Genomic DNA, 48636 nt, shown 5'->3' on the forward strand with positions numbered 1-48636 from the left:
CTGTTTTTCTGTTACATCGGTTCGCTGATGAATCCCGTGGAATCAGAGGGCACTCGCAGGCATACCTTGAAACCGCCCTCACCTATCTCAAAAAAAATAACTATAACGTGGTGTCTGTACGCCAAGTTGTAGAGGCACTTATCAGCGGTGAATCTCTGCCGCCGAAAGCCGTAGCCTTTACTTTAGATGATGGTTTTTATGATCAGGCTAACCTGGCACTGCCTGTATTCGAAAGTTATCAGGCACCGGTTACGGTGTTTCTGGCCACAGATATGCAGGACCAGCACTATTGGTCTTGGGACTACAAACTCGAATATGTGTTCAACCACACATCCCACCAAAGCCTTGAACTCAATTTAGGCGAAGGCGTCACACAAGTGGCGTTCGTAAACTCTGAGGATAAACGGTATCTGATAAGAACCCTGCGGAAATTAAACAAGCGCCTGCCGAACCAAGACGCTGAGTTAGCGGTCAAAACATACGCTGAGCGCCTTGAAGTGAGTCTTCCTGCCGAAGCTCCTGACGAATATCAGCCGATTAGCTGGCAACGAGCCCGTAGTCTTGAATCTCGCTATATCGAATTTGGGCCACACACCCAGCGCCATCCGATTCTGGCCCAGGTCAGCCATGAACAAGCAAAGCAGGAAATCGTCGGTAGTTGGCGGGCACTTCAAGCAAACGTGGCAAATCCTGTCCCGGTATTTTGTTACCCGAGCGGCCGGAAGGGTGTTGATTTTGGCGCCAGAGAACAAGAGCTTGTGAAACAGGCTGGGTTAATCGGTGCGCTGTCGGCAGACCCTGGCTACGTTCATCTTAGAAAAAACAATAACAACCTTTATGCGCTAAAGCGTTTCAGCTTTCCTGATGATCTTGCTCACTTCAAACAGTATTGTAGCTGGCTGGAGTACGCTAAAGAAATAGCATACGTTAGATGATTTTATTACAGTTTTAAAAATTAACTTTTTTGTCCGCTAAACGGTAAGAGATTTTCGAGCATGAGAAAGCTAACTATAACAGCATCTGTTTTTATTATTTTTTCATTCGGATTAGGTTTTGGCTATCTCATTAGTAAAAAACAAATCTTCCCGTATCACTTACTAGAATATACTTATAACTTTATAAAACATCAAAAAAATAAAAATGTCGTGGAGTCTGGCCCCTGGTCAATAGGTGTTTATGAAGGAGACTCTCCTTTTAATCTACATTCATCTGGTAAAACAAATAACCCCGTGCTTACCGCATCAGACGTTACAGATGTAGACGCCACTTTTGTCGCTGATCCGTTCTTTATTCGAGAAAATGATAGTTTTTCCATGTTTTTTGAAGTATTTAATAGAAAAACAGGTCATGGTGATCTTGCATATGCCGAAAGCCCTGATGGTGACAATTGGTCATATAAGAGTTTAATTATCGATGAACCTTTTCACCTCTCCTACCCTCACGTCTTTGAATGGGATGGTGAATTTTATCTCATAGCAGAGAGCTACGCTGACCTGTCAGTCAGGCTTTATAAGGCCAAAAAATTTCCGTCTGATTGGGAATATGTGGGAAACCTTTTATCAGGCTACCCGTATATCGACCCGACTATTGTGAGGCATAATGACAAGTGGTGGCTTTTTGTAAGTACACCAAGCAATGAAAACTTAAATCTTTATTTTTCAGAGGAATTAGATAATAGTTGGACACCACACCCAATGAATCCTATCGTCCGGAAAAATAAAAATATCGCTCGGCCTGCCGGCAGAATTCTTCAGCATGATGACAGCCTGTTTCGTATTGCGCAGGATGACTATCCGGAATACGGTACTCAGGTCTTTGGCTTTAAAATAATTGAATTAAATGAGAAAAGTTATCGAGAAGTGCCGATTGATGGTGGTGCCATTTTGTCTGGCTCAGGAAAAGGATGGAACGGCGCGGGAATGCACCAGCTTGACGCTTTAAAAATAGGTGATAAATGGAAGGCGGTTGTAGATGGTCGTGATAGGTAATTGATTTAAAATCAATTTCATGGTGCAGCGATCAGCTTGCTGAAGCGCTCTGATTACCTCTGGAGCGCTTCGACTATCTTTTAGACGGTAAAGCATTTTCAATATCGGGTGTTTCACAAACATCATCGAAATCAGCGGCTCACTTTCGGTTGCAAGCCGCTGTTTATAGTTTTCTTTCTTCCCCGAACCGGCCAACATATCGAAGCTATGGGTGCCCTCTTCCTGAAAGGCTTTTTCGATAGCGTAACCGAGATGCAAGGTGCCGATAGCTAGCTTAGGGTGGAAGTTCTCTTCAAAGCCACTTTGAAGGTTATAGACACACCCCTGGTATTGCACGTTATACAGCACAGATATCAGCTTCCCATTGCTTCGCAGCCCCAGCAGTTGAGGTTTGCCGCCCTCTTTTATAACCCTGTTTAGAAAAGCGGTGTTAAAAGCCAAAGCTTTGTCGTTGTAGACCGGCTTTCCCCAGCGGCTCTGGTGAAACGCGTTCAGGTGCCGAAAAAATTCACGAGGATCGCGATTTTTCTCATACATGTCCTCATGGGAGATCTCACCTAAGGACTCCAAAACCTTACGGCGATTATAGAGGCGCAGGCGGGTATTTCGGCCAAGTGCTTTCAGGTAGGCTTCAAAAGAATGTTCTGTGCGAACCAACCAGGCTGTATCCGAGGCCACTACTCTTGCCAGCCATCGTTTTTTACGCGCTAATGCGCGAAGCTCGGCCACCTCGGTCGAATCAGCAAGCAAATCACTGAAAATAGCTTCAGCCCAGGAATGCTTGTCCAATAACTGCTCAAGCTGACTAACAGCGTTTGCAGGGACATCTTTGACAGTTGCAAAGGTGTTGTATTCTGTTCTGGTGGATCGTATTTTTCTATAACTGCATCCGACAAACTCAATAGAACGCACAGGCAGCAGGTTTTTTAGTCGGTAGGTTGAGGTGTAAATGCCTGACCCTCCGCCCTCCCAACCTTTTACCAGCTTAAGCCCATTCTCCAGCCCCCATACATCCCACCAGGCACTTTGCCAGGCGTTGGTTTGAAAAAGGCTCATGTCAGGGCAAGCTCTTTACAATATGCGGCCCTATGAGTCTTGTAAGCCATACCGGCAAACGCTGCCATACGGCTATCAACAGTTTGAATTTAGGGTTATCCGGGTTCAGTTCCGGCAGGCGCTCGCGGGGAGGCAAGCAATAATCCCAGTGCATGGGAATGGGCTGGGCGCCCCACTGCTGTTTGAACTTGTAAGTACCTGCATCTGTGCTGCAACGTCCGAAATCAAATACCTTATAGCTTTGGGATATGGCAAATTCCAGCACCTTCCAATACATAAACATGTTGACGCCGGTGTTGTTGAATTCCCGCAGTGTCGATGCCCAAGGGATCTCCATTTGCTCTGCATGACCAATTAAAAATGCACAACCGGCAGGCTTTCCACCCAACTTCACAACGACCAGCCGAGTTGACTCCCCCAAATGTTGAAGCAGATTCCGGAAAAAGTCTTTGCCGTAAACGGGCGTTCCCAAGTCTCTCATGTTGCTGGCAAACACATCATAGAATGCGTCGAGCAGCTCTGCTCCGCCAATCACGAATTCCGGATTTTCCCGTTCAGGCCGGCGTATCTGGGCTCGCAGCTTTGGTCGAAAGCTCTGCCAGAGCGATTCAGATGTTGTGGGCAACGGCAAAAGGAAGGTGACTTTATCCCGCCGTTGCTGCAGTTCAAGCCCACTATCTTGAAGATGACGCAGCTCGATATGACTTGCGCCTATGTCTTGTCGCCATTCGTTCGCTGCGACAAGCAGTTTGTTGGCTGCTTCCTGATTGTTGGCCAGCAGCCCGCCGTAATTAAAATAAGGTACGGATACGACAAAATTTCCGAACAGCTTGCTGCTGAGCTGAACCAGCGGCAACACGCCCAGGATTTCCCCGTCCGAGGCTAATGCGCAGCAGTAATGGGTAGTGTGCCCGTAAGTCTGCTCAATAAATCGGCGGATACGCATAAAATGATAGGGGGACGCAGCCGGGTGACCTTTCACAAATTGATCCCAGCCTGATTCCGCTTCCATGCCGGGAGCAACGGTTACTACTTGATGGACCGGCTTGGCAGAAAGATTCTGGACAGGATTGGCAAGCTCCGGGAGCGTAAATTCTGATGACGGAGTTGTATTTTTGGCCTGATTTAGCTCTTTTTTCTGAGCTTTTTGTAAGGCTTTGACTTCGTCTGATACCGCCTTCAACTCGTGGATCAGGGCGTCTGCATCTTTACCTTCCTTCTTGGCTTCGCCAATCTGGCGGCTCAGACTGCCTTTGCGGTTTTTCAGGTCTTCCAATTGTTGTTTGCGTGAGGCAATAACCACTACTGTCTTGCCTCAACCAGAGAAAAGCCGCGACTAACCACAAACCGAAGTTCAAACTGGTCGCCATCGTTTCTGAGGGACTCTGAGCGCAGGTATGACTGGTAGAACTCAACACCAAAGGTGGTGTTTTCTGCAATCTCACGGGTCCAGCTCATATTTAAGCGGTGGACCTGGTCAACAATATTGCCGGTATTGTCATCCGCGTCACCTTCCCATCGATACCCGAAGTTCAGCCGTTGTAGTGTCGTGAGCTGAAAGCCCAGGCTTGCACCGCCACGGTATTCATAGGTTGTATCACCGGAATTTTGAGATTCGAGCTTGGCGAGTGATGCGTACACCCCAACATCACAGGCACTGCACATCTGTTGGTTGTCGTGGGTAAGCGTCAGTGAATCCTCGATTACCAGATCCCGTAATCGAACGCTGTCTGGCTCCTGGAATGAGAAGATAGGTGGCTGGTTTAAAGTAAGTTCTGTGGCGCTGTCTGACATGCTGCGATCAAATTTCACCGACGTGCGCGAATACGATGTCATCCAGGCTCGCTCTATAAAGCCGGTGAACGCTTCGTACTCGCTGGTGGCTCCGGCGCTATACTCCGTTTCTGCTCTGCTGCCACCGCCACCGACCCTGAAGGACCCGCTTTCCAGAGCCAAACTGTAAACCAGCTGCGCGGTGTCAATGGTGATTTCCAGATCATCTTCGTCTGACCAGCTTCTGCGAACATTCAGGCCACCTGTGGAACGCTCCGTCAGCCTTCGGGAAAAATCACTGGCTAACGTAATTGACCGCTCATCGTCGAGTTCATCCGAACCAAAGCTGCGACCGGCCTGCCCGGAGAAACGCCACGTTGATAAATCACCCGGGTAAAAGCTCAACCCGGCGCCCGCAGTCAGAGTATTCTGGGTATCGTAGCTGGTAGGATCCAGCTCGAAACCTGTATTGTTGCGCACGGAATTTATGGTGTGGCCCAGGTTAAAATCCAGGCGGCTGCCCGGATCAAAGTACCTGTAACGAGACGCGCCAATGATCGACGTATTGCCCGACTGCTCATCGTCAATTGTCTCATGTTTCGTTTGCAGCGTTCCGCCGTATCTCAGATCAAGCGTGTTGGCGCCGCTTTCGAGTGTGCCGCCCACACGCCCAGACAAACCAACACCCGGCTCAGTATTAGTATATTCTGAATCGCCCCGATCCGTTCGGATGTGGGTCACATTGGTAAATGCCGAAGCTGAACCGGAGATCGCACTGATGTTATCGCTAAGGCCCTGAGCCGTTGCGGTATAAGACCAGACCAGACAAAAGGTACCAACGTAAAGACCGCCGAGACTGCGCTTGCGTGCGTTCCCTGCTCTAGATTCCATGGGGCTACTCCTGAAAGACCAGGCCAGAGAATTTATCAGACCCTAGGGCGTCTACAGATTCTTCAATCTCCTCTCCGGTTACCTCTCCAAAGGGAATGCCAAAGACAACCTGGTCTGCAAAGCGCTCAATAATCCGCGCTTCTGTATTGTTCCTGAAAGGCGGTGCATTCAGAACAATACAACGATCCGGATAACGGGCCTTCAGCTCATCAACTAATTCCCGCATACGCATGGAGGAAAACAGCTCAACTGCAGAGGACGCGTTTGTACCTGCCGGTATAACAGAGAGCCGCTCAACACCACTGGGGTAAAGAATCGATTTGATATCCATGGACCGGTCACCTACAAAGTCTGTCACGCCGTCAGTCATGCGGGTGGAAACCAAACCGTCCAACTCCCGGTTGTATGGATCACAATCAACAAACAGTGCTGAGGTGTGTGAATCCAACGCAAAGGAAGCCGCCAGGTTAAACGCAGTTAATAACCCGCCGGTAGTGTTACCCAGACTACTAAACATAACCGCAAAGTTACCCTCGCCGGCACGATTACGGAGCTGAATACGAAGCTCACGGTACGCGTCCATCACCTCTTTATCCGGCATGCCGGAATAAATTATTTTCCGCTCTCGCAGTTGCTCCAGGCTCCAGGGCTTGGGGTTACCGATGAGAGACAGAGACATTGCCGAATCATAAACTGTTGGCGCGTGCTCATTGTCTTCTGGCTCGAGGTGAGTCCAGTTGGGGTTCTCGCGCTCCGAGCCAGCGTAGGGGCTCTCTTTACGAAAACCTTCTTCGGGCTTTGCTTCTCCGCGATCGTGTTCGAGTTGACGGCGCTCGTCCTGGCTTTTCAGGAGCGCATTGTAGAGTTTATTGTCTTCCATCAATTGCTCCCGCTCTCAAGCTCTGACTCAGCGCCAAATACAAACTCGCCTAACTCGCCAACTTTATCGATCAGTTGTTCAGGGGTTAGGCCCATTACGCCAAAAACCAGAACGGCGAGATAACCGACCATGAACACCGCCAGCACAACCAGTAGTGCCAATACATCCTTGCGCAGTAAGCGGTCGTGCCACGTGCTGCGGTAATGGGGGATGGTGGTTAATACCGGAATGGATTCCGGCAGGGCGAGTTGTAGCGCCCGCGGCGACCTTACTCTCTGATCAAGCATAACCAGCATAACCAGCAAACCCAGCACAGCAGCACTGCCCAGGAAAGGGCCAGCCAGGCCAACCTGAAAGAGCTGAATGCCATCCCATTGTGTGGGGTATGATGCCGGCTCCTGAATTTTGTAATTTACGCCTTCGCCTTGCACATCCAGGGTCATGGATAAACGGGCTTTTTCCCGGCTCTGGAGCATGTCTTCGTATACGCCCCGCGTAACATCGTAATCACGGGTAAGCTCTGACAGTTCTGCCTGATTTTCCGCTACTCGCTGTGAGCGCTCAAATCCGTCCTCCAGGAGTCGTTTCAGCGATTCCAGTCGATTCTTCTGGACTTCCAACTGCGTTGTGCTCTCGGAGAGCTGGATTTTGAGGTTTTCGTATACCGGGTTTTCCATCACCTCCGTAACGCCCCCGTCACGATCTGCGTCTGTTTGAGTGGAAATCTGTTTCTCAAGATCCGCTATCTGGCCCTGAACGCTTACGACATCCGGATGCTTTTCATGATACCGCAACAGCAGTGAGTCGAGTTCCGAGCGTAATGACACAAGTCGACGTTCCGCTGAGGACTTGCCCGCGTCAAGGGTTACCCGCCTTACGGGCTGCTCTTTTTCAAGTTGACTGCGAGTAAGTTTAACCTCGGATTCGGTTTGCTGGATTTCCAGCTTCAGGTTTTCAATACTGCGCCGAAGGCCTTCGGCTCTGGAAAGCGCGCTACTCTCAGTACCATCCTGATTGGCAGATTTGAACTCTTTCAACCTCTGCTCGGCCTGCTCAAGCTGGCGCTGGTAACTTTTTACCTGGGAATCAATAAACTCATAAGCGTTCTGGCTTTCAGTCCGTTTTTTATGCACAGTGCGCTCAACAAAGCGGTTCAGTACCGAGCTAAGAACCTCGAAGGCTCCATCGGGACTCCCACTAGTGTAGGAAAGCTCAATAAAGTTATTATTTGATACATTTACCCCTATCTGGTTGCGCAGACTTTTGATTTTACCGTTGCGGACAGCGTCTAGTTCGCCACCTTTCAGGATACCTGTGTCCGTTGCAACCTGCTCCAGAAAGGAGCGGCTTTGCATCATTTCCCGCGCTTCGTTAATGCGGTCTAGCTGGGTCAATTCAGCTTTGCCCTGAAGAAGTGGCTGAAGAATACTGGCCTGATCCGCATACAAAACAGCTTCAGAGGTGTAACTTTTGGGCATTAAATACGCAGCACCTAACGCCCCCACCGTCACGACCATAAAAACAATAACCGCAGCCAACCTGTGCTGGTACAGCTCAATCTTTACAGCCCGTATAATATCGAGAATGAACTGCGGCCCCATCAGAGCTCGCCTCTAAACAGTTGCTTGCGGGGAACACTGATCACATCACCTGGTTGCAGGTTGTGATTGGTGCGCATATCGCCGTCGGTAAGGATCGCGCCAAGGTCCAAGCCGAAGCTCTGGTATTCACCGTTTATTTTGCGGTGCAGAACGGCTCGACTGTCTGCGGAAAAATCGGTGACGCCACCAGCCATCAAAATAACATCTAGCACTGTCATGCCAGGCTGAAAGGCAACAGACTGAGGTGCGACCACCTGGCCAGTCACTCGTATGCGGTTGCGAAACTCTTTGCTCATGGGGTTGGTAACCATTACGGTCACCTCGGGCGTGCGGATATACTCGCCGAGTGTATCGCTGATTTCAGAGGCCAGTTGCTCCGGCTCTTTACCTTCTGCTTTTACATCGCCCATCAGCGGCATGGAAATAAACCCGTCCGGACGAACCACGATGGATTGTCCCAGTTCGGGGTTGCGCCATACATGAACCGCCACGGTGTCTCCAACCCCTATTTCGTATGCTACGGTCTCGAGCTCAGAAGCCGGAGGCATCTCGGCCGAAGGCGGCAGGCCAGAACAGGCCGACAAAACCAGCCCAAGTGTCGCTATCAGGCTTGCTCGCATTAAGGTGAAAATCGTCATAAATACTCTCCAAATACGTATTATTCTTAACCAGTTGATTTACCGAACGCCTTTGCCCAGAAGAATCACTTCCACCGTTTGAATCATGATCAGAAAATCCATTAGAAGGCTGTGATTTTTGGAATAATAAAGATCGTACTCCAGCTTACCCTTGGCGTCTTCAACCGAAGCGCCGTAGGGGTATTTAAGTTGGGCCCAGCCCATCAAGCCAGGCTTCACATAATGCCGGGTATCATAAAACGGGATTTTTTCTTTAAGCTCAGACACAAACTCGGGTCTTTCAGGGCGCGGCCCCACAATGCTCATTTCGCCTTTGATTACATTATAAATTTGTGGCAACTCATCCAGGCGGGTATTGCGTATAAAGGCGCCAACACGAGTCACACGGTTGTCATTGGTGGACGCCCACTGGGCTTTGCCATCCTTCTCTGCATCCTGCCGCATACTGCGAAACTTATAAATACGAAACTCTTTACCAAACATTCCAACGCGGGTTTGGCTATAGAGGATGGGCCGCCCGGTTTCTATAAACACGGCGCAGGCTGTAAGAATAATAAATGGCATCATGACCGCAAGAAGCGAAATGCTGATCAGCAGATCCAGAAAACGTTTGGCAAAATCCCGGGTTTTTGAGGCTTGAAACCCTTCTGAGAACACAATCCAGGAAGGGTGAACCATGTCCAGCTTGGCTTTTTTCAGTTCCCGCTCATAAAAGTCGATGCCATTGGTTACTGCTATGCCGCGAAGCTTGCACTCCATAAGGTCTGGCACTGACAGCCAGCCACCCTCGTTTCTGCGGCGCTCTTGCTGGGCGATAACAATTTCCGACACCCGGTTCTGCCGGCAAAACTTGTAAAAATCGTGAGGCTTCGGTAACAGGTTGTCGGCACCCACGGCTGCGTTGGGCTTCTCACCAATACAGCCAATAATTTGCACACCGAGCGCGCGCATGTTGTGTTTGTATTCGTCGAGCAGGTTGGCGGCAAAATCACCGGTACCGAATATGACAACTCGACGCAGGAGTTGCTCTGAATCGACAACCCGAAGAAATGCAAGGCGCAGCAAAATCACAACCATGGAGGCTAAAATAACCGCCCAGAACAGGTTAGTACTGCCCGGGTCTGCCGCTGGCAACACCAGATACAGAAACTTCAGCCCAATCCCCCCCACAAAGCAGTAGGCGACCAGGGTGCGGAAAAACAAGGCGGATAGACTCTCCTGAACCATGGCCAGGTAGCCACCCATAGCCAGTGTTCCGAAGCTGAGCACCAATGCAAACAGGCTTGCTGACAATATGTTCGTTTCTACAGAGGAGTAACCAACGCCCGCGACTGACAACAGCAACGCGAGAGAGATAAAAATTGCGTATAGCGCAAAAAATTCCAGTGCCGCGAGCACCAGATACGGGATATGGAGGTAGTGTTTTCTAAAACGTATGTATGACACACCAAACTTCCTTGTCGCCTGCACAAAAATTTGTGACAGACTAACAGCTAATTATCCGATAGCCCACACTTAATGGCTCTGAAGGAGCACATTGTAACATCGGATCCCTTTATTTTCTTGACGTCTATGTTGCTCTAAATAAGATGTAATCACAAATTACTGTATCTTTAAGTAACATAGTCTACAGTAGTTCTTCCCGTGGCGGGGATTGTTCGCCACAAAAATTGTATTTGAGCGGTTGACAGGTGAAACTCTGGCCGCCGAGTTTATTGAATCTGGTACTGCTGGATAACTGGTACTATTGGAAAGGAGCATCCATGCCGAGCCCGGACAAAACTACCCCCTTACACGCCATGAGTATCGATGTAGAGGATTACTTCCACGTTGCGGCTCTCTCGGGCGTTGTCAGCCCGGACCAGTGGGATTCGTTGCCCTCCCGTGTGGAGCAGAACACCGAGCGCCTTTTGGCGCTGTTTGAAAAGCACCAAGTGAAAGCGACGTTTTTCGTGCTTGGCTGGGTGGCTGAACGGTTTCCAGGCGTTATTCGCAAGCTATCCGATTACGGCCATGAAATAGCCTCTCACGGGTACAGCCATCAGTTAATCTATACACAGTCGCAAGCCGTGTTCCGGGAAGAGACCATCCGCTCCAAAGCGCTGCTTGAGGATATCACTGGTAAAACGGTAGAGGGCTATCGGGCGGCAAGTTATTCCATAACCCGGGAGTCTCTCTGGGCGCTGGATATTCTGATTGAAGCGGGTTTCACCTGGGATTCAAGCATTTTCCCGATTCGGCACGATAACTACGGCATTCCCAACTCCCCGTCTGCGCCCTACACTATCGAAACTGCCAACGGCGCAACTATTCGCGAATTCCCTCTAACGACGGCACACATGCTGGGGCTCTCAATACCGGCCGCAGGGGGCGGTTATTTTCGACAGTTCCCCTACCCTTTATTTCGCTATTTGTTTCGGAACGCCTCTGGTTTCGGGAGCAGACCGCAAGTATTTTATCTGCACCCCTGGGAGATAGACCCCGAGCAACCTCGATATAACGATGCAAGCTGGTTTTCGCGCTTCCGGCACTACACCAACCTTGACAAGTGCTACAGCCGCCTTGATCGTTTACTCGGTGATTTCCGATTCGGTACCGTAAGCGAAAGCTATAACGCCTATGAACCAGACAAAACCCTGCTGCGCAGCGATCAGTTGATTCGCCTCGCCTGATTCAGGAACAGGACCTGCTAATGTATTTGGATTTTTTTGGCTTGCACAGACACCCTTTCCGCATTACGCCGGAAGACGATTTTATCTACATGAGCCAGCAACACTCCCGGGCCTATGTATACATGTCTTCTGCTATTTGGAGTTCGGAAGGCTTTGTGGTTATCAGTGGTGAAATTGGCTCTGGCAAGACAACTCTGCTGAAAAAGACCATTCGCAACCTCGACGGCAACCTTAAACTGCTCAACATTTCCTATACAAACCTGGAATCCAAGGATCTGTTTGGCTTGATACTTCGCAAGGCCGGGATGAAAGCAGCAGGCGACGACAAAGTGGCCATGCTTTTCCAGATCTCGGACTACCTGGAGAAGATGGCTACAGCAGGCACGCCTGTTGTATTGGCTATCGATGAGGCCCAGAACCTCACCCGGGAAAATCTGGAAGACGTCCGTATGCTAGCCGGAATGGAAAGCATGGGCGGGCCTTCAATGCGCGTTATTCTGCTTGGCCAGCCAGAGCTGAAGCAGGCAGTTTTGGATATCCCCCAGCTTGCTCAGCGAGTAAAACTGTTTTTCCATCTGGAAGGGCTCACGCACGCAGAAACTACAGATTACGTTGAACATCGTCTTCTGGTTTCTGGCCACGGAGATAACAAGCTTTTTGATACCGACACGCTAAAGGAAGTACACAAGTTGAGCAAAGGCATTCCACGGCTGATAAACAAGCTGTGCGACGGCATGATGATGTGCGCCTATGCCGAAGACCGGCCCTTTATAGACCCCCACGATTTGAACTCTATTCGCAAAGATCTTCTGGGGAATGAACTGTCTAAAGAGTCGCCGCAGCCGCCTGAACTCCGAAAGAAAGTAAAGCCCACACCAAGACGAAATAAACCCAACACGAAGATCAGTTCGAGTGACGTGGCTGGCGTGTCTAAGGCGCTGGTTCGTATGGCCGAAGCACTAGAGCGGATTGATAAACGCTTGACTAAAGCCTTCCCGGACGAAGAACCTCCCCTCCGGGCAAGCAGAAACGCCCCAGATAATGTGGAATCCTTATCACCGGGGCGCAAATAGGCACTGACTGGAGCGCTTAGATAACGAACATGCCCACAAACTCGTGAACCGGCGTTTTCTCCAGCCCGTTTTGCTCTTTGCACACCTTGAAGATATGTTCACATTGCTGCACTGGAAAACGGGTTGCCAGATTAGACCGGAATTTTTCTTCCAACAGAGGGATACCGTCTTTTCTGCGCCGGTAGTGACCTATCGGATACTCCACAGCAACCTGCTCGGTGCTTGATCCATCCTTGAAAAAGACCTGTATGGCGTTGGCGATGGAGCGCTTGCTTTCCTCCAGGTACTCTCTGGTGAAGCGCGCATCTTCGATGATCTCCATCTTTTCCCGCAACACATCGATAGCCGGATGGGCGTTATGAAAATCGTCTTCGTAATGCTCAGCCTTCAGCTCACCAAAAATCAGTGGCACTGCAGCCATGTATTGCAGACAGTGGTCTCGATCTGCAGCGTTGGCCAGTTTGCCCACTTTCGAAATAATCCGTATAGCCGATTCATGGGTGGTGATCACAATCTTGTCTATCTCATCAAGCCGGTCTTTTACCTGTGGGTGGAGGATAACTGCCGCCTCTGCTGCCGTCTGGGCATGAAACTCGGCAGGGAAAGAGATCTTGAACAGTATATTTTCCATCACGTAGGAGCCGAATGGCTGAGGTAAGGAAAACTGACGTTCGCTTTCTGGCTTGATGGCCTGATCTTTATTGGTTTTGCTAAACAGTACGTCGTAAAAGCCCCACTGTGGCGCGGTTAAAGCACTGGGAATGCCCATTTCGCCGCGCATGGCAATATCCGCCAGGCGAACAGCTCTGGAAGTGGCGTCGCCAGCAGCCCAGGATTTACGCGAGCCAGCATTCGGTGCGTGACGGTAAGTTCGCAGTGCCTGGCCATCTACCCATGCATGGGAGAGCGCCGAGAGCAACTGTTCGCGAGTGGCGCCCATCAGTTTGGCAGTAACAGCCGTCGAGGCGACCTTCACCAGTAAAACATGATCCAGCCCTACCCGGTTGAAGGAGTTCTCCAGTGCCAACACGCCCTGAATCTCATGGGCCATGATCATGGCTTCCAGAACTGTGCGCATGGTGAGTGGTTCCTGGCCCTCTGACACACGTTTCTGAGACAGGTAGTCGGCCACGGCAAGAATACCACCAAGGCTGTCCGAGGGGTGCCCCCATTCAGCCGCCAACCAGGTGTCGTTGTAATCCAGCCAGCGAACAATACAACCGATATCCCAGGCTGCTTTAACGGGGTCAAGCCGAAACCGGGTGCCCGGAACACGCGCACCATGGGGCACAACCGTGCCCTCCACGAGAGGACCAAGATGCTTGGTGCATTCCGGAAAGCGCAGCGCCAGCAGGCCGCAACCAAGCGTGTCCATTAAGCAGTGCCGGGCCGTAGTCCAGGCTTCTGTGCTGGTTACCCGATAAGTCAGAACATAGTCAGCAATCCGTTGCAGAACGTCGTCATAATCGGGTCGCTCATTAAGGTCGAATGTTGCAGTCATAGTGGCTCCTCCTTTCAGGGTTCACAGTGTCAGGTTCAAATTTCCTCTGGTGTACGCACCCACCCTTCCATCAAAATGCGGGCACTACGGCTCATAATGGCTTTAGTAGCTGTCCACTGGCCATCCACTTCTTTGGCTTCGGCCCCAACCTGCAGAGTGCCCGATGGGTGGCCAAAGGTGACTGAAGTGCGGTCACCACCGCCAGCCGCCAGGTTGACCAGGGTTCCGGGAATGGCTGCTGCAATTGCAATAGCAACGGCCGCGGTTCCCATCATGGCGTGGTGTAGCTTGCCCATGGAAAGCGCCCGGACCAGCACATCGATATCTCCCGCAGCTATCTGCTTGCCACTGGATGCAGTGTAGCCTGTCGGTGGCGCTACGAAGGCCACTTTGGGTGTGTGTTGCCGGGACGCTGCTTCTTCGATGTTCTGAATCAACCCCATTTTTAACGCACCGTGGGCACGAATGGTTTCAAACATCGCCAGGGCCTTGGGATCACTGTTGATGTCGTCCTGAAGCTCTGTGCCGTTATAACCGATTGCCTCTGCATTAATGAACACCGTGGGAATGCCGGCGTTGATCATGGTGGCCTGCAAAGTACCCACGCCGGGCACATTTAGCTCATCCACCAGATTGCCCGTTGGGAACATGGCACCTTCGCCATCGGCAGGGTCCATGAATTCCACCTGCACCTCGGCTGCAGGGAACGTAACACCGTCCAGTTCAAAGTCACCGGTTTCCTGCACTTCGCCGTTGGTGATGGGCACATTGGCAATAATGGTTTTGCGGATATTGGCCTGCCAGATGCGTACGATTGCAGTGCCGTTTTCGGGAATGCGGCCGTTTGGAACATAGCCACTGTTGATCGCAAACGCGCCTACGGCGGCTGTCAGGTTGCCGCAGTTTCCGCTCCAGTCTACGAAGGGTTTATCGATGCTTACCTGCCCGAACAGGTAATCCACATCGTGATCTGACTGAGTGCTTTTGCTCAGAATAACGGTTTTGCTGGTGCTGGATGTGGCGCCGCCCATACCGTCGGTTTGCTTTTGGTAGGGGTCTGGGCTGCCAATAACCCGCAGCAGCATGTTGTCCCGAGCTGGGCCAGGTGTCTGGGCTTTTTCCGGGAGGTCGCTCAGGCGGAAGAATACGCCTTTGCTGGTGCCGCCACGCATGTAGGTGGCGGGAATTTTGATTTGGGGAGCGCTGGACATTATGGGGTCCTTTTTGGTTTGTTAAAGCTTGAGTATGGGCCTCTCTCCCCCTCTCCCTAGCCCTCTCCCACCAGGGGAGAGGGGATACACAGCGATACCCCTAGAGTAAAGAGTGCTTTACCCCAAGCTTGAGAGCAGTGCAGTTAAGCCCCTCTCCCGCAAGGGGCGAGGGGAGTAAAGTCATTATTCCCTCTCCCACAAGGGGCGAGGGGAGTAAAGTCATTATTCCCTCTTCCACAAGGGGAGAGGGGAGTAAAGTCATTATTCCCTCTCCCCTTGTGGGAGAGGGTTAGGGAGAGGGGGGGTTGAAGCAGGGCTTTAGCCCTACCTCAAACAGCCCCTTCAGACTCCAAAAAGTCCTGGGCAAATCGCTGCAACACACCGCCGGCAGAGTAGATTGACTGCTCCTCAGCGGTATCCAGCCGACAAATCACCGGCACTCGCTCAGAGTCGCCACCCTTACGGTGAATGACCAGGGTAAGCTTCGCTCCCGGCGCCGCAACACCCTCAACATCGTAGGTTTCCGTGCCATCAATATTCAGAGTTTTGCGGGTTGTGCCCTCCTCAAACTGCAAAGGCATCACACCCATGCCCACCAGGTTTGTACGGTGAATCCGCTCAAACCCTTCCGCAGCAATCGCTTCCACACCCGCCAATGCGACACCCTTGGCGGCCCAGTCGCGGGACGAGCCCTGGCCGTAATCGGCACCGGCAATGATGATCAGTGGCTGCTTGCGCTCCATATAGGTTTCTATGGCTTCCCACATACGGGTAACCTTGCCTTCTGGCTCGATGCGCGCGTATGACCCCTGCTTCACCTTGCCGTTTTCATCCAGAACCATTTCGTTGAACAGTTTGGGGTTGGCGAAGGTGGCGCGCTGAGCGGTCAGGTGATCGCCACGGTGGGTGGCGTAGGAGTTGAAGTCTACTTCCGGCACACCCATTTTGTGCAGATATTCACCAGCGGCGCTATCCATCATAATGGCGTTGGATGGCGACAAGTGATCGGTAGTGATGTTATCTGGCAATACCGCCAGCGGGCGCATGCCTTTGAGTGACTTCTCGCCAACCATACCGCCTTCCCAGTATGGCGGTCTGCGAATGTAGGTACTCATTTCGCGCCAGTCATACAGTGGGTTGATCTTGGCTTGGGCATCACGGGTGACATCAAACATCGGAATGTAGGTGCTGCGGAACTGCTCCGGCTTCACCGACTGCTTCACGATGGCGTCTATTTCCGCATCGTCTGGCCAGATGTCTTTCAGGGTGACGGGGTTGCCGTCCTGGTCGTAACCCAGTGCATCTTTTTCGATATCGAAACGGATGGTTCCCGCAATCGCGTAAGCCACAACCAAAGGCGGTGACGCAAGAAACGCTTGCTTGGCGAAAGGGTGAATCCGGCCGTCGAAGTTACGGTTACCAGAAAGCACGGCGGTAGAGTACAAATCGCGCTCAACCACTTCTTTCTGGATTTTCGGGTCCAGCGCACCACTCATGCCGTTACAGCTTGTGCATGCAAAACCCACCACGCCAAAGCCCAGATTTTCCAGCTCTGGCAACAACTCAGCGTCTTCCAGGTACATTTGCACGGTTTTGGAGCCCGGCGCCAGAGAGGATTTCACCCAGGGCTTGCGGGTCAGACCCAGCTTATTAGCGTTACGGGCAATCAGGCCGGCAGACACCATGTTGCGTGGGTTACTGGTGTTAGTGCAGCTTGTGATGGCCGCGATAATCACCGCGCCGTCTGGCATTTTGCCTTCTTCCTCTACCCATTCACCGGCAATACCGCGTTCTGCCAACTCTGATGTCGGCAGGTGTGCGTGCGGGTTGGATGGGCCAGCCAGTGTGCGGTGAACCGAGGAAAGATCAAACGTAAGAACCCGCTCGTATTCCGCTTGCTTCAGCTCATCGGCCCACAGGCCGGTGTGCCTGGCGAAGGTTTCTACCAAAGCCACCTGCTCGTCTTCACGGCCAGTCAACTTCAAATAATCGATGGTTTGGCCATCAATGTAGAACATGGCCGCCGTTGCGCCGTACTCCGGAGTCATGTTGGAGATGGTGGCACGGTCTCCTACGGTGAGGCTGTCTGCGCCTTCGCCATAGAATTCCAGGTAAGCACCTACCACACGCTCAGTGCGCAGGAACTCGGTCAACGCCAGTACCATATCTGTGCTGGTAATGCCTGGCTGCAACTTGCCAGTCAGCTCAACACCGACAATATCCGGCAAACGCATCATGGAAGCGCGGCCTAGCATTACGCTTTCTGCCTCCAAACCGCCTACACCTACGGAGATAACCCCAAGTGCATCCACCATTGGGGTGTGGCTGTCTGTACCTACGCAGGTATCCGGGAAGGCCACTTTTTTGCCTTCACCATCGGTACGTGCCTGCACCACCGGAGACATTTTCTCCAGGTTAATCTGGTGCATGATGCCGTTGCCCGGGGGAATTACATCCACGTTTTCAAACGCAGTTTTAGTCCAGTCAATGAAGTGGAAGCGGTCGTCGTTGCGACGGTCTTCAATGGCCCGGTTTTTCTCGAACGCGTCTTCTTCGAAGCCTGCGTGTTCCACCGCCAGGGAGTGATCAACGATGAGCTGCGTGGGGACAACCGGATTTACTTTGGCCGGGTCGCCGCCTTTGGCAGCAATGGCGTCACGCAGGCCGGCCAGATCCACCAGTGCGGTCTGGCCCAGAATGTCGTGGCACACTACGCGAGCCGGATACCAGGGGAAGTCGAGATCGCGCTTGCGCTCAATGAGCTGCTTCAGGGAATCTGTAAGTGCTGCCGGATCGCAACGGCGAACGAGTTGCTCTGCCAGGATCTTGGAGGTGTATGGCAGTTTATTGTATGCGCCGGCCTGAATATCTTCCACGGCCTGGCGGGTGTCAAAATATTCCAGGTCGGTGCCTGGAAGGGGTTTGCGGTAATTGGTGTTCATGGGCGGTACTCTGAATCTGTTGTGTTTCCCCCTCTCCCTAACCCTCTCCCACAAGGGGAGAGGGAATAATGACCTTACTCCCTTCGCCCCGTGCGGGCGTGGGAATAATGACCTTACTCCCTTCGCCCCGTGCGGGCGTGGGAATAATGACCTTACTCCCTTCGCCCCGTGCGGGCGTGGGAATAATGACTTTACTCCCCTCGCCCCTTGCGGGCGTGGGAATAATGACTTTACTCCCCTCGCCCCTTGCGGGAGAGGGGCTGGGGGAGAGGGGGGATCGTTTTTTAGGCCCGCTTCTCAATCGGTAGCCATTCAGCACTTTCAGGGCCCGTGTAATCAGCACTTGGCCGAATAATCCGGTTATTCGCCCGCTGCTCTTTCACGTGTGCGGTCCAGCCAGAGACGCGAGACATCACAAAAATAGGTGTGAACAATTCGGTCGGAATGCCCATGAAGTGGTAAGTCGAGGCATGGAAGAAGTCGGCGTTACAAAACAGCTTCTTTTCGCGCCACATGACTTCTTCGCACCGCACGGATACCGGATACAGAACTTTATCGCCCACATCTTCGGACAGTTTTTCAGACCATTTTTTGATGATCACGTTTCGCGGATCCGACTCGGTGTAAACCGCGTGACCAAAACCCATGATCTTTTCTTTACGGGCCAGCATACCCATCAAGCCGTCTTCCGCTTCATCAGGGCTCTTGAACTTCTGAATCAGTTCCATGGCTGCTTCGTTAGCACCACCATGCAGTGGGCCACGCAGAGTACCCACAGCACCGGTTACGCAACTGTGAATATCGGATAGCGTAGAAGCGCACACCCTGGCCGTAAATGTGGAAGCGTTGAACTCATGCTCGGCGTACAGGATCAACGACACGTTCATAACGCGCTCGTGAAGCTCGCTTGGTTTTTTACCGTGCAGCAACTCCAGAAAGTGCCCGCCAATAGAATCCACATCACTGCTGGTTTCAATGCGAACGCCTTCATGGGCGAAACGGTACCAGTAGGTGATAATGGAGGGGAACACGGCCAGCAGTCGGTCAATTTTATCGTCCTGTTCGCTGAAGTCCTGCTCGGTTTCGAGGTTGCCCAGCATAGAGGCGCCAGTGCGCATCACGTCCATTGGGTGGGCATCTTTTGGTATGTTTTCAAGCACTGTTTTCAGGGCATCGGGTAAGTCACGAAGGCCTTGCAATTTTTTCTTGTAGGCATCCAGCTCTTGCTGGTTTGGCAGCTTGCCGCGCAGTAGCAGGTATGCCACTTCTTCAAACTGGGCGTTATCCGCCAGATCACTAACGTCGTAACCGCGATACGCCAGACCGGTTCCGGTTTTACCAACGGTACACAGCGACGTTTCTCCAGCGACTTGCCCGCGAAGACCTGCGCCACCTGTTTTTTTTGATTCCGCCATGATCGCTCTCCTCTGATTATTTGGACTGCTGGAATAACTGATCCAGCTTCTGTTCGAATTCGTGGTAATTCAGGTAGTCGTACAGTTCCATACGAGTCTGCATCAGATCAACCACATCTTTCTGGTCGCCCTTCTCAAGAATGTTCTGATACACGGTTACCGCGGTTTTATTCATGGCGCGGAAAGCACTCAAGGGGTACAGCACCATGGCTGCGCCAGCCTCGCCCAGCTCTTTTCGGTTATAAAGTGGCGTTGCGCCAAACTCAGTAATATTAGCCAGAATGGGCACGTCGCCCAGCGCTTTAGAGAAGGCTTCGTAGTGTTCAAGTTCAGTAACCGCTTCGGCAAAGATGCCATCAGCACCGGCATCGATGCAGGCTTTTGCACGGTCGATAGCCGCTTCCAACCCTTCTTTCTGAAACGAATCTGTGCGGGCCATGATAAAGAAGTCTTTATCGACCCGGGCATCTGCAGCTGCTTTGATGCGATCAACCATTTCCTCTTTGGAAACAATTTCTTTATTCGGGCGGTGCCCACACCGTTTCTGGGCTACTTGATCCTCAATATGGACAGCGGCGGCGCCAGCCCGCTCCATTTCGCGAATGGTACGGGCGATATTGAATGCGCCACCCCAGCCGGTATCTATATCCACCAACAACGGCAGTTCGGTTGCAGCCGTAATGCGGCGCACGTCTTCTACCACATCGTTCATGCTGGTCATGCCCAAATCCGGAAGCCCGTAAGAAGCGTTTGCCACGCCGCCGCCAGAAATGTAGATCGCCTGATGGCCAACTTTCTCAGCCATCATGGCTGCGTATGCGTTCACCGTTCCTACAATTTGCAACGGCTTGTTATCATTCAGGGCTTTGCGAAAACGCGCGCCGGGAGATAGCTTACTGGACATATTTTCCTTCCTTTCAAATAGTTTGAAACATTAAATAATTAAAACGCCTTCCTGGATTTTTCGCTCAATGTTTTCACGGGCGGCATTAATGTGTCTTTTCATAAGAAATTCTGCGAGTTCACCGTCGCGCTGGGCAATGGCCTCAACAATGCGGCGATGCTCCCCAAGGGCACGATGAGGGCGCCCGGCGGAGGTGCTTAACCGGTAGCGATACATGCGCACCATGTAATAGAGATCACCAAGGAGCATCTGGGCAAGCTTGGTATTCCGGCTGCCAGTGGCTATGCGGTGGTGGAAGTCGTAATCCCCTTCGGCCTGATAATACGCCTGGCCCTGGGCTTCATCGATCATGGTTTCGTGAGAGTCCAGGGTAGCCTGAAGATCTGCAATTTCCTGATCTGTCATGCGTTCAGCGGCTTGGCGCGCCGCCAACCCTTCCATGGGTTCACGGATGCGATATAGCTCTACCAGTTCGGTTGCACTTAAGGACACCACTCTTACACCCGCGTGTGGGCGACGAACCAGCAGCCCGCGAGACTCAAGACGGCCAAGCGCCTCACGCAACGGTCCACGGGTTAATTCGAAACGGGAGCAAAGGTCCAATTCACCAATTTTGTCACCCGGGGCCAGATCCCCCTTAACGATTGCCGTTTGCAAACAATCGAAGGCTTCATCTGCTCGCGTATAAGTTTGAGTGGTCATATTCGGCATGGTTTGTCGACAATATGGACTGTATGTTTAGAAATCTACGCTCTAAACCACAGATTGTCAACAATCCCTGAATAGTCATGTTAACAATCCAGGGAGAAGAGAAACGAATAAAACGCCGGTTAGTAGAGTTTTCGCTCAGAGGGCGGTGGTGGCGTGTACTGATACACCCAGGTTTCCGTGAGTGGCTCATCACCCAGGCGCAGATACATACGAATATTGATCGGCTCTTCAGAGTCTCCGGGAACCAGATCAAACATCGCCCGATAGCCGTTAATTGCAGACAAAGGTCGCGCAGAGGTTATTTCCACTTCGCCTCGGCTAACGCTGATGTCAGCCTTCAGCTCGGCGTCTTCTCCCAGCATTTCAAGCATGCCACCGGAGAAATCTACTGCAAAACGCCAGGAGAAATATTCCCGCTTCTGGCCGACCACACCCCCCAGCCCCGTTCGGGTTGCCTGTACGGTCGCAAGTTCTTGCGGATTGACCGGCGCATGTTCGCCCCAGTGCAAACGATAGGCGAACAAATACTCCTGCTCCGGTTTCAGCGGTTTGTCCGGGTGCCAGAACGCAACAATGTTGTCGAAGGTTTCATCCACTGTGGGAATTTCTACCAGATCAATGCTGCCTCTGCCCCACTCGCCTTTCGGCTGCACCCATACGCTCGGGCGGCGCTCATAAAACACGCCATCGTCCTGATAGTGATCAAAATTCCGGTCGCGCTGCAACAGGCCAAACCCCTGGGGGTTATCGTCGATAAAGCTGTTAAACCGCAAGTGCGCCGGGTTTTCCAGCGGTCGCCAAAGCCATTCGCCACTACCGGAAAGCATGGCCAAACCGTCGGAATCGTGAATTTCCGGACGCCAGTCGTAATCCATGCGCCGGTCATTCTCACCAACCTGATACATGCTGGTGAGTGGAGCTATACCGGCTCTCTTCATTTCCCGGCGAGGGTAAAGGGCAACATCTACATCCATCACCATGTTGCGGCCCGGGTCCAGCACAAAGGCATAGGCACCGGTGGTACTGGGTGAATCGAGCAAAGCCCACACCCGTATCACCTGGCTGTCAGGCTTGGGTTTTTCCAGCCAAAAGGCGCTAAACCGCGGAAACTCCTCTTCGCCATTTACCGCAGTATCAATGGCAAGTCCGCGGGCAGACATGCCGTACTGCATATCCGAACCCACAGCGCGGAAGTAGCTGGCACCCAGGAAAGCGGCCAGATCCAGGGAGAAGTTGGTTTGATAATGAAGGCGAAAGCCCGCATAGCCGAGATCGCCAGGTAGATCACCTAATGGCTGTTCACCTTCGTAATCGAAAAATTCGGGGTTATAGCGGAGCTCCGTTGCTTTGCCATCAATCACCTCATGAATGGTTACAGGGGACTGAAAATATAAGCCCAGGTGAAAGAGTTGCGCCTGGAATGCGGAATCACTATCAGCCCAGAGTGCGTGATCTTTGCGGAACCTTATGGCCTGGTAATCGTCCCAGGACAGCTGCTTGAGAGTCTGCGGCAATTCGCCCTCGTGTGACACATATTCATTGGCCGCCAGCTTCTGCGCGTGCCCTTTCAGCCATGCGTAGCTGAAAGGGCTGTCGCTGCTATCGCTGCTTATCTCGGATTCGCGGGCCCTAGCGAAAGGCGCCAGCGGCAGCGCACTGGCACCCAGCCCGGCGATGAAGGTTTTCATAAGCGTCCGTCGATCCATAGCCTCTGTTCTCCTCTGCCCTTTTCCTCAGTTTTGAAACCGGTCGATTCAATGTCTCAGCCAAATCAATTCAAATGTTTTAAACGTGAGCGCTCAGTCGAGCTATGGAGCGGCCCCAGAAGCTGTCAGGTGGCGCACGCCAGGCGCCTTCGTGCAGCGCCTTCAAGGATTGCCGGTCTCTGACTATCTGGCTCATTTGGGCACGGGAAAGCACTTCCGGCCCTTTTTCAAGACATTGAGCCACACAGCTTTCCAACTCAGCCGTACGTGAACCACGGCGATGATCCCAAGCCAAAGCCTGATGCAGACGATTGTGATCAAGCCTTAAAACCGCCTCTTCTAACGGTGTAAGGCTCGGGTTCACCAGTTCGTGAGACCGGTACCTGACGGCCCCCTCAAGCAGAGGCATTGCCTCACGCTCCTCGGGTATAAGAAGAAGGCCGCGTTTTTTTAGTGCTTGCCCAAGCGAGTTCCGGCTGAGATACACTGCGGTTGGCGCCGCCAGTATCAACGGCAAGGCAACGGGCAGCGACCAGAGAAAGAACATGGGGTCCAGGCTCCAGGCAAATGCAGACCAGCCCCCACCCAGAATCATCCCGGGCAACTGGAAAATAAAGGCTTCTTTCCAGCCGGTTTCCTCCGTTCGGTTTTGCCCCGCCCATTGCAGCGACACGTTTAACAATGCCGACACCACATACCGGCTGTGCGCCCACATACGCAAGGGCGCCAGCAATACTGAAATCACAATTTCCAACAGCACACTGCAAAACAAACGGAACACCCCGCCAAATTCCTTTGTGAACCTGTGGATGATCGCATCAAGAATGGCCAGAAATTTCGGGAAAAACAGCAACGCCAAGGTACTTAACGCAAGGCTTAGTGCCCATTCCGGGCGCCATTCAGGCCACAAAGGGAAAAGACCCTGATGTCCATCGGGAAAGTATTCAATGGGCGCCAACGTCATATTGGCTGCCGCGATGGTGGTCAGAATCAGAAAGCCAAGCCATAGTGGCGAGGCCATATAAGCCATTATTCCATTGAGAAAAGCCATGCGATGGGCGAAGCGCAACCCTGGCTCCCTAAACATAACCCAGAGGTGCTGAAGGTTGCCTTTAGCCCAACGACTGTCTCGGGCAAGTTCATCGGCCAAGGTCGGTGGCGACTCTTCATAGCTGCCGCCCAGCCCCGGCTCTAGCCACACTTCATAGCCGGCACGCCCCATGTAGGCGGCCTCAACAAAGTCGTGGCTCATAATAGGGCCGCCGAAGATTCCGATGCCCGGCAGTTTACGCAGGCCGCAATGCTTCATGAATGGCTCAATGCGAAGAATAGCATTATGGCCCCAGAATGCGGCATCTCCCATCTGTATGGCTGCCAGGCCATTGGCAAATAAAGTGGAATAAAAGCGGTTAGCAAACTGCTGAATCCGTGCGAACAGCGACTGCCCGTTGATGATATTCGGGTTGGTTTGCAGGATTCCTACCTTGGGCTCGCGTTGCATGAGGCGCACCATGCGGACAATGGTGCTGCCGGTCATCAGGCTGTCTGCATCCAGCACCACCATATATTTGCAACGCTTACCCCAACGACGGAGAAAATCGGCAATGTTGCCGCTTTTATAATTGAGGTTCACTGGCCGCCGACGGTAGAAAATCCTGCCCTCACCGCCCAACTGTTTCGCCAGCCTGTTCCAGGCAACCTGCTCCTCCAGCCAGACATCAGGGTCCCGGCTGTCGGATAGTATGTAGAACTCGAAGTGTTCGATCTGCCCCGTGCGCTCAATATCCCGATATACCGCTTTAAGCCCGCTAAGTGTCCAGTGCACAGGTTCGTGATAGATGGGCAGCAATACCGCTGTCTTCGCCAATGGCGTGCCCAGTAGTTGCGCCTTCGTGTGACGTTTTAATATGGAGTGCTTGTCACCCCCCATCAGCCTGAGCACAAATCCAAACACGGCGGTCCAGAACCCGATGGCTATCCAGATGTAAAGAATGGCAAAGAGCACCAGCATGCCCAGTTCCAGCCAGGTTCCACCATGGTATGGCAGCACCCAAAGCAGAAAATAAGACGCCACACCGGTTTGTCCAAGTACAAACAGTGCCAACACAATCCGCCTCAGATTGGCTACCATTCGCCAGCGATGCTTCAAGGGGCGATCCATTGCGGCATTATCCACGGCTGTGGTACCCAATACTGCCCCGGTATAATGGCGGTGCTGCGGTAGGAATGACCACCTCGGGAACAGCGAAGTATTCCGGCAAGCGATCCATGGCGCTCTTTAACAGGCGATGCCCAGTCAACCGACGACGGTCAGTAGCAGTGTAACTGGCACTTTCGTCGATTTCGGCCATCACTTCGTCGATTAACTGAAGCATCTGCCGGCAACGTTCACTGCTCATTTCCACACCGGCTTCGCATAAATAGCTATACACACGGGTGAATACATGCTGGAAAGAAATATCGTCCATGCTCGTCTCACTGCCTGTTCAATCTACTTTGAATTTCCACGCAGGCCCGTTTTAGGCCCAAGTAAGTAAGTCCAGGTTTCGGTAACGGGTTTGTTATCCTTGTTAAGAAAGCCTCGCAGAGTGAGTGGCAGACCCTCGGAAGCCTTAGCGAGAATTGACAGCCGCCATACATCGCCAGCTTCAATGTACTCAACAAAGTGCTCAATCACCTCAACTCCATCGCCACCACTCACCTGGCTTACAACCGCTGCGCCCGGGGGCAGCCCTGAAAGTTCACCGCCCTTGAAATCAACAATCAACCGCAGAGCGTCACCGGAACCGTCATTCTCTCTGCCGTTACCAATAAACGTGTGCACCGCCGCACCATTAGGCTGCCCGGTAATATCCGGCTCGCCGAAAGCCACAGAGTATTCAAAACGTCGATTTTCACCGGCTTTCACCGGCTGGTTCGGCTTGAAGAAGGCCACGATATTATCATTGGCCTCAGAACCGGAAGGAATTTCAACGAGCACAACCTCACCCTCTCCCCAGCTTTGATTGTGTTCACCGGCAGGTGTAACCCACATACTTGGCCGGCGGTCGTAGCGAGCCTCGCCATCCTGAAAATCGTCAAATTTACGATCACGCTGAATCAGGCCAAAGCCCTCAAGATCCTGCACATGATGATAGCTCAACTGTAGCTCGGTCGGGTTGACAAGTGGTCGCCAGAGCCATTCACCGGTTTTACTGTCGTTAATCAGTAAACCGTCAGAATCGTGTACCTGCGGGCGCCACTCTCCCCGTGGGCGCAACGTGTTATCCCCAAAATAAAACATGGATGTGAGTGGCGCCTGACCCAACTGCTTGATGTCATCCCGGAAAAACAGCTGAGCCGTCACATCCATTGTCGTGCTCTTACCCGGGCGAATTTCAAAGCGATACGCGCCCGTGAGGCTGCGGCCATCCAACAGACCATAAACCACCATAACGTCGCTATCTGCGCCTGGTTGCTCCATCCAGAACTCGGTGAAGGCGGGGAACTGCTCTCCCGACGGCAGGCCAGTATCTACCGCTATTCCCCGGCCAGAAAGCCCGTAGGTATTGCTTGCACCCACGCCCCGAAAGTAACTTGCACCGCCAAACACCAGGAACTGATTTTGCTCCCCTTTGCCGGATAAAGGATAGGTTAACTTAAGCCCGGCGTAACCAAGGTCGGCAGGAATTCGTTTCTCCAATTCAGAGTTGGGATAATCAAACAGGGTTTTATCAAACCCGACCGGATGCACCCCCTCGCTATCGACCACGTTGAGTTGAACAACCTGGGAGTAAAAGCTGCCCTGGGGAATCATCATCACCTGAAACCGTGACTTGCCAGACCGCCAAAGACTTTCATCGGGCCTGAAACGAATAGACTGATAATCCGAATAGCTGAGATTTTTAAGGAAATCAGGCGCCTGTGCAGGCTTCTGGTATGCTTCACTGGCCAGGGATTTAGCTTTTTGAGCGACATCATCAAAGCCGAACGCCTGAGCGTGACCGGCCACCGCCGTCAAAATAATAAAAGAACAACAAATCGCGGGCAGCCGAAACCCAATCATAACGAAACTCCTTTTAAGCTAATTTATACATGAGACACCGACAACAGGGCACGCCTCAAGTGACATATTAGTAAGGGAGCTTGTAATCAGATACCAATTGTAATCGAAAAGGAAAGATCTGGGTGGGTGGGCATAAGGAGAGCCGTGTTGGTTGTATCGAGCATTTGCCCCACGCTCATATCGGCCCGAAAATCTCTGGAGTAGAGCTGAAAGGAAATCTCACCGGTACTGGTACTGCCAAAGCGATCAGATTGAGCTGATGTGTATGGCGCCCAGCCCTGGAGCAGTGAAAACGTAATAGATGAATTGAGCTCGGACGCAAACGGCCAATGATAGCCAGGGCTGCGCGCATTCATCTTTAGCCAGCCACCTTCGGCCACGCGCACGGACTGACCATTAAACCCTCTCATCAAGCCAGACCCGGCGATGGAGAGGTGTTCTGACGATGGCAAATCATTCGGGGCAATCTGGTACCTCCCGTTCAACCCCAGGTTCCAGCTCAGCACTTCTCGACTTAACGATGCGGCGACGGCCAGCTTATGAAAGCTGTCCACATCGCTACTGTGGCCAGATACATTGAAAACCTCCTCCGAATCCAGCCCGCCAACGGCGGATAGCGACGTGCTGACATAGAAACCACCCAGCAGCTCCCGCGAGGCCGTGCCCTCGAGACCGAAACTTGAAAGCCGGTGAGTAGTATCTTCAATCCATACGGTGTCTTCAAACGCGCTTTTCGTGCCGCTGGTATGAGAAAACACGCTGTCGACTTCAATACCCCGCCACGCCCAAAGAGCGCGATTGCCGGTTATTCTAAGGTTACGACGCTCGCCACGGGTGTTATAACGCTCCCCTGAACTATTTACGGCACCGGCATAGTCACGATTTTCAAGATCAATCCGGATATCGCTGCCTGCCAGGGGAAAAGAGTACCGAAGGGCAAGGGTGGTCGATTCTGCACTGCCTTCGCGGGCCGCAGAGTCACTGAACTTAAGACCCAGCACATGATGATTCCAGATCAGATTATTGCTGGTTAAATTAATTCGGCCATTTGCTTTGTCATTGGTTTGGCTGGAGTCACCAGAAAATTTGGTGTGGGAGGCCACATACCGGGTAACCGATTGCAGAAGATCTGCAGGATACAGATCCCTCAAATAAGATTCAGCCGAAGAGCGCCCGCTATTCGCCGACGCCTGGCCGGCAACCATGCCAACAATCAAAGCTGCGAACAGGATGGGTCTCAAAAAAAGCCTCATTGAAGTGAATAACAGGGAATTACAGTGGCTAAAACACTTGCGGGGGGATTTTAAGCAAACACCGCCTTGGAATCTAGGGGCAATTGCCAAAAGTTACAATTTTAACGTTCTTAAAAAACAGTAGGTTAACGCGACATTTAAATCTAAAACATTAAATCAGACGAGAGTCCTGGCGCAATGGGGCAAACTAAACAATCGATTACAAAACGGAATGAATCCTGCCTATCCTCTCCCCCCATACAAATAACTTGGTAGACTCCACAGAATTCAATGGACACTGCCGGCCTCACGTCACACCTGTCCGGCTATAAATCTCAACCCAAAGGATGTACACGATGATTAAAAAATGCCTATTTCCCGTTGCTGGTTACGGCACTCGCTTCTTGCCAGCCACAAAAGCAATGCCGAAAGAGATTCTGCCCGTGGTTAACAAGCCCCTCGTGCAATACGGCGTAGAAGAAGCCGCTGAGGCCGGCATTCATGAATTCGGTTTCGTAACCGGGCGCGGTAAGCGGGCTATTGAAGATCATTTTGATATGAGTTACGAACTTGAGCATCAGATTGCAGGAACAGGCAAAGAGGGCCTGCTAACCTCCATTCGTGATTTGATCGATCACAACACCTTCGCGTTTACCAGACAGGTTGAGATGAAGGGTCTTGGTCATGCTATTTTGAGCGGCCGCAACCTGATTGGCGACAGCCCGTTTGCCGTGGTACTTGCAGATGACTTCTGTGTTGGCCCAGGCGGAGACGAAGACGGCGTAATGGCCCAGATGGTCAAGCTTTATAATCAATTCCGCTGCTCCATCGTTGCCATTGAAGAAGTGCCTGCGGATGAAACGCACAAATACGGCGTTATTGCCGGTGAGTCTATGAAAGAAGGCTTGTACCGCATCACCGACATGGTGGAAAAGCCCGCGCCGGAAGACGCGCCAAGTAACCTGGCAATCATTGGCCGCTATATTCTCACGCCTGATATTTTCGATATTCTTGAGCGCACACCAGCGGGCAAAAATGGTGAGGTTCAAATTACAGATGCACTGCTCGAACAAGCCCAGAACGGCTGCGTGCTCGCGTACCAGTTCAAGGGCCAGCGTTTTGATTGCGGCAGTATCGACGGATTTGTGGAAGCTACCAACTACGTATACGAGAACATCTACAAAAAACAAAATTAAAGAATGTCCCAGGGCGCCTGAACCCAGTCGCCCTGGATCTACACCCCGACCAGATCATTTCTCACACGATTGTGAACCCAATCACACCCCTTGCCTCGGCAGATTAATTTTTGGACTATATTACTGCCACTAATGACTAATTAGTCGCCAGTTTGTCAAACAATACAATAATAGAAAAAGGACAGGCGAATGCCCTTTAAGGCGCTCGTAATTGTTACAGTTGCTGCCTCTACTGTGCTGGGCGCCGGCTTTCTGTTGTCAGAAGACAACCGCTTCAGCTTTGGTTGGGATAAAGGCCCGAGTTGGAGCGAAGACCAGAGACAAGCCGGAATTCCCGATTCCATTCCAGAAAGTGTCAAGGCTTCAGCCGGCGGGCCACAAAAACTCCCTTCAGATAATCCGGTTGGTTTTATGTTGGCCAAGGTGGCCGAACACTATGCCCAAACCACCCGCTACCCTCCATGGTCCGTGCCATTAAATGAGGCTCAGGCAGATGGGTATCGTGGCAATCACTATGAGCCGGTTACCCTGCCCCTGGAAAATGGAGGCCAGTTTACCGTTACGCTTGAGAAGTTCCGATTCACACAGGGCGAGAACATTCTGATAATAGCCTCTCTACAGGGACCGCAGGTGGTCGGGGATTCGCTTTACGCAACTCTTGAACGAACCGGCTCAAGAGACTCTGCTGGCAGTACAACCTTGGTGCCGGATGGCCACACAGGCTACTATCAGGGCAGCTTGAACACCGACGAGGAACCGGGAGAGTATCGGCTTCTCGTAGAAGCCTCTGTTGACGGCAAGCCTTTGCGCCATGTTTCCAGCCTCTCTATCGAACCCTACCTGGGGGATTTCGACGGCATTGAAGACAGCTACCTGAGCAACAACAATCTGGTTATTCCTGTCAGCTTCGCCCCCAACGAACCGGGCTTCTATGGACTGTCTGCCCAACTTTATAATGGCCAGCAACCGGTTGCGCAGCTTCAGGCTGAAACGCGCCTGGACAGCACCTCCGACACCATTTCACTGAAAGCTCACGGCACTGTATTGGCCAACCTCTCCATTAATGGCAAATTCCACCTGCGCAACCTGCAGCTACGGCAACTCCCCGCCCGGCCGGGAGACCGGACCCATTATGCGTTCGGCCCGGATGAGGGTTACGCCTTTGAGCCTCCGGATCTTGAAGATCTCGATGATACTCCGGCGGCGAATCCCGAATCGGAACAAAGAGCAGCTATGCTGAAACAGCTGGCTGACAAGTTCTGATGCACCCTAACAAGAATCACAAGAAACGACGGAGCAACCATGACAACAAAAAAGATACGAAGCGCCGGCAATCTTGCGCTGGCGACAGTGCTCACCAGCGGGCTAATGGCTGGGTCTGCCCATGCACAGCTCGCCGGACACAACGTTATATTGGTCCATGGTTTTCAGATGGAGGATCTGGCATCGCCTCCTGCGAACCTTCAAGCCATCAGGGACGCTGGCGCGGATTACTGGCAGACATTCTGGTTATCCCGCTCGGAAGCTCGTATTGACTGGCCAAGCGATGGCCGCGTAGAAGGCACCATTGCACAGCGGGCCTACGAGCAAATCCGTGAAATCAGCCAGCAGGGCCTGTGTAAGGATTACTGCATTATTGTTTCGCACTCTACCGGCGATCTGATTACCCGTTACCTGATCGAGAACCAGGCTCGCTGGCTACAGAGCGAAGGCCTGCCTCCACTGAAAATCCTCGCATCCGTAGACTACTCTGGTGCCGGTGGTGGCACCGAGCTGGCCAACCTGGCCATGAACCTTGCCTACAACCCCACCTGGTACAACTGGGGCTTACGCGCTGCGGTTCGAGCTTTCACGGGTATAGAGCCCGCCCCCGACAAACTGGGGGTGGTGAATGATTTGCAAACCAACGCGGCCAGAAACCTGGCTTTGAGCCCAAACGGCATTCCAAGGCTTCGCTTCGTGGCGGGTGGCTCATCGTATGGAGGCATCACCAAACCATTTATTTCTGGTAAGGATGACGGCGTGGTGCCCACTCATTCCGCCTGTGGCGCCACTTCTGCGCAAGGTATCGATTCGTGCTCTGGCATTTTGAGCATGAGCGGAAAGGTGATCAGCCAGAACGGCCCAGCTGGCCTGTACTATAACCACTACCCTGTATTGATGAATGAGGGCGCTAGTCACAGCGGCGTGCTGGGCTCGGAAACCGGAAACATCTCGGTGCCGGTAGTAAACAACACAACCCTGAACGGCCTGCAGATCGACTTTGCCAGCCGAAGCTACAACCAGCGGCCCTGGTGGAAGCTATGGGGTGCCGGAGACGAGTATATTGAGGTACCTGGATCTGCCCGGACCGACATGTCTACGCTTGTGTACACCACGTTTAATAACTAACGCAACCCGGTCATGGTGATGACCTTTACTGGCTCATGGACGGGCCACCTTTCTTTTTTAATTCGCTAACTATACATTGTTAGGCTATTGTTGTTTTCCTACCTTTGGTAAAGCTCCTGGCCCATGTCTGACGCTCGCAAATCCGACCTTCTTCTTATCACAGTCACCCTGCTTGCAGCTATAAGCTGGATCTTTTCCAAAGAGGCCGTGTTACTGATGCCTCCCCTATTGTTCATGGCCTTGCGATTTTTAATCGCGGGCGCTTTTTTAGCCACGTTTGCGTGGCAACCGCTGGCGCGTTTGAGTGGAGATCAGGTCAAGCGTGGTGTAGGTGTTGGAATAGTATTCGGCATTGCCATGAGCTTTTGGGTCATGGGCCTGTTTCATATCACAAGCATGGGCGAAGGTGCCTTTATTACCAGTCTTGGCGTGGTAATTGTTCCGGTTATCGCCCGTATCGTTTTTAAAGAAGTTCAGCCAGCCAGTACCTGGCTTGCCATACCGGTGGCCGTAGCCGGGTTAGCCTTGCTCTCCCTTCGTAATGGTTTTCAGCCCGAGGCTGGCCAGATATTTTTTGCCATAGCAGCAACCATCTTCGCTCTGTTTTTCACTCTGAACACCCGTGCTGCCAATCAGCGTACGGTGGTTAATCGCCAGGGTGAAACAATTGAAAAACACCGAATTCCTGCTCTGCCTCTAACAACTCTGGCACTGCTTACCGTCGGCCTGGTTACACTGGCCGAATCGCTGGTCCTGGAACCCTGGCAGCCAACCTTTGGTAGCCCCCCACCGTTGCTAGTCTGGTGGGTGCTTGCCAGCGCCATCGTAGGCACGGCTGGGCGCTTCCTGGTGCAAACCTATGCCCAAAGTTTGTCCAGCCACAGCCACGGCGCCGTGATTCTGGTACTTGAGCCGGTTTGGGTCTCTTTGTTTGCAGCCGGATGGTTTGGCGAAACTATGACTTCCATGCAACTGGCAGGATGCGGGCTTATTTTCGCTGCATTGATCGTTAACCGCTGGGGCACGCTAAGCAAAGTTATTAAAGCCTCTCTGAGAAAGCAGGAAACCGGATAAAAGAGGTTGACCAAAAACACAGGAGTCAGTATATTTCGCTCCGTTGCAGAACGCAGGACCATAGCTCAGTTGGTTAGAGCGCTACCTTGACATGGTAGAGGTCCCCAGTTCGAATCTGGGTGGTCCTACCACTTCTGCAAAGAAAGTCAGTTACTTGCGTCCTCCGCGAGAACTGGCTTTTTTGTTTCTCAATATCCATCCCTATACAGTGCCGGAATATACTCAAAGGCATACTCCTTCACGCCAAAACCTGTACCCCAAAAAACAGGCCATTTAGCGGCATCACGATCTTTTCTGATCTGAATTAAAGCGCACCTGGCAGGCAAGAAAACACAAACACTGCCCCTACCCCTCAGTGCTTTTCTGAGCCGACCCCATAGCCCATAAATGCCCCTCTAATAAATACTATCATTTGATTAATGATTGATTACATTGCCTGAGCAACACCAGCTTCTACAAATGGCGTGCAAAATTCGGCGGCATGGATACCTCTATGATCAAGCGCATGAAAGAGCTGGAGGACGAGAACCGGCGGCTGAAGAAGATGTATGCCGAAGAACGGCTCAAGTCTGAGTTACGCAAGGAAGCTCTTGAGGGAAAGTGGTAAAGCCATCTCTCCGCCGCGAGATGGCGCACAAAGCCGTTGCCGCTGCTCGTTGTAGCATTCGCCAAGCCTGCGAGGTCTTCAGTGTCAGTGAGTCCTGCTATCGCTACCGGGCTAAGCTCAGCAGTGAAAATGCCGAGATCGCGGATCTGTTGGTGCGCTTAACCCATAACCAGAGAAACTGGGGCTTTGGCCTGTGTTTTCTGTACCTGCGCAACGTGAAGGGTTACCCCTGGAACCACAAACGCGTTTACCGGATCTACCGGGAACTGGAGCTGAACCTACGCATCAAGCCTCGTAAGCGGCTGGTACGTCAAAAACCTGAGCCATTGGGGTGCTCACGACGATCAACACCAGCTGGTCCATGGACTTCATGCACGACCAGTTAGAGGATGGCCGAAGTTACCAGCTGTTCAATGTGATTGATGATTACAACCGGGAAGGTCTTGGGATTGGGGTAGATCTGTCGTTACCGGCCCAGCGAGTGATTCGTACGCTGGATCAGATCATTGAATGGCGCGGCAAGCCCGCAGCCATTCGCTGTGACAATGGTCCAGAATATATCAGCGCCACCTTGGCCGCCTGGGCTAAGAGGCACGATATTACACTGGTCTTTATCCAGCCCGGCAACCCACAGCAGAATGCGTATATCGAGCGTTACAACCGCACCGTACGTTATGACTGGCTGGCTCAATACCTGTTCCACTCGATTGAAGAGGCTCAGGAATATGCAACGCAATGGCTATGGACCTACAATAATGAACGGCCCAACATGGCCCTCGGAGGCATTACACCACAACAGAAATTAGCCATGGTGGCCTGAACTCTACTTTTGACACCCTCCTAAAATGGGGGGGGGGATTACCTTTAGCTTCGGCCCTGACTGTTCAATAGTTGATCAACCCCTCTTGTTTGGACAAACTGCCCCCCGTTCTCCCCTTTGCGTCGGGCCGGGGGAGCCCGAGCATCTACCCCGAAACCGGACAACGAACCAGATCCGTGAGTTCGTCTTTGTAGGGATAGGCGTCACTTATTAGCACCCGAACCGTAAGCGCCAAAGAGTCAGCACCTACACCCCATCTCTTTAATCGCACACACTGACATACTTATCCATTTTACGAGGATTCAGTATGAGCCCTATTGAAAAAAGCATTTTTGGCAGCAACAGGTTGATGATTGCAAAGCTTCCGGATTGTCCGGCAACGCCTTTTGTAAACAGCAGTCCTTGATTTATCGCCAGTTCGTTTATTGGCGCCTGAAGATTATCCAAAACAAGTGCCGGCAGCCACCGTATAATCCATCGGTGTTCGGCGACAATTTGGATGACCGATTAGCGACAACTATCTTGGTCGGTTGGGCGTAACAATCGGCACCTTGTTTTCCACTGCGGAGTACATTGGCCAACGCTTCACATACAACAGCACTCAATCGCTTACCCAACAGCGTTATCGAGTAACCGAACGTGCATCATGTGCGGGTTTTTCGCCCCGATATACATACGAGTCCACATAAAGGACAGATTCTAAGATAAGCTCTATCTCTATGCCGGACATCATCTATCCAGTAAGCAGGTTCCCGGTGGATCTATCTCAGGGATAGTTGTGCCTTCCCCGTTTTGATGTCAATTTTCAATTTCGACACCTCAACGATGGCTTGCTTGTACTGGTCTTTTGGCACCTGCCTGACACACCACATGGATGAGTCTTTTCTCTTGGTGCCTACAACGACGGTCTTCAACCAATGCCGCTCAGGGTGGATTGGAGTCAGCTCCTGCAGGCAAACACCGGAGGGTCAGTTCTTCCAATACCGCAATAGCTTCTGATGCTGCACATAGGTCTCCCTCTTTAACCACAGCCCAACAAGTCCTGTCAGCAGCAGCGGCGCAGTTGGTCCTGTAGGTACTTCCTGAGCGGAGCCATCGAAGAAGGACACCTTCACGCTTTCATTAACATGGCCACTAGTACCTATGCCACAGAGCCCAAAGCGCGAAGAACAGGGAAGCAATTCATGAAATGTGAAGGACACAGAATAAATATAGACCTGATCAAGCAAAGGCCCCTCGATTGGCTTCCTATCTTCGCCCGGAAAGTCAGGCCGTCTAGCAGAAAACAGTGTCTGCAAGCCAAAGTCCATGATTCCATCCCAATATCCGGTGCCGTCATAAGTGGCAAAAAAGGTGTCATTTTCCAGTGTGTAAATGACTGTCGGCACCTCGATTCCATACCTGAAACCTTCCGTCAGATCGCCTGTAAAAGGAACAGAAAATGTTTCTGGATCGGCGTTAATATCGAAAGTAATTGATTCTGGAAAAGTTATGACGCTGGCTTGCGCAGATATTGATACAGCGGTAATTCCTACCAAAGCAATTGTCTGAAATGCTCTCATGGCTTTTTTCCCTATGCGTTTTGAGACTTCTTCAACTAGCAAGTAACGAAATGTTATTGGATGTATCACCGCCCGTAAAGCAGCATCTACACCCCAGTGTAATCCCCCCATTTTTAACCGTCTTGTTGAGTAGAGGGTTAAGCTGCCTTCAGCAGCCTTGATGGAGGTATTACTCCGATGGCCGTATTTGGACGGCTCGTTATTGTATTGCCACAGCCATTGTGTAGCTAATAGCTGGGCATGGGGAACGCTGTTAAACTGATGCAAGTCCAGCCATTCGTGCCGCGCGGTTCGATTGAAGCGCTCAATATAGGCATTTTGAGTGGGCTTGCCCGGCTGAATGTAGATCAGCGTAATCCGGTTCCTGTTGGCCCAGTCAACCAGTGACTGCGAGATATATTCTGGACCATTGTCACAGCGAATGGCTGCGGGCTTGCCGCGCCATTCAATGATCTGATCCAGCGTACGAATCACTCGCTGGGCCGGTAACGACAGATCTACCCCAATCCCAAGACCTTCCCGGTTGTAATCATCAATCACATTGAACAGCTGGTAACTTCGGCCATCCTCTAACTGGTCGTGCATGAAGTCCATGGACCAGACCTGATTTGGCGCTGTAGGAACGTCCAACTCGCCCGGATGATCCCTCTGGATTCTTCGCCTGGGCTTGATCCTCAGGTTCAGCTCAAGCGTTCGATAAATTCGGTATACCCTTTTGTGGTTCCAGGCATAGCCTTTCACGTTGCGCAGATAAAGGAAGCACAGGCCAAAGCCCCAGCGCTTGTGGGCCTGTGTGAGACATAACAGCCAATCAGCAACCAGAGCGTTTTCACCGTCCAGCTTCGATTGATAGCGGTAGCAGGTCTGGCTAATGCCGTACACTACACACGCCAATCGAATGCTAATTCCGTGTTTGATCACGCCCTCTCTGGCCATCTCCCGGCGCTGAGATGGCCTTACAACTTTCCCTCAAGAGCTTCCTGACGTAGCTCGGCTTTGAGTCGCTCTTCTGCATATATTTTCTTGGGGCGCGCATTCTCCGCCTCCAGCTCCTTCAGGCGCTTCATCATCGAAGCATCCATGCCACCAAACTTCGAACGGCACTGACGTTGTGCTCACGGGCGAGTTCAGCCAACGGAACTCCGGCTTCGTACTGCTTCAGCATTGCCATGCCCTGGCTGTCAGTAAATCGAGACTTTTTCATCTATCGCTCCTTCTGCGATCATTGTAAAAGTCTCTACTCAAAACCTGGATTATTTTCTGGGGGGATTACATCAGCGCTGGCCCAGAAAAACGTTGGTATGAATATGCCTATTCACCTGTGATTGATGCTGGTGGTTCAGTTGAAGCCATCGCCGGCGTAGCACGGGATACCATCGCGAGACGGCATTTTGAGGCTGAAATCCTGCGCCATGCTAATTTACGACCTCTTGACCGACTTACCTAACAGGCGACTGTTCCGAGACAGGCTAGAACAGCAAATCAGGCATTCCGAGCGGACGGGCGCGTTTTTCGCATTGCTCTTCATCGATCTTGACAACCTCAAGGCGGTCAATGACCTGCAGGGACATGAAGCCGGCGATCAGGTTTTAATAAAGGCGGCCGAACGCATTGTTGCCACCGTGCGAAGCGAAGACACGGTTGCCTGGCTAAGTGGCGATGAGTTCACGGTGATTTTATTGGACATAACTGACATTGAACAAATACAGCTGCTTGCTCAAAATATTATCAATGAACTGGAGAAATCCTATGATATTGGCGAAAATGCGCCAAGTGTCTCGGCCAGCATTGGTGTCGCACGCTACCCTCAGGACGGTAATAACCCTCGTATACTTCTCCGCCATGCCGATCAGGCTATGTACCACGCAAAAAGCAATGGGCGGAATCAGGCTCATTTTTTACGCTCCAACCCTTTTTAATCTTCAGCAGCAGGAATCGAACCGGCGGCCAGGTTCGTGGTGCCCCACGCGAGACCACACGACATTTACCTAAACTTTACGCTATGACGATATAACCCGGATAATTTCTATGAAATCATTAGTCTGATAACATCACATTTGTTCATTTGTTCATTTGTTCAATGAGAGAGATAAGCATGCGTAAATCAGGATTTTTTATGGCTTTAGCTTTGAGCGCGGCGGTAGCGACTCCCGCTGTAGCCCAGATGGATGTGGAAGATCAGATTAATACTCGCCAGAGTACCTTTACGTTTGCTGGCTGGAATATGGGCAAGATCAAGGCCCAGGCAGTCGATGGCGATGTTGCCTACAATCAGGAGCAAATGCAGGCTGCCGCTAACGCCATTGCTGCTGTCGCAAACTCTGGGTTGGGTGCGTTGTTTGGTCCGGGCACCGCCATGGACAAGAACGACAATACCAAGCTTAAGCCGGAATTTTTCGACAAGCCAGAAAAAGCTCGTGAAGTGGCCATTGGCTTTGCCAAGGAGGCCAACAAATTGCAGGAAGTAGCCAGCAACGGAGACAAAGCCGCACTGGCCGCTCAGTTCAGCGAAGTTGGTAAGTCCTGCAAGGCCTGCCACGACGAATTCCGCGCCGAGTAAGACCTGCTACTCTGCCCCTTTGCTGCTCACCACCCAAGATCGGGTGGTGGCGGTGGAGGTGGCGGCAGAATGCCGCCGTTCGCCAGCCAAACTGCACACCCCGCCACTGCTAGCGCAATCCCCAATGCAATCCATCCTCCGCCCTTGGGTTCTCTGGCCAGTTGGTTGCTCACCGTCTTTCGTCCCGTAATCATTGGCGTGATCAGGCTCTCTTTTTTCACCAGGGCGTAGAAAAGAACCGACGCAATATGCAAGCCAATCAGCCCGTAAACAAACCACTCTGTTAACTTATGCCAAGAGGTAATGGTGTCGTTCCAGCTGGATGAAACGGCACGGTAAAGCGGCCCGTTAAACGCAATAGCATCCGTGGCGAATAGACCGGTAATGGCCTGGAAACCCAGCAAAGCCAGCATGGCAATAACGGATAGAGCGCCCAACGGGTTGTGCCCCAAGCCCTGCCACTCGCCTTTCAGGTAACTCATTACAGAGTTTGGGCCAGGCACAAATTTATGGAAGCGGGCATGGGTAGATCCCACAACCCCCCACACTAACCGAAAACTGAGTAAGCCAACGACCGTAAGCCCGAAGCGTTCATGCCAAAGCATCCAGGTGCCGCCAAGGTTTACGCTGACGATCGAGCCGGTAATGGCAATCACCAGTAACCAATGAAACAACCGTGTGGGCAGATCCCACAGGGAAATCGACCTCATTTATAGGGTCCTCATAAAAAGTTTACTTACTACCCATTGCGGCAGAATACCCGAACGTCCCCTGTTTTGCTTTATACTAAACCCTCGTTTTAATGCACCAACACTAAGAAGGTCTGATTAATGCGACTGGTTATTCGTTATTTTTTCCGGACGTTACGTCTTATTCTGACACCCTTTGTTTTATTGAGCGAAAAGCTTGGCGGCGGCAAACCCATGCAACGTAGCGCCGAAGAACAGCAAAAAGTGGATACTGCCTGTGAGCATCTTGCCTTGTACCAGTTTAAAACCTGCCCATTCTGCGTAAAAGTCAGGAAGCAGATAGCACGGCTTAACCTGAATATTGAAAAACGCGATGCCCAACATAATCAAACGCATCGTGCGGATCTGGAGCAAGGCGGCGGGAACATAAAAGTGCCCTGCATGCGAATTAAAAATGACGATGGCACCGAGCAATGGATGTACGAATCTGGCGACATTAATGCCTGGCTGGAACAACAGTTCGGTCAACCTGGCTGAACAAATTAGCGGTTCGTAACGAACGACGCCCCTCTTTGAAGGGGCGTTTTATTGATGGACAGGCGTGCCCAGTCAGACTTGATAGAATTCGCGGTACCAATCCACGAAGTTGGCTATGCCCTCCTCAACGGAGGTTTTAGGCTTATACCCCACGTCGTTGATCAAGCTGTCGACGTTTGCGTAGGTAGCCGGTACATCGCCCGGCTGCATGGGCAGGAGGTTCTTCTGCGCTTTTTTACCCGCTCGCTCTTCAATAATTTCAATGAAGCGGGATAGCTCAACGGGGTTGTTGCTGCCGATGTTGTAAATGCGATACGGGGCTTTGCTGGTGCTGGGGTCGGGAGCTTCGCCGCTCCATTCGCTATTGGGTGCAGCAACCTGGTCCAGCGTGCGGACAACGCCTTCGACAATATCATCAATATACGTAAAGTCCCGCTTGTGATTGCCATGGTTGAACACGTCAATCGGCTCTCCGGCCAGAATCTTTTTGGTAAAGATAAATAGCGCCATGTCGGGACGCCCCCAGGGCCCATACACCGTAAAGAACCGCAGACCCGTGGTGGGCAAACCATACAAATGACTGTAGGTGTGGGCCATCAGCTCATTGGCTTTTTTAGATGCCGCATACAAACTCAGTGGGTGGTCCACGTTATCTTGCACGGAGAACGGCATCGCCTCGTTGGCGCCATATACGGAACTACTGGAGGCGTATACCAGGTGCTTCACACTGTTGTGGCGGCACCCTTCCAGTATGTTCATGAAGCCAACAATGTTGGCATCCACATAGGCATTAGGGTTTTCCAGCGAGTATCGCACACCTGCCTGGGCGGCAAGGTGTACGACACGCTCAGGGCGATGTTCCTCGAAAATATCTGCCATCGCCGAACGGTCGGCAACGTCCTGGCGAACTTCCGTGAAACGGCTATTGCCAGTAAGTCGTGCCAGTCGGGCTTCCTTAAGGCTTACATCGTAATAGTCGTTAACATTGTCAACGCCAATTACCTCGTCTCCCCGTTCGAGCAACCGTTGTGCCAGCTGCGAACCGATAAACCCGGCGGTACCCGTTACCAGAATCTTCAAGTTTTTCGCTCCTTTTGGTAGCTCTCGTTAAAAAACAATGCCCGCACTAACGAATGGCCCGTCGATTTTCACGTCAAACGCGTCATTGCCATCCTCGTAATCAACAGCCAGCTGCCGATAACCGGCGCGTAACTGCAACACGGAGATTTTGTACTGACCATACAGATTGAAATCACGCATGGAATCGCCGTCAAACGAAATGTATTTACCTTCAGCACCGACGGCTACGCCCGTAAACGGCAGGTCGAAACGGGCAGCTACATAGCCTAGCGGTAGTACGCCATCAGCTTTGGTTGTACTCGTTTTCTTACCTGCCTGTGCAACTTCCAGCTCGCCGGAAAAATCCCGAACGGTCAAGCCCAGATCAAGATTTACCCAGTTATCCAGTATTTCGTAATAGAGGGTTAGGTCCAATTGCTCAAGATCCAAATCAGAGCTCACAGGTCCGGTTGACAGACCGTCATATGAGCTCCCGAGTGACCCATTACCACTTTGCTGAACCAGTGTATAATCCAGACGAACATTAGGCAGCAGTGGAACCGGGTGCTCCAGGTAAACGTTAGCGTTTACATTGCTGTCGCGCTTCAATCGTAGCTCGTCTTCTACGTTCACACTCTCGCTGTCATGGGCAATGTTACCCGACAGGTCAGAGTGCCAATAGCTCAGGTTAGCGCCAACACCAAGAATGTCGGCCTGGGCCAAAGGAGCCGCCAGAATCAAAGAGCTGCCTACCGCAAGTGTCAGTTTACGCATAATGCATCTATACCGTTTTATCTGTTTGGATTTATCGTAAGTGGTCAATCGAAGTTAATGCCAAGACGGCGGCCAACTTCCTCATAGGTTTCGATAACGTCGCCCAGCCCGTGGCGGAAGCGATCCTTGTCCATCTTTTTCCGGGTTTCCTTATCCCAGATACGGCAGCCGTCTGGGCTGAATTCATCGCCCAGAACAATTTCCCCGCCGCTGCGCCCGAACTCCAGCTTGTAATCCACCAACAGCATTCCTGCGTCATCAAACAGGTTTTTAAGCACGGTGTTTACTTTGTAGGTCAGCTCCTTCATACGTGCAAGCTCGTTTGCGCTGGCCCAACCAAAGGTCACTGCCAATGACTCGTTAACCATAGGGTCGTGCAAAGCATCGTCTTTCAAAAACAACTCATAGGTTGGCGGATTAAGTTCCTGGCCTTCCTCTACACCAATTCGCCGACACAAACTGCCAGCTGACACGTTACGCACCACGCACTCTACCGGAATCATATCGAGCTTTTTAACAAGTGCCTCAGTAGCAGACAGTTCGCCTTCAAAGTGTGTAGGTACGCCGGCCGCTTCCAGCCTTTCCATGATGAAGCCGTTAAAACGATTATTCACCCTGCCTTTGCGGCTTAGCTGTTCCGTTTTTTCACCGTCAAATGCCGAGGTATCATCACGGAAGACAAGAACAAAACGATCAGGATCGTCCGTATAGAACACAGATTTGGCTTTGCCGGCGTAAAGTTCTTCGCGCTTTTCCATTATAGTCTCCGAAATGGAAGCCCACATTACGGGCGCCCTTTCAATATCAGTATAGGTAGTCGAACAGCTTTGTGAGCAGATCCTCAGCACGCTTGTCACCGGCGTAGCCTTCGGCCTCTTCAGCGGTAACCTGTACCCGGCCATCGCGATCAGACAAATTGATCGTATGCGTATGACGAGCCTTCTCTTTGTCGCTGAACCAGCTAAACCAGCCCGGGTCGCGCTCCTCGGCAGTGCGCGCGTCGACAAACAGCCAGCCTTCGCTGCGGTTGAGATCAACCACCTCGATATGCGACTCGGTAATAGACCGGTTAACCTCAGCCCAGGAGCGACCGTAATCGAGATCCATCTGGATGGATTGGGCTTTGTCGCCCTCACTAACAAGCTTAACCAGAGGTTTGGCAACCATTCCGGAGGCTGCGCGAGAGAAGGACTTATTCTCTTCACGGGCCTTCAGGAACTCACCCAACCCGGCTAGCAGTCGTTTTTGCAGCGCCAATTGCTCGGCTGTAGGTTCTGATACACCACGCCAGGAAATCAGCTCATCAGGCCAGGCTGCGCCTTCCGTCGCCGGGTTCTGCGATGTAAGCTTCCGAACCTGGATTTCGGTCGTTTTACGGCGAACACCTGGTGCAATGCGAACCTGCAGAACGACCTTGGGTTCTGCGGCAGTCGCTTCAGCCGGCTCGCTGGGAAGCTCAAGCAGCTCCCGGGCGCGCATACTGAAGTTGGCCAGCTCACTTTGCAGAAGACCCAGCTGTGGGTTGTCGTGGGCAACACCCAGGCCCTGGTCATTCATATAAGCCGTTACGGCAGGCCAAATACGACCAGGCACATCGTTTACCAGCAACCAAACCCGGTTATCGAGCTCTTCAACCACATAGTTCTCTTCGAGAATTTCCGAGGTCATATCCGGTGGCCGGGGAATATCGGATGGATACATTTTGCTGGCATCCGCCGAGTTTATCTGGCGAACGGGCATTATCTGAGAAAAGCGAGACGAATCCGCTTTCTCTGGCAGCTCCAGAGAATCACCCTCTTTTTCGTTCACATAACGTTCAGAACGATCTTCCAGAACGCCACAGCCCGACGTCGCAACAGCGAGCAACAGTCCGGAGGCAATAGCCAGGGGGCGAAACGCAACAAACTTACGGGTTCCTGAAAGAACCGGCATCGGCTTACTCTCTGTATGGGACGGTTTCACGATTGGCATCAACAAACTCAGAGTACACCTGAGGCTTTCATAGCTTCTTCAAGCTCGGCGTGAAACTTTTCGCTGAACGGGGTCAGCGGAAGCCGGATACCTTCTCCTATCATGCCCATACGCTGAAGCGCCCATTTAACCGGAATAGGGTTAGCCTCCAGGAACAGCTTTCGGTTCAAAGGCATTAGCAGCTCATTCAACCGCTCTGTTTCTTCCTGGTTGCCTGCGGTGGCCGCTGCACACAACTCGGCCATACCTTTCGGTGCCACGTTAGCAGTCACCGAGACATTCCCCTGCGCGCCTGCCAGCATCAGATCAGCGGCGGTGGCATCATCACCCGAATAAACAGCCAGTCGGCCATCAAGCGCTTCTATCAGTTCTGCACCCCGGGGAATATTGCCGGTGGCATCCTTTATGGCAACAATATTCGGAATATCGGCCAGGCGTAAAACGGTTTCATTAAGCATGTCGCAAGCGGTTCGCCCGGGTACGTTGTAGAGCATCTGACTAAAACCAGGCACGGCTTCTGCAATGGTTTTATAGTGCTGGTAAAGGCCTTCCTGCGTTGGCTTGTTGTAATAAGGTACAACCAGCAAACAGGCGTCTGCGCCGAGCTTATACGCTTCTGTGGTTAGCTCTATGGCCTCACGGGTGCTGTTGCCACCACTGCCGGCAATGACAGAGATCCGCCCGTTAACCCGTTTAACGATGTGACCAATTACCCGGCAGTGCTCTTTCTGATCGAGCGTTGCAGATTCGCCAGTGGTCCCAACAGCCACAATACCGTTGGTGCCGTTCTCAATATGAAAATCCACCAGCTTGTCCAGATCCTCCCAGTGAATGTCACCGTTTGGATGCATGGGCGTGACCAGTGCGACAAGGCTACCCGTAATCATAAAAGCTCCGTCCGAATAAAATGGATATGGTAATGTTGGGCACTAACTGACACAAGGAAATTAAATTACACCTCATCCGGAGCCGTTGAGGCAACAGGCCTCTTTACTGGCCAGGCAAAAAACACGGCTTTCAACATGGTCGCCAGCGGAATGGCAAAGAAAACACCCCACAAACCCCAGATCCCGCCAAAGAATAGCACCGAAATGATAATGACAACCGGGTGCAGGTTGTTCACCTCCGAGAACAGTACCGGAACCAACACGTTGCCATCCAGCGCCTGAATCAATCCATAGACAACCATCACCCAGATAAAATGGCTACCCCAGCCGAAGGCAAATAGCGCAATCACTGCAACCGGGATGGTTACCACGGCCGCGCCGATGTATGGAATGACAACGCTCAGGCCCACCAGCAGCGAAAGCAAGGCTGCATAGGGCATGCCCATAAGCTTGAGCGCGACATAGGTTGCGCCGCCAACGATCAGAATCTCCAGGGCCTTGCCCCGCACATAGTTGGCACACTGCAAGTTCACCTCATGCCAGATTTGCAGCATCATTGGACGTTGCGGCGGTAACAGCTTGGAGATAGCGCCAAGCAGAACTTCCCGGTCTTTCAGAAAGAAGAACACCAGAATGGGCACAAGCACAATGTATATCAGCAATGCGACCAAATCGGGGATACTGGACAGCGAAAAAGACACCAACCACTGGGTCATCTGCCCTACTTCCGTATTCACCTGGTCGTAGAGATTGCTCACTGTTTGGGTTGAGATAATGTGCGGATACTCTTCGGGCAGCAGCTCCAAATAGGATTGCAACTCACCGATAATGCGCGGGGCCTCGCCTGCCAGGTTGCTGACCTGAGTCCAGATCAGTGGCAACAGGCCGAAGATGAACCCTACCAGCACGCCAAGAAATACTAAAAACACCCCCAGTATGGCTATGCCCTCTGGCACGCCGAGGGTGTTAAGCCGGGTAACCAGGCCCTGTAGAATAAACGCGACGATAAGAGAGGCAATCGCCGGAGCAAGTATGGCACCAAACCAGATGACAAAAATGGTGCCGATCACCAGAATCAGGAAAAGAATGACGGCTTCGTCGTCTGAAAAGTATTTGTGCGCAAGACCGCGTAAAATTCTGACCATTAAGGACTCCGGAAATTAGCCGCCGCACTTTATCACAAAGCAGTACTGACCATCAGTTTCTGAGGAATTCACCAGGCAGTGGCGGGATAGCGCCAAAAAAGCCGGAATATCACGAGCGGAGCCCGCGTCAGTGGCAATCACCTCAAGCATTTCGCCGGGAGACATACCATTAAGCGCCAGTTTTGTTTTCAGCAAGGGCATTGGGCAGCGAAGCCCTGACGTATCCAGTGTACGATCAGCCATATAAAAGATGCACCATTACAAGACATGGAATTCGCAAGGCGGCATTATGCCCCCAGTGATACGGTATTGCATCACAATACCTGTTAATCCGCAGATCCGGGGTTTTAACGGAACTTCGATTGTAATCTGCTGTAACAGAAGTGATTGAAATCAGGAGCACACAGCATTACATGATTAACGTTCTTATAACATTTTACGGTTACCGAAAGCTCTCGATAGCGGTAGCTTTTGCTTTTTTGCTGGCCTCAAGCTCCTTTTCTGCAGCACAGGAGGTCGGTCTGCCGAACATCGGGGGCACGGGCGGTGGCCTTATATCCGGCCACCAGGAGAGCGATATCGGGCAGCAGGTTATGGTTTCGATTCGCCGGTCGGCTCCACGCATAACCGACCCGTTAACCTACGACTATCTGAGCTCCGTTATTTATCGGCTCGTACCCTCTGCCCCACTGGAAAACCGCAATCTCACTCTTGCCCTGATAGACAGTCCCGCTATCAACGCGTTTGCAGTACCAGGGGGTATTGTTGGCGTAAATGGCGGGTTGTTTCTTAACGCTGCCACAGAGCAGCAATTTGCATCGGTACTAGCCCACGAGCTTGCTCACCTGAGCCAAAGGCATTTTGCTCGCCGGCTGGAGCAGCAAGAAACCAGCGCACCGCTAACCATCGCCGGAATGATCGCTGGCATTGTGCTTTCCGCAGTTACGCAATCCGATATTGGCATTGCCGCCATTGCCGGCACACAGGCTTTTGCCATACAAAATATGTTGGCATACAGCCGTTCCCACGAGCAGGAGGCAGACCGGGTTGGGCTGGATATCCTGGCAACCGCAGGCATGGACCCTCGGGGAATGCCTGAAATGTTTGAAATCATGATGCGACAAAACCGGCTGCAGGGGAACAATATGCCGGAGTACCTCTCAACCCACCCTCTTACCCAGAATCGTGTAGCAGATACTCGAAACCGTGCGGAGCAATATCCCGAAAAAACCATTCGAGACGCGCAGGAGTACCATTTGATACGTAGCCGCCTGCAGGTGCACTACGCGGCTTCGCCAGACATTGCTGTGGATACTTTTGAAAGCCATCTGGAGAAACCGGAAGCACAAGGCAACGAGGCTATTCGCTACGGCCTGGCATGCGCTTATCTGAGTAACAAACAACCTGAAAAAGCCGCGGGCATCATCAACGAGTTGCTAGCCAATAACCCCGGACGGATCACTTTTAAGGTCACACTGGCGGAGATTCGGATTCAGGAGAAAAAGCTCAGTGAAGCGCGATCATTGCTAAAAGAAGCGCTAAGCCGAAATCCGGATAACTATCCTATTACCTCCAGCCTTGCAGATGTGGAGATTGCCGCGGGCAATGGCACTCGGGCTGCAGAGTATCTTAAACAACTGGCTCGCAGAATGCCGCAGCAAGAGTCACTGTGGCTACGCTTGGCAGAGGCCGAAGGCATGGCCAGAAACATTGTGGGAGTTCACCGCGCCCGGGCAGAATACAACGCCCTTATGGGGGACCTGGAATCGGCCCAGAGGCAGCTACGGCAAGCTCAGGAGAAACTGCCAGCAGGCTCAGCCCAACGGCAGGTAGTTAGTGAGCGGCTGAGCGAGATCACCAGCCGCCTTCAAATGCGCAGAAACAGCTAGCCTCAGGCGTTACCGGCCGCTTTCAGATTCATCCCGGAGGTGAAATCCAGCATGCGCCTCAATGGCCTGAGCGCGGCCTCCCGGGTGTCTGAATCCACGAACACTTCCTGATCACCATTCTCAATCACCTGAAGCAGGTTTTCCAGGCCGTTCATGGCCATCCATGGGCACTGAGCGCAGCTACGGCACGTAGCACCATCACCAGCGGTAGGCGCTTCAATGAGCGTCTTGTTGGGCGCTAACTGCTGCATTTTATAAAAAATGCCATTGTCTGTAGCGACAATAAACTGCTGGTTTGGCAGGTTTTGCACTGCATGAATCAGCTGCGACGTTGAGCCAACTACGTCTGCCATTTCAACCACGGCATCTGGAGATTCCGGGTGAACCAGAATCGCCGCGTCCGGATAGAGAGCCCTGAGATCCTCCAAGCCACGATATTTGAACTCTTCATGCACAATGCATGAGCCGTCCCACAGCAGCATATCTGCGCCGGTGGTTTTTTGTACGTAATGCCCCAGATGCTTGTCGGGGGCCCATAAAATTTTCTCTCCCCTGGCGTCAAGGTCCTCTACGATTGCCTGGGCACAGCTAGACGTTACCACCCAGTCTGCCCGGGCTTTTACAGCGGCAGAGGTGTTGGCATAAACAACAACAGTGCGGTCACTGTGCTCATCGCAATAGGCCTGAAACTCGTCAGCAGGACACCCGACATCCAAAGAGCAGGTTGCCTCAAGAGTGGGCATCAACACCCGCTTTTCAGGATTCAGGATTTTGGCGGTTTCACCCATAAAGCGAACACCGGCCACAACCACGGTCGACGCGGGATGCTGGTTCCCGAAACGAGCCATTTCAAGGGAATCTGCGACACAGCCGCCACTTTCCTCAGCAAGCCGCTGAATGTCGGGATCTACGTAATAGTGCGCCACAAGTACGGCGTCTTTTTCCTTGAGGGCAGCCTTTATACGGGCTTCAAGCTGCGCCTTCTCGTCAGCGCTAAGAGGCTTGGGCTCCGCCGCATGGGCCAAGTGTTCCTGAACAAGGATTCGGTCTTCAGCTTTAGTCATGTACGGATACTCTCAGTTACTTTCTGCCCCGAGTATATCATTTCAAACACGGGTAGCACTGCATGGACAATACTGCGCCGGGCAAATACGGCTTTTCTGACGGCTAAATGAACAGGTATCGAGTAGGAGGGGGAGTTGCCTCCCCCGTCCTCTCACACCACCGGGCATACGG

General features: G+C 52.1%; 42 protein-coding genes, 1 tRNA gene and 2 pseudogenes. 15 read left to right on the top strand and 30 right to left on the bottom strand.

The window, feature by feature from the left end:
* Together ACTHYN_RS10075 and ACTHYN_RS10080 are read left to right on the top strand one after the other, a co-directional pair.
* Positions 1-935 (top strand): polysaccharide deacetylase family protein (locus ACTHYN_RS10075; protein WP_441812321.1); only part of this gene is annotated, 935 nt, incomplete at its 5' end.
* 60 nt (positions 936-995) lie between these two features.
* On the top strand, positions 996-1988 hold the full coding sequence (locus ACTHYN_RS10080) for a glucosamine inositolphosphorylceramide transferase family protein (protein WP_441812322.1): 993 nt from the start codon (positions 996-998) through the stop codon (positions 1986-1988).
* On the opposite strand, the gene ACTHYN_RS10085 is transcribed toward ACTHYN_RS10080, so the two are convergent.
* Genes ACTHYN_RS10085 through ACTHYN_RS10115 form a run of 7 tightly spaced genes read right to left on the bottom strand, consistent with a single transcriptional unit; the run spans position 1938 to position 10273 of the window.
* Entirely contained in the window at positions 1938-3044 is a 1107-nt protein-coding gene (locus ACTHYN_RS10085; RefSeq protein ID WP_441812323.1) for a GNAT family N-acetyltransferase, read from the bottom strand. The two genes, ACTHYN_RS10080 and ACTHYN_RS10085, sit on opposite strands and share 51 nt — an antisense overlap.
* Position 3045: 1 nt before the next feature.
* A complete protein-coding gene (locus ACTHYN_RS10090) occupies positions 3046-4347 on the bottom strand; it encodes a FemAB family XrtA/PEP-CTERM system-associated protein (protein ID WP_441812324.1) in 1302 nt (433 codons plus the stop codon).
* Complete coding sequence (locus ACTHYN_RS10095; RefSeq protein WP_441812325.1) at positions 4347-5708, bottom strand: hypothetical protein; 1362 nt, start codon at positions 5706-5708, stop codon at positions 4347-4349. Before ACTHYN_RS10095 ends, ACTHYN_RS10090 begins: the two co-directional genes overlap by 1 nt.
* A gap of 4 nt (positions 5709-5712) precedes the next feature.
* Complete coding sequence (locus ACTHYN_RS10100) at positions 5713-6588, bottom strand: polysaccharide biosynthesis protein (protein ID WP_441812326.1); 876 nt, start codon at positions 6586-6588, stop codon at positions 5713-5715.
* The gene (locus ACTHYN_RS10105; protein ID WP_441812327.1) at positions 6588-8189 is read right to left on the bottom strand and encodes an XrtA system polysaccharide chain length determinant; all 1602 of its coding nucleotides are present in this window, start codon (positions 8187-8189) and stop codon (positions 6588-6590) included. Before ACTHYN_RS10105 ends, ACTHYN_RS10100 begins: the two co-directional genes overlap by 1 nt.
* Complete coding sequence (locus ACTHYN_RS10110) at positions 8189-8827, bottom strand: XrtA/PEP-CTERM system exopolysaccharide export protein (protein WP_441812328.1); 639 nt, start codon at positions 8825-8827, stop codon at positions 8189-8191. Before ACTHYN_RS10110 ends, ACTHYN_RS10105 begins: the two co-directional genes overlap by 1 nt.
* 39 nt (positions 8828-8866) lie before the next feature.
* Positions 8867-10273 carry a TIGR03013 family XrtA/PEP-CTERM system glycosyltransferase gene (locus ACTHYN_RS10115; RefSeq protein WP_441812329.1) on the bottom strand — a complete coding sequence of 469 codons (1407 nt, stop codon included), beginning with the start codon at positions 10271-10273 and terminating at the stop codon, positions 8867-8869.
* Between the two features lie 317 nt (positions 10274-10590).
* Between ACTHYN_RS10115 and ACTHYN_RS10120 the strand changes: the two genes are divergently transcribed.
* Together ACTHYN_RS10120 and ACTHYN_RS10125 are read left to right on the top strand one after the other, a co-directional pair.
* On the top strand, positions 10591-11499 hold the full coding sequence (locus ACTHYN_RS10120; RefSeq protein WP_441812330.1) for an XrtA system polysaccharide deacetylase: 909 nt from the start codon (positions 10591-10593) through the stop codon (positions 11497-11499).
* A 20-nt stretch (positions 11500-11519) separates the two neighbouring features.
* Positions 11520-12572, top strand: coding sequence for an ExeA family protein (locus ACTHYN_RS10125; protein ID WP_441812331.1), 1053 nt, complete (start codon positions 11520-11522; stop codon positions 12570-12572).
* Between the two features lie 16 nt (positions 12573-12588).
* Here ACTHYN_RS10125 and prpD read toward each other — a convergent pair whose 3' ends face one another.
* The 11 genes from prpD to ACTHYN_RS10180 all read right to left on the bottom strand — a co-directional run bounded on the left by prpD (position 12589) and on the right by ACTHYN_RS10180 (position 28248).
* Positions 12589-14073 (bottom strand): 2-methylcitrate dehydratase, encoded by a 1485-nt coding sequence (prpD, locus tag ACTHYN_RS10130; RefSeq protein ID WP_441812332.1) that lies wholly within the window; start codon positions 14071-14073, stop codon positions 12589-12591.
* A gap of 35 nt (positions 14074-14108) precedes the next feature.
* The gene (prpF, locus tag ACTHYN_RS10135) at positions 14109-15284 is read right to left on the bottom strand and encodes a 2-methylaconitate cis-trans isomerase PrpF (RefSeq protein ID WP_441812333.1); all 1176 of its coding nucleotides are present in this window, start codon (positions 15282-15284) and stop codon (positions 14109-14111) included.
* Positions 15285-15613: 329 nt separating this feature from the next.
* Complete coding sequence (acnD, locus tag ACTHYN_RS10140) at positions 15614-18226, bottom strand: Fe/S-dependent 2-methylisocitrate dehydratase AcnD (RefSeq protein WP_441812334.1); 2613 nt, start codon at positions 18224-18226, stop codon at positions 15614-15616.
* 284 nt (positions 18227-18510) lie between these two features.
* Positions 18511-19641, bottom strand: coding sequence for a bifunctional 2-methylcitrate synthase/citrate synthase (gene prpC, locus ACTHYN_RS10145; protein WP_441812335.1), 1131 nt, complete (start codon positions 19639-19641; stop codon positions 18511-18513).
* Positions 19642-19657: 16 nt separating this feature from the next.
* Positions 19658-20545, bottom strand: a complete 888-nt coding sequence (gene prpB / locus ACTHYN_RS10150) for a methylisocitrate lyase (protein ID WP_441812336.1) — start codon at positions 20543-20545, stop codon at positions 19658-19660.
* Positions 20546-20575: 30 nt separating this feature from the next.
* Positions 20576-21256 (bottom strand): GntR family transcriptional regulator, encoded by a 681-nt coding sequence (locus ACTHYN_RS10155; RefSeq protein ID WP_441812337.1) that lies wholly within the window; start codon positions 21254-21256, stop codon positions 20576-20578.
* 119 nt (positions 21257-21375) lie between these two features.
* Positions 21376-22962, bottom strand: coding sequence for a glucan biosynthesis protein (locus ACTHYN_RS10160; RefSeq protein ID WP_441812338.1), 1587 nt, complete (start codon positions 22960-22962; stop codon positions 21376-21378).
* A 79-nt stretch (positions 22963-23041) separates the two neighbouring features.
* The gene (mdoH, locus tag ACTHYN_RS10165) at positions 23042-25153 is read right to left on the bottom strand and encodes a glucans biosynthesis glucosyltransferase MdoH (RefSeq protein ID WP_441812339.1); all 2112 of its coding nucleotides are present in this window, start codon (positions 25151-25153) and stop codon (positions 23042-23044) included.
* Positions 25131-25430, bottom strand: coding sequence for a hypothetical protein (locus tag ACTHYN_RS10170; protein ID WP_441812340.1), 300 nt, complete (start codon positions 25428-25430; stop codon positions 25131-25133). Before ACTHYN_RS10170 ends, mdoH begins: the two co-directional genes overlap by 23 nt.
* A gap of 23 nt (positions 25431-25453) precedes the next feature.
* Positions 25454-27007: a glucan biosynthesis protein G gene (locus tag ACTHYN_RS10175; RefSeq protein ID WP_441812341.1), complete on the bottom strand. Its 1554-nt coding sequence runs from the start codon at positions 27005-27007 to the stop codon at positions 25454-25456.
* 86 nt (positions 27008-27093) lie between these two features.
* On the bottom strand, positions 27094-28248 hold the full coding sequence (locus ACTHYN_RS10180) for a ShlB/FhaC/HecB family hemolysin secretion/activation protein (RefSeq protein WP_441812342.1): 1155 nt from the start codon (positions 28246-28248) through the stop codon (positions 27094-27096).
* Between the two features lie 347 nt (positions 28249-28595).
* Between ACTHYN_RS10180 and galU the strand changes: the two genes are divergently transcribed.
* The 6 genes and pseudogenes from galU to ACTHYN_RS10210 all read left to right on the top strand — a co-directional run.
* Positions 28596-29435: a UTP--glucose-1-phosphate uridylyltransferase GalU gene (gene galU / locus ACTHYN_RS10185; RefSeq protein WP_441812343.1), complete on the top strand. Its 840-nt coding sequence runs from the start codon at positions 28596-28598 to the stop codon at positions 29433-29435.
* Between the two features lie 189 nt (positions 29436-29624).
* Positions 29625-30698, top strand: a complete 1074-nt coding sequence (locus ACTHYN_RS10190; RefSeq protein ID WP_441812344.1) for a hypothetical protein — start codon at positions 29625-29627, stop codon at positions 30696-30698.
* Between the two features lie 39 nt (positions 30699-30737).
* Complete coding sequence (locus tag ACTHYN_RS10195; protein WP_441812345.1) at positions 30738-31826, top strand: hypothetical protein; 1089 nt, start codon at positions 30738-30740, stop codon at positions 31824-31826.
* Between the two features lie 123 nt (positions 31827-31949).
* On the top strand, positions 31950-32900 hold the full coding sequence (locus tag ACTHYN_RS10200) for a DMT family transporter (protein WP_441812346.1): 951 nt from the start codon (positions 31950-31952) through the stop codon (positions 32898-32900).
* Positions 32901-32954: 54 nt separating this feature from the next.
* Positions 32955-33031: transfer RNA gene (locus tag ACTHYN_RS10205), tRNA-Val, on the top strand.
* 314 nt (positions 33032-33345) lie between these two features.
* Positions 33346-34327 (top strand): annotated as a pseudogene (locus ACTHYN_RS10210) (IS3 family transposase); the annotation flags it as partial.
* A gap of 261 nt (positions 34328-34588) precedes the next feature.
* Here the strand turns inward: ACTHYN_RS10210 and ACTHYN_RS10215 are convergent.
* Positions 34589-34774 carry a hypothetical protein gene (locus ACTHYN_RS10215; RefSeq protein ID WP_441812362.1) on the bottom strand — a complete coding sequence of 62 codons (186 nt, stop codon included), beginning with the start codon at positions 34772-34774 and terminating at the stop codon, positions 34589-34591.
* Between ACTHYN_RS10215 and tnpA the strand changes: the two genes are divergently transcribed.
* Positions 34697-34867, top strand: a complete 171-nt coding sequence (gene tnpA, locus ACTHYN_RS10220) for an IS66 family insertion sequence element accessory protein TnpA (RefSeq protein WP_441812347.1) — start codon at positions 34697-34699, stop codon at positions 34865-34867. The two genes, ACTHYN_RS10215 and tnpA, sit on opposite strands and share 78 nt — an antisense overlap.
* A 428-nt stretch (positions 34868-35295) precedes the next feature.
* Here tnpA and ACTHYN_RS10225 read toward each other — a convergent pair whose 3' ends face one another.
* The gene (locus ACTHYN_RS10225; protein ID WP_441812348.1) at positions 35296-35889 is read right to left on the bottom strand and encodes a hypothetical protein; all 594 of its coding nucleotides are present in this window, start codon (positions 35887-35889) and stop codon (positions 35296-35298) included.
* A 137-nt stretch (positions 35890-36026) separates the two neighbouring features.
* A pseudogene (locus ACTHYN_RS10230) lies at positions 36027-37093 on the bottom strand (IS3 family transposase).
* Between the two features lie 208 nt (positions 37094-37301).
* Here ACTHYN_RS10230 and ACTHYN_RS10235 point away from each other — a divergent pair.
* Both ACTHYN_RS10235 and ACTHYN_RS10240 read left to right on the top strand, forming a co-directional pair.
* A complete protein-coding gene (locus ACTHYN_RS10235) occupies positions 37302-37808 on the top strand; it encodes a diguanylate cyclase domain-containing protein (protein WP_441812349.1) in 507 nt (168 codons plus the stop codon).
* Positions 37809-38005: 197 nt separating this feature from the next.
* Positions 38006-38449 carry a c-type cytochrome gene (locus ACTHYN_RS10240; RefSeq protein WP_441812350.1) on the top strand — a complete coding sequence of 148 codons (444 nt, stop codon included), beginning with the start codon at positions 38006-38008 and terminating at the stop codon, positions 38447-38449.
* 26 nt (positions 38450-38475) lie between these two features.
* Here ACTHYN_RS10240 and ACTHYN_RS10245 read toward each other — a convergent pair whose 3' ends face one another.
* Positions 38476-39159, bottom strand: a complete 684-nt coding sequence (locus ACTHYN_RS10245) for a cytochrome b/b6 domain-containing protein (RefSeq protein WP_441812351.1) — start codon at positions 39157-39159, stop codon at positions 38476-38478.
* 120 nt (positions 39160-39279) lie between these two features.
* Here ACTHYN_RS10245 and ACTHYN_RS10250 point away from each other — a divergent pair, with 120 nt between their 5' ends.
* Complete coding sequence (locus tag ACTHYN_RS10250; RefSeq protein ID WP_441812352.1) at positions 39280-39675, top strand: glutaredoxin family protein; 396 nt, start codon at positions 39280-39282, stop codon at positions 39673-39675.
* Between the two features lie 72 nt (positions 39676-39747).
* Here ACTHYN_RS10250 and ACTHYN_RS10255 read toward each other — a convergent pair whose 3' ends face one another.
* The 7 genes from ACTHYN_RS10255 to ACTHYN_RS10285 form a co-directional block, all read right to left on the bottom strand.
* On the bottom strand, positions 39748-40755 hold the full coding sequence (locus ACTHYN_RS10255) for an NAD-dependent epimerase (RefSeq protein WP_441812353.1): 1008 nt from the start codon (positions 40753-40755) through the stop codon (positions 39748-39750).
* A gap of 27 nt (positions 40756-40782) precedes the next feature.
* Positions 40783-41508 carry a TIGR04219 family outer membrane beta-barrel protein gene (locus ACTHYN_RS10260; RefSeq protein WP_441812354.1) on the bottom strand — a complete coding sequence of 242 codons (726 nt, stop codon included), beginning with the start codon at positions 41506-41508 and terminating at the stop codon, positions 40783-40785.
* A gap of 44 nt (positions 41509-41552) precedes the next feature.
* Positions 41553-42266 (bottom strand): phosphoribosylaminoimidazolesuccinocarboxamide synthase, encoded by a 714-nt coding sequence (gene purC / locus ACTHYN_RS10265; RefSeq protein ID WP_441812355.1) that lies wholly within the window; start codon positions 42264-42266, stop codon positions 41553-41555.
* A gap of 46 nt (positions 42267-42312) precedes the next feature.
* Positions 42313-43440, bottom strand: a complete 1128-nt coding sequence (bamC, locus tag ACTHYN_RS10270; RefSeq protein WP_441812356.1) for an outer membrane protein assembly factor BamC — start codon at positions 43438-43440, stop codon at positions 42313-42315.
* 47 nt (positions 43441-43487) lie between these two features.
* Complete coding sequence (gene dapA, locus ACTHYN_RS10275; RefSeq protein ID WP_441812357.1) at positions 43488-44366, bottom strand: 4-hydroxy-tetrahydrodipicolinate synthase; 879 nt, start codon at positions 44364-44366, stop codon at positions 43488-43490.
* 65 nt (positions 44367-44431) lie between these two features.
* Complete coding sequence (locus tag ACTHYN_RS10280) at positions 44432-45511, bottom strand: AI-2E family transporter (protein WP_441812358.1); 1080 nt, start codon at positions 45509-45511, stop codon at positions 44432-44434.
* Positions 45512-45526: 15 nt separating this feature from the next.
* The gene (locus tag ACTHYN_RS10285; protein ID WP_441812359.1) at positions 45527-45754 is read right to left on the bottom strand and encodes a sulfurtransferase TusA family protein; all 228 of its coding nucleotides are present in this window, start codon (positions 45752-45754) and stop codon (positions 45527-45529) included.
* Positions 45755-45924: 170 nt separating this feature from the next.
* Between ACTHYN_RS10285 and ACTHYN_RS10290 the strand changes: the two genes are divergently transcribed.
* On the top strand, positions 45925-47400 hold the full coding sequence (locus ACTHYN_RS10290) for a M48 family metalloprotease (RefSeq protein ID WP_441812360.1): 1476 nt from the start codon (positions 45925-45927) through the stop codon (positions 47398-47400).
* A gap of 2 nt (positions 47401-47402) precedes the next feature.
* Here the strand turns inward: ACTHYN_RS10290 and nadA are convergent, their stop codons facing one another.
* On the bottom strand, positions 47403-48464 hold the full coding sequence (gene nadA / locus ACTHYN_RS10295; protein WP_441812361.1) for a quinolinate synthase NadA: 1062 nt from the start codon (positions 48462-48464) through the stop codon (positions 47403-47405).
* Positions 48465-48636: the final 172 nt, after the last annotated feature.

Origin of the sequence: Marinobacter sp. (genome assembly GCF_052091845.1) — a bacterium.
GTDB lineage: Bacteria > Pseudomonadota > Gammaproteobacteria > Pseudomonadales > Oleiphilaceae > Marinobacter.

What these genes read in the sequence shown, in the direction of transcription:
- nadA (WP_441812361.1), bottom strand. Translation starts at nt 48,464, where the DNA reads ATGACTAAAGCTGAAGACCGAATCCTTGTTCAGGAACACTTGGCCCAT.
- bamC (WP_441812356.1), bottom strand. Translation starts at nt 43,440, where the DNA reads ATGCCGGTTCTTTCAGGAACCCGTAAGTTTGTTGCGTTTCGCCCCCTG.
- ACTHYN_RS10120 (WP_441812330.1), top strand. Translation starts at nt 10,591, where the DNA reads ATGCCGAGCCCGGACAAAACTACCCCCTTACACGCCATGAGTATCGAT.
- ACTHYN_RS10100 (WP_441812326.1), bottom strand. Translation starts at nt 6,588, where the DNA reads ATGGAAGACAATAAACTCTACAATGCGCTCCTGAAAAGCCAGGACGAG.
- ACTHYN_RS10155 (WP_441812337.1), bottom strand. Translation starts at nt 21,256, where the DNA reads ATGCCGAATATGACCACTCAAACTTATACGCGAGCAGATGAAGCCTTC.
- ACTHYN_RS10225 (WP_441812348.1), bottom strand. Translation starts at nt 35,889, where the DNA reads ATGAGAGCATTTCAGACAATTGCTTTGGTAGGAATTACCGCTGTATCA.
- ACTHYN_RS10170 (WP_441812340.1), bottom strand. Translation starts at nt 25,430, where the DNA reads ATGGACGATATTTCTTTCCAGCATGTATTCACCCGTGTGTATAGCTAT.
- ACTHYN_RS10240 (WP_441812350.1), top strand. Translation starts at nt 38,006, where the DNA reads ATGGCTTTAGCTTTGAGCGCGGCGGTAGCGACTCCCGCTGTAGCCCAG.
- ACTHYN_RS10125 (WP_441812331.1), top strand. Translation starts at nt 11,520, where the DNA reads ATGTATTTGGATTTTTTTGGCTTGCACAGACACCCTTTCCGCATTACG.
- dapA (WP_441812357.1), bottom strand. Translation starts at nt 44,366, where the DNA reads ATGATTACGGGTAGCCTTGTCGCACTGGTCACGCCCATGCATCCAAAC.
- ACTHYN_RS10175 (WP_441812341.1), bottom strand. Translation starts at nt 27,007, where the DNA reads ATGATTGGGTTTCGGCTGCCCGCGATTTGTTGTTCTTTTATTATTTTG.
- ACTHYN_RS10080 (WP_441812322.1), top strand. Translation starts at nt 996, where the DNA reads ATGAGAAAGCTAACTATAACAGCATCTGTTTTTATTATTTTTTCATTC.
- ACTHYN_RS10195 (WP_441812345.1), top strand. Translation starts at nt 30,738, where the DNA reads ATGACAACAAAAAAGATACGAAGCGCCGGCAATCTTGCGCTGGCGACA.
- ACTHYN_RS10085 (WP_441812323.1), bottom strand. Translation starts at nt 3,044, where the DNA reads ATGAGCCTTTTTCAAACCAACGCCTGGCAAAGTGCCTGGTGGGATGTA.
- ACTHYN_RS10200 (WP_441812346.1), top strand. Translation starts at nt 31,950, where the DNA reads ATGTCTGACGCTCGCAAATCCGACCTTCTTCTTATCACAGTCACCCTG.
- prpC (WP_441812335.1), bottom strand. Translation starts at nt 19,641, where the DNA reads ATGGCGGAATCAAAAAAAACAGGTGGCGCAGGTCTTCGCGGGCAAGTC.
- purC (WP_441812355.1), bottom strand. Translation starts at nt 42,266, where the DNA reads ATGGAAAAGCGCGAAGAACTTTACGCCGGCAAAGCCAAATCTGTGTTC.
- galU (WP_441812343.1), top strand. Translation starts at nt 28,596, where the DNA reads ATGATTAAAAAATGCCTATTTCCCGTTGCTGGTTACGGCACTCGCTTC.
- ACTHYN_RS10190 (WP_441812344.1), top strand. Translation starts at nt 29,625, where the DNA reads ATGCCCTTTAAGGCGCTCGTAATTGTTACAGTTGCTGCCTCTACTGTG.
- ACTHYN_RS10105 (WP_441812327.1), bottom strand. Translation starts at nt 8,189, where the DNA reads ATGGGGCCGCAGTTCATTCTCGATATTATACGGGCTGTAAAGATTGAG.
- ACTHYN_RS10110 (WP_441812328.1), bottom strand. Translation starts at nt 8,827, where the DNA reads ATGACGATTTTCACCTTAATGCGAGCAAGCCTGATAGCGACACTTGGG.
- ACTHYN_RS10250 (WP_441812352.1), top strand. Translation starts at nt 39,280, where the DNA reads ATGCGACTGGTTATTCGTTATTTTTTCCGGACGTTACGTCTTATTCTG.
- acnD (WP_441812334.1), bottom strand. Translation starts at nt 18,226, where the DNA reads ATGAACACCAATTACCGCAAACCCCTTCCAGGCACCGACCTGGAATAT.
- prpF (WP_441812333.1), bottom strand. Translation starts at nt 15,284, where the DNA reads ATGTCCAGCGCTCCCCAAATCAAAATTCCCGCCACCTACATGCGTGGC.
- ACTHYN_RS10245 (WP_441812351.1), bottom strand. Translation starts at nt 39,159, where the DNA reads ATGAGGTCGATTTCCCTGTGGGATCTGCCCACACGGTTGTTTCATTGG.
- ACTHYN_RS10280 (WP_441812358.1), bottom strand. Translation starts at nt 45,511, where the DNA reads ATGGTCAGAATTTTACGCGGTCTTGCGCACAAATACTTTTCAGACGAC.
- ACTHYN_RS10290 (WP_441812360.1), top strand. Translation starts at nt 45,925, where the DNA reads ATGATTAACGTTCTTATAACATTTTACGGTTACCGAAAGCTCTCGATA.
- ACTHYN_RS10285 (WP_441812359.1), bottom strand. Translation starts at nt 45,754, where the DNA reads ATGGCTGATCGTACACTGGATACGTCAGGGCTTCGCTGCCCAATGCCC.
- ACTHYN_RS10160 (WP_441812338.1), bottom strand. Translation starts at nt 22,962, where the DNA reads ATGGATCGACGGACGCTTATGAAAACCTTCATCGCCGGGCTGGGTGCC.
- ACTHYN_RS10260 (WP_441812354.1), bottom strand. Translation starts at nt 41,508, where the DNA reads ATGCGTAAACTGACACTTGCGGTAGGCAGCTCTTTGATTCTGGCGGCT.
- prpB (WP_441812336.1), bottom strand. Translation starts at nt 20,545, where the DNA reads ATGTCCAGTAAGCTATCTCCCGGCGCGCGTTTTCGCAAAGCCCTGAAT.
- ACTHYN_RS10095 (WP_441812325.1), bottom strand. Translation starts at nt 5,708, where the DNA reads ATGGAATCTAGAGCAGGGAACGCACGCAAGCGCAGTCTCGGCGGTCTT.
- ACTHYN_RS10235 (WP_441812349.1), top strand. Translation starts at nt 37,302, where the DNA reads ATGCTAATTTACGACCTCTTGACCGACTTACCTAACAGGCGACTGTTC.
- prpD (WP_441812332.1), bottom strand. Translation starts at nt 14,073, where the DNA reads ATGACTGCAACATTCGACCTTAATGAGCGACCCGATTATGACGACGTT.